The sequence below is a fragment of the Escherichia sp. MOD1-EC6475 genome (genome assembly GCF_003046645.1).
GTDB lineage: Bacteria > Pseudomonadota > Gammaproteobacteria > Enterobacterales > Enterobacteriaceae > Escherichia > Escherichia ruysiae.
This window is the reverse complement of the sequence record NZ_PZKQ01000048.1, coordinates 1-57671: the sequence shown is the minus strand read 5'-3', so window position 1 is coordinate 57671 and position 57671 is coordinate 1. Positions and strand designations below refer to the sequence as shown.

Below are 57671 nucleotides of genomic sequence, written 5' to 3'. Positions count from 1 at the left end.
ATAAGTGGCGATAGGGTGTCCGGCTTCGCTGTAGCGGGTACGGGAATCCTTGGTCACTGTAATGTTGAGGAACGTTTCGCGGGCGTCCAGTTGCGGCAGCGTAATGTGCAATGGCGCTTCGCTGTTTGGTGCAACGTCGCGCAGTTTAATCTGCTGCGTCGCGAGCGTTTCACCTTCGGCGCGCACGTCTACGTGCAGGGTGTAGTCATCAAGCGTGGTAAACCACAGTTTATTTTCTACTTTCAGCTCGCCGCGAGTCAGATCCAGCGCGTGGATTTTTACCGGCGCAATAACCTGTTTGTACTCTTTCAGACCTGGTCCCGGCGTTTGATCGGAATAGATCAAACCATCAAGACAGAAGTTATAGTTGTTGGGATAGTCGCCGTAATCGCCGCCGAATTTATACCAGACGTTGCCGTTGTCATCCTGCGCCTGGATCCCGTGGTCGCACCATTCCCAGACATAATGTCCCTGAATGCAATCGTGCTTATAGAAGACGTTCTGATATTCCGTCAGCCCGCCAGGTCCATTCCCCATCGCATGAGCGTATTCGCAGATGATGCGCGGCTTCGGATGCGGGTATTCACCAAACTCATTCATCAGCGGCACGCGGGTGTACATGGTGGAAATAATATCGACCACTTCAGCATCGCGATCTTCTTCGTAATGCACCAGACGCGTGTCATCGAGCGCCTTCGCCGCGTGGTACATCGCGCGGATGTTACAGCCATAGCCGGATTCGTTGCCCAGCGACCAGATGATGATCGACGGATGGTTTTTCTGCGCGTGAATATGGCGAACGATGCGCTCGACGTAGACCTTTTCCCACTGCGGATCGTCGGTTATGCGGCTGATATCGCCGACGTTAGCAAAGCCGTGCGATTCGACGTCGGTTTCCGCCATCACAAACAGGCCGTAGATATCACACAGTTCGTAGAAACGCGGATCGTTCGGGTAGTGAGCGGTACGCACGGAGTTGATGTTGTGCTGTTTCATCAACTGAAGATCTTTCTCGACGCGATCCATCCCAACGGCGCGGCCTTTGCGATGATCGTTGTCGTGACGATTGACGCCGTGCAGCATCACATAACGGTTATTGATCCAGAACAGACCGTCGCGCACTTTGATATCACGGAAGCCGACGCGTTGTGGCACCACTTCCAGAACGTTGCCGTCGGCGTCTTTCAGCGTCATGACCAGATGGTAAAGATAAGGAGATTCTGCCGACCATTGCTGCGGCTGTTCGACAGTAAAAGCAAAGCTGGCGCTGGTTATTTTTTCAATTGCCAGATGAGGAATGGCGCTGCTGTGCACCACGCGTTCGCCATCAAACAGGGTATATTCCAGCGTCGTTACGACAGGGGAGGCGGCGAGATTTTCCAGCACCACTTCGCAGGAGAGAGTGGCATCGCAATAGGCTTCGTCAAAGTCGGTGCGCACGGTGAAATCGTTAATATGCGTCGGTTGTTTACCGATCAGATAAACATCGCGGAAGATCCCTGCCGACCACCACATATCCTGGTCTTCCACGTAGGTGGAATCCGCCCACTGCATCACGCGCACACATAACAGGTTGTCGCCGGTTTTAACCATCGCACTGATGTCAAACTCTGCGGTCAGGCGACTGCCCTTGCTGAAACCCACATACTGACCGTTAACGTAAACTTCAAAATAGGTTTCGACGCCGTCAAATTTAATCAGTGTCTGCTTGCCCTGCCATCCGTCGCTGAGGGCGAAAATACGTTGATAGGCACCGGTTGGGTTATTGCTGGGGACAAATGGCACATCGATGGGGAACGGAAAACCTTCGTCGGTATATTGCAGTTTGCCGTGGCCTTCCATTTGCCACATGGCGGGGACGGTGATGTGCCCCCAGTCAGTCATTAACTCGGAAGTGAAGGCTTCTGGCACTTGCAACGGATGGTCAAAAAAATGGAAATTCCACTGACCGCTTAAGGGCAGAAACAGGCTGCTGGTTTCGCGGGCAAAGGTACGCGCCTGCGTAACAGAATCATATGAAAAAAAGTACGCACGCGGCGCAAGTCGGTTTTCGTGGGTGAGCTGAATGTTTTCCCAGCGATTCATAGGGCCTCCCGGTAGAGAGAAATCGGAACCATTCGTGGTGATGGTAGTTTGTGTAATTGCTGGGGAGTTTAGTAAAATTTTTACTAAAAAGTAGCAGGTAAATGCATTTACTTTAACTGGATCACGAAAATAAACGGCAGCACTGTCCGGCAAAAACAATTGCCGGACAGTGTGTAAGGGGATTTAGCGGGTGGTGCCGCGCAGTTTTAATTTGCTGGGAACGAACACTAACAGCGGCAGCGCGCGACCATCGCGAGCCTTTTCATACAACAGGTTAACGCCCTGGCTTCCCATCATTTCGGAATGGATGCGCACGGTTGAGAGCGGCGGAAAGGTAAATCGCGCGGTGGGGATGTCGTTGACGCTGATAAGCGAAATATCCTGCGGGATGTTCAGGCCGCGTTCATGAATTGCCCGCAGTACGCCGATAGCAATGGAATCAGAAGCGACAAACAACGCCTTCGGGTAGTCTTCCCGCGCCAGCATTTGCTTTGCCAGTTCATAGCCCGACGAACTGGAAAAACCGCCGCGCCAGATGTCCTCTTCGCGTACCACTTGCTTCAGTCGGCCATATTCCGCAAAGGCGAGCTCACGAATATCCGCCTTGCCAGGCTCATCTTCGCCGCCAATAAAACCAATACGATTAACGCCCTGATCGATGTAGAAGTCGATGATTTCCTTACTGATGCGTGCCAGATCGATATCCACCGCATCGTAACCGCTGCCGGGTTCGTGAAAGTCGATAAAACAGATATTGTCGGTCAATGCGCTGGCGGCGGCGCGCAGGGCAGGCGTGGGTTTGCCGACAATCAAAATGCCGGTGACGTTTTTAATGTCCGGCAAGCCGTTGTGTTCATAACAGTTGGTCAGTTCGATCGCCAGCTTTTCGCACTGGGTTTCAATGCCGTGGCGGATCGCCAGATAGTAAGGATCGTTGATCTCCAGCTCCTGTTGGTAGCTGTAGATAGCCAGAATATGGTGTTGGTTGACTGCGCCTGTCTGTAGTTTACGGGCGCTACTGGTCTTGTACTCCAGCTTTTCGGCGATCTCGAGAATGCGATGTTTCGTCTCTTCTTTCACATTCAACGTCGGATCGTCATTTAAGACCCTGGATACTGTCGCCAGGGATACGCCAGCTTCGATTGCGATGTCTTTTAGTGTTGCCATGTTTACCTTTTTTACTTTCCCTGATGTGCGTCTCCATTGTAGAGGAAGTGCTTATCGGGTCACCTGTTTTCAGTAAATAAAGCGCGTTTCTTTGACGCTGTAACGGTAACACAGCGGCTCACGAATGTGATCACGCCTGCATTCTCCATTTTTAGCCTACAGGATTGAGAAAAACCTTTGCTATAGTTTAGTAAAATTTTACTTGAAGGAGGGAACAATGGAAACCGTGGCTTACGCTGATTTTGCACGTCTGGAAATGCGCGTCGGGAAAATTGTGGATGTGAAACGCCATGAAAACGCCGACAAGCTGTACATCGTACAGGTTGATGTGGGGGAAAAAACGCTGCAAACCGTGACCAGCCTGGTGCCGTACTACAGCGAAGAAGAGCTGATGGGGAAAACGGTGGTGGTCTTGTGCAATCTGCAAAAAGCGAAAATGCGCGGTGAAACCTCGGAATGCATGCTGTTGTGTGCGGAAACCGATGACGGCAGTGAAAGCGTGCTGTTAACGCCGGAACGGATGATGCCTGCGGGCGTGCGAATCGTATAAAGAGATCGGATGGCGACGTTGCATCGCCATCCGATTTGATATTACGCTTCTTCGACACTTACTCGCATGGCCGCCAGCGCCTTACGCGCCGCTTTGATCACCAGTTCACACTGTTCAATGGTCAGCGTCAGTGGCGGTTCAATGCGGATCGTTTTGGCGTTGTTGAGCGTGCCGGCAACCAGCACGCGCTGGCGGAACATCTCGCTGGCAAAGTTGTAGCCGATTTCGTTATCAACAAACTCAATCGCCATCAACATCCCTTTACCACGCGCTTCCTGTACCAGATCGGGATATTCCCGCGCCAGTTGACGGAAACCGTCCAGCAACATATCGCCTTTTTGTTCAGCCTGAGCCGGTAAGTTTTGTTCCAGCAACACATTGATGGTCGCCAGCGCCGCCGCACAGGCCAGCGGGTTGCCGCCAAAGGTGGTGGTATGCAGGAACGGGTTGTCGAACAGGACTGAGAACACCTCTTCGGTAGCAATAGTTGCGCCAATTGGCATCACGCCGCCGCCGAGGGCTTTCGCCAGACACAGGATGTCCGGCTGAACGTTCTCATGCTCGCAGGCGAACATCTTGCCCGTACGCCCCATGCCTGTTTGCACTTCATCGAGGATCATCAGTGCGCCGAACTCATCGCACAGCTTACGCACGGCGGTGAGATAGCCCGGCGGCGGCAGAATGACGCCACCTTCGCCCTGAATCGGCTCAAGGATCACCGCAGCCACATCATCACCGGTTTTTTTGCACTCGCTAAGAGCCGTGCGCATGGCTTCGATATTGCCAAACGGTACATGACGGAAGCCTGGCAGCAGCGGCATAAACGGTTTGCGGAAGGTCGATTTCGCCGTGGCTGACAGCGCGCCAAGCGATTTACCGTGGAACGCGCCGCTGGTGGCGATAAAAGTAAACTTGCCGCGCGGTGACTGATAAGCCTTCGCCAGTTTCAGCGCCGCTTCAACGGACTCGGTGCCGCTATTACAGAAGAAGCTGTATTTCAGTTTACCGGGCGTTAGCGCAGCAAGGGTTTTCGCCAGCATCGCCCGTAATGGGTCGAGCAGCTCCTGGCTGTGCAGCGGTTGTTTCGCAAGTTGATTCTGTACGGCGGAAACCACAACTGGATTACGGTGCCCCACGTTGAAAATTCCAAAACCTCCCAGGCAGTCGATAAACTCCTGTCCCTGGGTGTCGACAAGCGTATTTAAACCTCCCGCTTGCCACTCTACGGCTCCGTAATCCCCGCCGGCGGTAACAGATTTGCGATACTCTAAAAACCCCGGATTGACATGCTCTTTGAAGTATTCAATCACCTCGCGGTTAAGTGCTTTCATCTCCTCATGATCCAGCGTTCGCTTCTCTATGAGATTCAGGGCGTGGGCGCTGCACGCTAAAGCCGATGCGCTCGAAGGTAACCTGTTCAAAATATGCTCCAGAGGCTCGCGTATCACATGATACCGATTTAAGTATTGCAGGGATTGCGCCACTCCGGTTGCGATCGCGAAAATCGGGATAAACACAAATTACGCTATCATTTACGCAACATTTAATTCCAATTGTTAACCATTGTTGTTATTTTGCACGATTTTTATCGGGCGCACCTCCTGTTATCAAGGAGTAAATGCACCATGCCAGGGCAATAATTGCCTGATTGTTGGGCAATATAATAAACGTGCCGGGATAGTACCCAAATGAAAGTATTTTAAATCAAGGAATTAGGTTTTGTGCTTTAATCGAAAATTGCGATCTAAATCAAATTAAACCACTAAAGATAACCGCACCGGAGCCGACATAACTTCTGACAAGAAGTTAACAACAATATAACCTGCACAGGACGCGATTATGTCTTCTCATCCGTATGTCACCCAGCAAAATATCCCGCTGGCTGACGATACCACTCTGATGTCTACTACCAATCTACAAAGCTATATCACACATGCTAATGACACTTTTGTGCAGGTTAGCGGCTATACCTTGCAAGAGCTACAGGGGCAGCCGCATAACATGGTGCGCCATCCGGATATGCCGAAAGCGGCGTTTGCTGATATGTGGTACACCCTGAAACAGGGGGAACCCTGGAGTGGTATTGTGAAAAATCGGCACAAAAATGGCGATCATTACTGGGTGCGAGCGAATGTGGTGCCGATGGTGCGCGAGGGCAAAATTAGTGGGTATATGTCGATTCGCACGCGGGCGACGGATGACGAGATCGCAGCGGTAGAGCCGCTGTACAAGGCGCTGAATGCCGGACGCACAAATAAGCGTATTCATAAAGGTCTGGTGGTGCGTAAAGGCTGGCTGGGAAAACTGCCTTCATTGCCGCTTCGCTGGCGGGCGCGTGGAGTGATGGCGCTGATGTTTATCGTGCTGGCGGCCATGCTTTGGTTTGTTGCTGCCCCGGTGGTGACGTATTTCCTCTGCGCGTTAGTGATGTTGCTGGCAACTGTCTGTTTTGAATGGCAGATAGTGCGCCCGATAGAAAATGTTGCCCGTCAGGCACTGAAGGTGGCGACCGGAGAACGTAATAGTGTTGAGCATTTGAATCGCAGCGATGAGCTGGGGCTGACATTACGCGCGGTAGGGCAGCTTGGCCTGATGTGCCGCTGGTTGATTAATGATGTCTCAAGCCAGGTGTCCAGCGTCAGAAACGGCAGCGAGACGCTGGCGAAAGGCACAGATGAACTGAATGAGCATACTCAGCAGACGGTAGATAACGTTCAGCAAACGGTGGCGACCATGAACCAGATGGCAGCGTCGGTAAAACAGAACTCTGCCACGGCGTCGGCTGCCGATAAACTTTCTATTACCGCCAGTAATGCGGCGGTGCAGGGCGGGGAAGCGATGACCACGGTGATCAAGACGATGGATGATATTGCTGATAGTACCCAGCGCATTGGCACCATTACTTCTCTGATTAACGATATTGCGTTTCAGACCAATATCCTCGCCCTGAATGCAGCGGTGGAAGCGGCACGCGCCGGAGAACAAGGCAAAGGTTTCGCGGTTGTTGCGGGTGAGGTGCGTCATTTAGCCAGCCGCAGCGCCAATGCTGCCAACGATATTCGCAAGCTGATTGATGCCAGTGCTGATAAGGTGCAATCAGGTTCGCAACAGGTACACGCCGCCGGACGGACGATGGACGATATTGTGGTGCAGGTAAAAAACGTCACGCAGTTGATCGCCCAGATCAGCCATTCAACGCTGGAACAGGCCGATGGGCTTTCCTGCCTGACCCGTGCGGTAGATGAGCTTAACCTGATCACCCAGAAAAACGCCGAACTGGTGGAAGAGAGTGCGCAGGTGTCGGCAATGGTGAAACACCGCGCCAGCCGACTGGAAGACGCGGTGACGGTGCTGCATTAATCGGTGTGCCGCATTCGGCGGTTGGTACACAATGCCTGATGCGATGCTGGCGCATCTTATCAGGCCTACGGGTGGGTAGGCGGATAAGGTGTTTACACCGCATCCGGCAATCGGTGATTAATCCAGTTGCGTAATATCAAAAGCGGCGCGGTCGATCACCGCAATGATCTTTTTTATCTGTGCGTCGGTGATATCGCTATGGTTGACGCGTAAGTCCAGCACCGCTTTAAAATTATCCAGCGCCCGCTTCATTTGCGGGTTCTGGCGCAGCGCCGCACCAACACAACGCGCTTTGATGCGTTCCTCAATCATCTCTACTTGTTCGCGGTTTTCTTCCAGCCACTGTGCGCCCTGTTCGGTCAGCGCAATCTGCTTCTTGCCGCCTTCCTCTTCGCGAATGGTAATTAGCGACTGCTCCTGGAGAAAATCCAGCGTCGGGTAGATGACGCCAGGGCTTGGGGTGTAATTCCCCTGGGTCAGATTCTCAATCGCTTTAATCAACTCATAACCGTGGCTGTCATCGCGCGAGAGAATATCCAGAATTACCAGTCGCAATTCACCGTGACCAAAGAAACGCTGCCGACGACCGCCGCCGCGACCGTGGCGACCACCGCAGCATTGACCGTGTTCATGCTGGTGACCGTGCCCGCAGTGCTCGTGTTCTGACTTCTCACCTTTGCAGCAGCCTTCATGGCGTGGCTGGCCTTCATGTTTACAACACCCTTCGTGATGATGGCTCATATCAGCCTCCTTTTTCTTAATTAGATATATCTAATTTATATCTGATATGTGAGTTGCTGCAAGTACAAAAATGATTTTTAAACGCAAATGTACTCAACATGTAGGCCGGATAAGGCGTTCACGCCGCATCCGGCAGCCTTGCTACGGTGCTGAATGACTTCACATACTTCAGATATATCAGTACTACAAATTGCTTGCATTTATCATGATTAACAATCATTATCATTTGCGAATTTTATTTAGATATATCTGATTACCATCACGAAGGCGATAACAATGAATAACTCTCCCCGCTACCCACAACGCGTTCGCAATGATCTGCGCTTCCGTGAACTGACCGTGTTACGTGTTGAGCGCATCAGCGCCGGTTTTCAGCGCATTGTCCTCGGCGGCGAGGCGCTGGACGGTTTTACGTCGCGCGGTTTTGACGATCACAGCAAACTCTTCTTTCCTCAACCTGGCGCTCACTTTGTACCGCCAACGGTAACTGAAGAGGGTATCGTCTGGCCGGAAGGGCCACGTCCACCGTCGCGCGACTATACGCCACTGTATGATGAGCAGCGCCATGAACTGGCGATCGATTTCTTTATTCATGACGGTGGTGTCGCCAGCGGCTGGGCGATGCAGGCACAACCGGGCGATAAACTCACAGTAGTCGGACCGCGTGGTTCACTGGTGGTGCCGGAGGATTACGCGTATCAGGTGTATGTCTGTGATGAATCCGGAATGCCCGCACTGCGTCGACGCCTGGAAACGTTGAGCAAACTTGCCGTTAAACCGCAAGTTACCGCGCTGGTCAGCGTGCGGGATAACGCCTGTCAGGATTATCTCGCGCACCTTGACGGTTTTAACATCGAGTGGCTGGCGCATGATGAGCAGGCGGTGGACGCGCGTCTGGCACAGCTGGAAATTCCTGCCGATGATTATTTCATCTGGATAACCGGCGAAGGCAAGGTGGTTAAGAATTTAAGCCGCCGCTTTGAAGCGGAACAATATGACCCACAGCGGGTACGCGCAGCGGCTTACTGGCACGCAAAGTAATTGATATATGAAAAAAGGCTGACGATTTCTCGTCAGCCTTTGCTGTATCTGGTGGCCCCTGCTGGACTTGAACCAGCGACCAAGCGATTATGAGTCGCCTGCTCTAACCACTGAGCTAAGGGGCCATGGTAGCGGATTATAAAGTAACTCCGTGCTGCAATCCAGCCATTAGCGCGCGGCTGCTGTTTTTATAAACAATGTGTTTTCAATTCGTTATACTTCCTGCGAGTTGTGTTGTTCAGGAGTTAATATGGTTGACGATATTCTTGCGCCAGGATTGCGTGTGGTGTTTTGTGGCATCAATCCGGGTCTTTCTTCCGCAGAGTCTGGCTTTCCGTTTGCCCATCCGGCAAATCGCTTCTGGAAGGTGATTTATCAGGCCGGATTTACCGACCGTCAGTTGAAGCCGCAGGAAGCGCAGCATCTGCTGGATTATCGTTGCGGCGTTACCAAACTGGTAGACCGTCCAACGGTGCAAGCCAATGAAGTTTCAAAGCAGGAGCTGCACGCAGGCGGGCGTAAGCTAATTGAAAAAATTGAAGATTACCAACCACAAGCGTTGGCGATTCTGGGCAAACAAGCATATGAACAGGGATTCAGCCAGCGCGGCGTACAGTGGGGGAAACAAACGCTCACTATTGGTTCGACGCAGATTTGGGTGTTGCCGAATCCCAGCGGTTTAAGTCGCGTTTCACTGGAGAAACTGGTTGAGGCGTATCGGGAACTGGATCAGGCGCTGGTGGTGCGTGGGCGATAAAAACGCCACCGAAAAGGTGGCGTTTGTGCAGAGGGACTAGTGCCGGGTGCGGCGTAACGCCTATCCGGCCTACCGATTAATCGTCCAGGAAGCTACGCAGCACTTCAGAACGGCTCGGGTGACGCAGTTTACGCAGCGCCTTCGCTTCGATCTGACGGATACGTTCACGGGTAACGTCGAACTGTTTACCCACTTCTTCCAGCGTGTGGTCGGTGTTCATGTCGATACCGAAACGCATACGCAGAACTTTCGCTTCACGCGCGGTCAGGCCAGCAAGCACGTCGTGCGTTGCCGCACGCAGGCTTTCAGTGGTCGCAGAATCCAGCGGCAGTTCGAGGGTGGTATCCTCGATGAAATCTCCCAGATGCGAATCTTCATCATCACCGATCGGCGTTTCCATGGAGATTGGCTCTTTGGCGATCTTCAGCACTTTGCGGATTTTGTCTTCCGGCATCAGCATACGTTCAGCCAGTTCTTCCGGCGTCGGTTCACGACCCATTTCTTGCAGCATCTGGCGAGAAATACGGTTGAGCTTGTTGATGGTCTCAATCATATGCACCGGAATACGGATGGTGCGCGCCTGATCCGCGATAGAGCGGGTGATCGCCTGACGGATCCACCAGGTTGCGTAGGTGGAGAACTTGTAACCACGACGGTATTCGAATTTATCAACCGCTTTCATCAGACCGATGTTGCCTTCCTGAATCAGATCGAGGAACTGCAAGCCACGGTTGGTGTATTTCTTAGCGATAGAAATAACCAGACGTAAGTTCGCTTCAACCATCTCTTTCTTCGCACGGCGGGCTTTCGCTTCACCGATGGACATGCGACGGTTAATGTCTTTAACCTGCTCAATGGTCAGGCCGGTTTCTTCTTCAATCTGCTGCAGTTTCTGCAGGGCGCGATGCACTTCTTCAGAGACATCGTGCAGTTTTTCCGACCACGGCTTGTTCATCGCAATTGCCGCGTTGAACCAGGTATCGCTGGTTTCGTTGCCGGTAAACAGGGTGATGAAGTTTTTCTTCGGCATTTTGCACTGCTCAACGCAGAGCTTCATGATCAGACGTTCTTGTGTACGAACGCGATCCATCATGACGCGCATACTGTTGACCAGGTAGTCAAACTGCTTCGGCACCAGGCGGAACTGTTTGAATACTTCAGACAGTTTCAGGATCTCTTCCTGAGCAGCAGCGTGGCTGCGGCCTTTCGCTTTGATGGTGTCACGCGTTACAACGTACTGAGCGCGCAGTTCAGCAAATTTTTCACGAGCCAGTTCCGGGTCGATGCTGTTGTCATCGTCGGCACTGTCGTCGTCGGCATCTTCTTCGTCTTCATCTTCGTCATCGTCCAGATCTTCTTGAGAAAGCTCTGAACCGACGTGAGTGGCGGTTGGCGCCAGATCTTCTTCTGCGTTCGGGTCAACAAAGCCAGTGATCAGATCGGACAGACGCGCTTCTTCTGCTTCAACACGATCGTACTGTTCCAGCAGATAGGTGATCGCTTCCGGATATTCAGCAACGGAGCATTGAACCTGGTTGATCCCGTCTTCGATGCGTTTAGCGATGTCAATTTCGCCTTCGCGGGTCAACAGTTCAACGGTGCCCATTTCACGCATGTACATGCGTACCGGGTCAGTCGTACGCCCGATTTCAGATTCCACGCTGGAAAGCACCTGCGCGGCGGCTTCGGCAGCATCTTCGTCTGCTGTGTTTTCAGCCAGCATCAGGTCATCGGCATCCGGCGCTTCTTCCATCACCTGAATGCCCATGTCATTGATCATTTGGATGATGTCTTCGATCTGATCGGAATCGACGATATCTTCCGGCAGATGGTCATTGACCTCGGCATAGGTCAGATAGCCTTGCTCCTTACCACGGGTGACAAGAAGTTTCAGCTGTGACTGCGGGTTTTGCTCCATAAGACGGTATCCACACTTATTTCATGAGGTTGGTGTTGGGCGATTGACCGGATATCATTCAGACGTTAATACTGAAATCCAACGGTTGTTTACCGCCAACGATAATTACGAGGGCGTACTTATATCATTGCCGCTGCCTCTCAGTGCGGCTGTCGGGGGCTTCCCGATCGCTATTCGGCACTTAAGCCGTTAAATCACTTTTTCGCCAGTTCCTGGTTTAATGTCCAGAGTTCCAGGCGTTCTTCATTGCTTAAACCATGCGTGCGCTCGCGAGCAATTAACTCTTCCTGGCGCAGTTCAAGCAACGAATCAAACATATGGTTGAGTGAGTCGGTGAAGGTTTGCTCAGCAATATTCCTATCTGCTATATCGTCCCACATCGACAGTTTTTCAAGGGTGGCAGCATTATTTGTACCACGATAGTGCTCTAAAAGTTGCCCGGTGGTCAGACCTGGCTGAGAGAGACAAGTGTTGACCAGTTCTCTGAATAAGCCAAGTCCGGGTAGCTTATTTTCATCCAGATTCTCAAGCGGCGGGACTAACGTCGCTAATTCTGGATTTTGCACCAGCAACCCTATAAGTATACGCATGGTCGTGCGTTTTAGCTGCGGAACAGGACGAGAAACGCCGTTCTCTGCTGCTTTCGGCATTAATCGTTCAAGCTGGCTGTCATCAAGGATGCCTAACTTGTTGCCTAATTCCTGACGAAGATAGATGCGCAGCGTTTCTCCTGGCACCTGAGAAATCAGCGGCAGCGCCAGCGTACTTAAACGTGCGCGCCCGTCAGGAGTACTCAGATCAACCTGCGGCATCAGGCTGTTAAACAGAAACGCGGAGAGCGGCATTGCCTGCTCCATTCGCGCTTCAAACGCCTCTTTACCCTCTTTGCGCACCAGTGTGTCTGGGTCTTCGCCATCCGGTAAAAACATAAAGCGTAACTGACGGCCGTCTGTCATATAAGGCAGCGCAGTTTCCAGCGCCCGCCAGGCGGCATCGCGACCTGCACGGTCGCCGTCATAACAGCAAATGACATTGTTGGTCGCACGGAACAACAACTGAATGTGATCGGCAGTGGTTGACGTACCCAGCGATGCAACGGCGTAATTAATACCGTATTGCGCCAGCGCCACCACGTCCATATAGCCTTCGACCACCAACAGACGCTGGGGTTCAGCGTTATCCTGCTGCGCTTCATAAAGACCGTAAAGCTGGCGGCCTTTATGGAAAATATCGGTTTCCGGTGAGTTCAGGTATTTGGGGGTATCGTTGCCCAGCACGCGCCCGCCAAAACCAATCACCCGACCGCGTTTATCGCGAATAGGGAACATCACCCGCTCGCGGAAACGATCGTAACTGCGACCCTGATCGTTGGTGACCAACATGCCCGCATCAATCAATGACTGACGATTTTCTGGATTGCCGCCAAACCGTTTCAGGACGTTGTCCCAGCCGGGGGGCGCAAAACCAATCGCAAAGCGGGCGATGACCTCGTGGCTTAATCCGCGTTTTTCCAGATACTGGCGCGCAGATGTGGCAACAGGTTGTTGTAAAGATTGTTGGTAAAACGTATTCAGACCGTCCATCAACTGATAAAGCGTTTGCCGTTGATGGCGCTCTATCTGGCTGGGGCCGCTGCCTGCTTCAAATGGCACTTCAAGATTGTGCATTGCCGCCAGCTCTTCGACCGTTTCGACGAACTCGAGCTTGTCGTAGTTCATCAGGAAGTCGATCGCGTTGCCGTGCGCGCCACATCCAAAGCAGTGGTAAAACTGTTTCTCACCGTTAACGGTGAATGACGGGGTTTTCTCGTTGTGGAAGGGACAACACGCGTGAAAATTCTTGCCCTGCTTTTTCAGCTTCACACGAGCATCGATCAGATCGACGATGTCAGTGCGCGCCAGCAGATCATTAATGAATACGCGTGGGATTCGTCCAGCCATAGGCCCCGATTTTTAGCAATTCATAAACGAAAATAAGCCGCGCATTCCTTTCGGAAGCACGGCCTTACAACTACAACTCGGTCTGATCGGAGAGCAACGCTCTCAGGGAATTAGTACAGACGAGTGCGGCGTGCGTTTTCGCGAGCCAGTTTCTTCGCGTGACGTTTCACTGCAGAAGCTTTAGCGCGCTTACGTTCGGTAGTCGGTTTTTCATAGAACTCACGACGACGAACTTCCGCCAGAACACCTGCTTTTTCGCAGGAACGCTTGAAGCGACGCAGAGCTACGTCGAACGGCTCGTTTTCACGTACTTTAATTACCGGCATGTGCCTCTCACCTTTGATTAATTCGGTTTGCCGCTGGCATCAACGCCAGCTTATTTCAAAATGGTGCGGAATTTTACTGCAATTGCTGCTGCTTTGTAAAGCACCGCGACCTCTTTTGAAAGGGACTTTTATAAGGGTGAGGAGTATACACGAGGCTTTCTCCAGGGGCGAACAAAGTTTTACATCAACCCGCATTGGTCCTACACTGCGCGGTAATAAAGCGAGGTAAAACAAGTCATGCGTGTACTGGGTATTGAAACTTCCTGCGATGAAACCGGCATCGCCATTTACGACGATGAAAAAGGTTTGTTAGCCAACCAATTGTATAGTCAGGTGAAATTACACGCTGACTATGGCGGCGTGGTGCCTGAACTGGCCTCCCGCGATCACGTGCGTAAAACCGTACCGCTGATCCAGGCGGCGCTGAAAGAGTCTAGTTTGACGGCAAAAGATATTGATGCCGTGGCCTATACCGCAGGCCCAGGATTAGTCGGCGCGCTGCTGGTTGGTGCGACCGTGGGACGTTCTCTGGCGTTTGCCTGGAACGTTCCGGCGATTCCGGTGCACCATATGGAAGGGCATCTGTTAGCACCGATGCTGGAAGATAACCCGCCGGAATTTCCGTTTGTCGCATTGCTGGTTTCCGGCGGTCATACGCAGTTAATCAGCGTTACCGGCATTGGTCAGTATGAGCTGCTCGGCGAGTCCATTGATGATGCCGCTGGTGAAGCGTTTGATAAAACCGCGAAGCTGTTAGGGCTGGATTATCCTGGCGGGCCGCTGCTGTCGAAAATGGCGGCGCAGGGTACAGCCGGGCGCTTTGTCTTCCCGCGTCCGATGACCGACCGTCCGGGGCTGGATTTCAGCTTCTCCGGCCTGAAAACCTTCGCCGCGAACACGATTCGTGACAATGGCACCGACGACCAGACGCGTGCCGATATTGCCCGCGCCTTTGAAGATGCGGTGGTCGATACGCTGATGATTAAATGCAAGCGTGCGCTGGATCAGACCGGATTCAAGCGGCTGGTAATGGCAGGTGGCGTGAGTGCTAACCGCACGCTGCGGGCGAAACTTGCGGAAATGATGAAAAAGCGTCGCGGCGAAGTGTTCTACGCGCGTCCGGAATTTTGTACCGATAACGGTGCGATGATCGCCTATGCCGGAATGGTGCGGTTTAAAGCAGGCGCGACGGCGGATCTCGGCGTTAGCGTGCGTCCGCGTTGGCCGCTGGCAGAGTTACCGGCTGCGTAAAACTCTCGGGTGCCGGAGAGCAATTTCCGGCACCGTCCCCACTTAAAGCAAAACCACGGGCATCCACAGTAAGCCGGTAATCACCAGCAACACGAGGAATATCAGCCCAAAAATCGCCCCCAGTCGCCAGTAATCCACTGTTGGCAGATAACCACTACCGTAGTAAATCGGACTGGGCCCGGTGGCGTATGGCGTAAGAATGCTCCCCAGACCAATTGCCGCGCCAACCATCAGGCAGAACACCGGCAGCGGGATTTCCGGCATCGCCAGCGCGGCGGCAATCATCATCGGCGCGAGGGCGGAGGTATACGCCGTGGCGCTGGCAAAGAAGTAGCGCAGCAGATAAAACACCACAATCAACGCCACCATCACCATCGTCGGCGAATAACCACTTAAGCTGCCAGCTAACAGTTTGCCAAACCAGCTAATAAAACCGGTGTTGTTGAGTCCGGTGGCGAGGGTGATTAGCGAGGCCAGCCAGAAGAAAACGTTCCACGCCGCTTTATTACTGACAATATCGTCCCAGCTGATAATGCGCAGAAGCAGCATCAGTGCCACCACGCTGTAACCGACCATCGCAGCATCGATATAATCACCGCCGAAAATCCACAGCACCAGCGCGCCCACCATCAGCGCCAGCATCCGTTTTTCACGCGAACAGAGTGGCCCCATCGCTTGCAGTTCCGTCTCTGCCCAGCGCGGCACCTGATCGCCAGACTTCAGCACCGGTGGATACAGCACATAAGCCAGCCAGGGAACCAGCAGAACCAGTAAGATACTGAGCGGCAACATACCGAGGAACCAGTCGCCCCAACTCAGCGTGGCGTGAGATGCGCTTTTCATCAGTCCAATTAACAGCAGGTTAGGCGCCATCGCCGTCAGGAAAATGGCGCTGGTCACGCAGTCGGCAACAATCCCCATCCACATGATGTATGAGCCAATGCTGCGCGAACTACTGTCGTTCGGCTGTGATTGATAGAGCGGCGGCAGGTTACGGATGATGGGATAGATAATCCCCGCACCGCGCGCTGAGTTGGAAGGTGTTACAGGTGCCAGGATCAACTCGGAGAACATCACCGCATAGCCGAGAAACAGTGTGCGATGCCCCATCTTTTTTACCAGAATCAGCGCGATGCGACGTCCAAGTCCGGTTTTTTCATAGCCAGTGCCAAACATAAAGGCGGCGAAAATCAGCCAGATAACCGAATTAGAAAAACCGGAAACCGCCCAGGAGAGGGATTTAGCGGTGAATTTAAAGCCTGGCTGGGCGAGCTGCTCGGGGCTAAACAGCAGCCAGGGCGAGAGAATGGCGATGATGGAGATACCCACCATCGCCACCACGGCACCCGGCACGGGTTCGAGGATCAGCCCAACGATCACGCCGGTAAAAACCGCAAAGTAGAGCCAGGTATGACTCTCCAGCCCTGCGGGAACCGGAAGTAGAGCAATAATGGCGATGACCGCCAGCGGTGCGAGATATCGCCACCATTCAGTGGAAGGTTTCATCGTGTTATGCCTGCGAAAAAGGAGAGGGGGTGAGCCTCTCCGGGAGGGTTATTTGATGTAGTGGACGTGCTCGCAAATCTCTTCCACGATGGGATCGCGGCGTTCGGCGAACAGCTTTTTGTTTTCGGCTATCAGGTTGTTTCCGTGGGTATCAATAGAGACAATCAGCGGACCGAACTCTTTGACCCGGCAGACCCACAGCGACTCCGGCATTCCGAGTTCTGTCCAGTGCACCTCTTCAATCTCTTCCACTTGGGTCGCCGCCAGTACCGCGCAGCCTGCTGGGAAAATTACATGTAGCGCCTTGAATTTCTGACAGCCTTCTTCGGTCAGCGGCCCCATTCCGCCTTTGCCGACCACCAGTTTCACGCCGGTCTGCTCGATAAATTCACGTTCAAAACTTTCCATACGCATACTGGTTGTCGGACCGACGGAGACCATCTCCCATTTGTCGCCGTTTTTGCGCACGATGGGGCCAGCGTGGAAAATCGCTTTGCCGTTGAGATCGTAAGGGATCGGACGTTTGAGTTCGATCAAGCGGCGGTGACAAACGTCACGGCAGGTCACCAGCGTACCGGTCAGGTAGATCACATCGCCAACGTGAATATCTTGCAGATCTTCAGCTTTGATCGGGGTTGTCAGGATCTTTTTCATAACGCGCTCCGGGTGTGAGACAGATTTTCAAAGGAGAGATCGGCATGAACCAGCAGTGTGCCGCGACGATGCGCCCAGCAGCCTGTAGAAACAGCAACGCCGATGGTTGACGGATGGCGAGCGGCAGATTCGATATGCACGCCCATCACTGAACTGTTGCCAGTCAGCCCCTGTGGACCAATCCCCAGACGGTTGAGTCCTTCCTCCAGGCGTAGCTCCAGCTCTGCCGCTTTTGGATTGGGATGGCGGCTGCCAATTGGGCGCAAAATGGCTTTACGCGAGAGCACAGCGGCGGTTTCCACCGAGGTGGCGATGCCTACACCTACCAGCACCGGTGGACAGGCATTTACGGCGAGGGTGGAGATATTTTCGAAGACGAATTTCACCACGCCTTCGTAGCCTTCCGATGGCATTAACACTTTCGAGCGGCCAGGTAGCGTGCAGCCGCCGCCAGCCATGTAAACTTCGATTTCCGCGTCGTCACCGTCGGGGACGATATCCCAGGTAACCCACGGTACGCCGCTACCGGTATTTTTGCCGGTGTTCACTTCGTCAAAAATTTCCACCGCGTTGTGGCGCAGTGGCGCTTTGACGGTCGCCTCTTCCACGGCTTGTTTAAGAATGCCTTGCAGCTCGCCAAGCAGCGGGAAACGGGAACCGACCTTAACAAAAAACATGATTTCGCCGGTGTCCTGACAGGCCGGGCGATTCAGGTCGATCGCTTTTTGCATGTTATCGAACATCGTGTGGTAGATAATTTTCCCCATCGACGACGTTTCGGTGTCCCGAAGCTGTTTTAGTTTATCCACCACGTCATCGGGCATCCGGGTAGAAATCATGGCGGTAAAGTTAGCGACAATATCCGTCAACTTATTCACTGCCTGTTGTTTATTACATTCGCTCATCATGGCAACTCCAGTTTTTCTATTTGTCTGGAAAAAATCACCGCCACAAACTACCACTAAAAATAGGGTTTTATATTTCTTACCGCCGTGAATATGTAATTAACAGTTCGTGAATCAACACGAAAATAAGAATGAATATTGCGCCAGAGCAGGGAATGGCAATGTTTTGCGAAATACACTGAGCCAGTCAAAATTGCGGATAATTAACGATGCTGAATAGCTGGCCTTTAGCCAAAGACTTGCAGGTACTGGTGGAAATCGTCCATAGCGGCAGTTTTAGTGCCGCAGCGGCGACGCTTGGGCAGACGCCCGCATTTGTCACCAAACGAATCCAAATCCTTGAAAACACGCTGGCAACGACGCTGCTTAACCGCTCCGCTCGCGGCGTGGTGCTGACTGAAAGTGGCCAACGTTGTTACGAACATGCGCTGGAAATCCTCACCCAATATCAGCGACTGGTCGATGACGTCACGCAAATCAAAACGCGCCCGGAGGGGATGATTCGTATTGGTTGTAGTTTTGGTTTTGGTCGCAGCCATATTGCGCCAGCAATTACTGAACTGATGCGCAATTACCCTGAATTACAGGTGCATTTTGAATTGTTTGATCGGCAAATTGATTTAGTGCAGGATAATATTGATCTGGATATTCGTATTAATGATGAAATCCCTGATTATTATATCGCGCATCTTTTGACGAAAAATAAAAGAATATTATGCGCAGCACCTGAGTATCTGCAAAAATATCCCCAGCCACAATCCTTACAGGAATTAAGTCGTCATGACTGCCTGGTGACTAAAGAGCGCGATATGACCCACGGAATATGGGAGTTGGGGAACGGTCAGGAGAAAAAATCGGTGAAAGTCAGCGGGCACCTTTCCTCCAACAGCGGTGAGATAGTGCTGCAATGGGCGCTAGAAGGGAAAGGGATTATGCTGCGTTCCGAATGGGATGTGCTGCCGTTTCTGGAGAGTGGCAAACTGGTGCGAGTATTGCCGGAATATGCACAAAGCGCCAATATCTGGGCTGTCTATCGGGAGCCACTCTATCGCAGTATGAAGTTGCGCGTCTGCGTAGAGTTTCTGGCGGCGTGGTGCCAGCAACGACTGGGCAAGCCCGATGAAGGCTATCAGGTTTTGTAAACCTGCCAGAAATTACTCGGGATCTTTTTCGCGCTTTCTTTTGAATTTCGTCCAGATTTTTGTCTCCTGGCGACGCCACAGACGCTGGATGTTGTCATGATGACGCAGCAGGATGAGGCAAGAGAGCATAGAAACCGGGAAGGTAAATTGTGGCTTAAACCACCAGACATAAAACGGGGCAATCAGTGCGCTGACAATCGCTCCCAGCGACGAATAACCGCTGAGTAAAATGGTTAACAGCCAGGTTCCCGCCATCACGCCCGTTAAATCCCAGCCTATCGGGGCGATTGCACCAAAAGCGGTGGCAACGCCTTTTCCACCTTTAAAACCGAAGAAAACCGGCCAGATATGCCCAAGACAGGCGGCAATCGCAATCAGCCCTAGCCAGAAGGGGCTGACGCCTAATTCATACGCGCCCCAGACGGGCAACATTCCTTTCAGAACGTCGAAAATCAGCACTGCTACGGCTGCTCCCTTGCCACCGATACGTAACACATTGGTTGCGCCGGGATTGCCGGAGCCACTGGTTCGCGGATCGGGCAGCCCACACAAGCGGCAAACCAGAATGGCACTGGAAATGGAGCCGCAGAGGTACGCGATGAGGATCATTCCAGGCGCGATTGCACTCATAAGCTGTTCCGTTTTGAAAATTCGTGTTCAACGATGAATCTGTGGATAATACGCACATTTCGCCGGAAGTGGTATCCGGTTAGCCAAAAAGCAGGCAGGACGTGATGGATATTGTATTTATAGAGCAACTTTCGGTAATCACCACTATTGGTGTTTACGACTGGGAACAGACCATCGAACAGAAGTTAGTGTTCGATATCGAAATGGCGTGGGATAACCGTAAAGCGGCGAAAAGCGATGATGTGGCGGATTGTCTCAGCTACGCTGACATTGCAGAAACGGTGGTCAGCCACGTCGAGGGCGCGCGTTTTGCGCTGGTGGAACGCGTGGCGGAAGAGGTGGCGGAACTGCTGTTAGCACGCTTTAACTCGCCGTGGGTGCGTATCAAACTCAGCAAGCCAGGCGCAGTGGCGCGTGCAGCGAATGTTGGCGTCATCATTGAGCGTGGCAATAATCTGAAAGAAAATAATTAATTTTACAGCTGTTAAACCAAACGGTTATAACCTGGTCATACTGCAGTAGTTCGGACAAGCGGTACATTTTTATAATTTAGGGGTTTATTGATGAGCGATATGCACTCGCTGCTGATAGCGGCAATATTGGGTGTGGTCGAAGGATTGACAGAATTTCTGCCGGTATCCAGCACGGGCCATATGATTATTGTCGGTCATTTGTTGGGGTTTGAGGGCGACACGGCGAAAACCTTTGAAGTCGTGATCCAGTTAGGATCAATTCTGGCTGTGGTAGTGATGTTCTGGCGGCGTCTGTTTGGCCTGATTGGCATTCACTTTGGGCGTCCGTTGCAGCACGAAGGAGAAAGCAAAGGCCGGTTAACGCTGATCCACATTTTGCTGGGGATGATCCCGGCGGTGGTGTTGGGACTTTTATTCCACGATACGATTAAGTCGTTGTTTAACCCGATAAATGTGATGTATGCGCTGGTCGTCGGCGGTCTGTTGCTGATTGCCGCCGAATGCCTGAAGCCGAAAGAGCCGCGTGCGCCGGGTCTGGATGATATGACCTATCGTCAGGCGTTTATGATTGGCTGTTTCCAGTGTCTGGCGCTGTGGCCGGGTTTCTCCCGCTCTGGGGCAACTATTTCCGGCGGGATGCTGATGGGCGTGAGCCGCTACGCCGCTTCTGAGTTCTCGTTCCTGCTGGCGGTGCCGATGATGATGGGCGCAACGGCGCTCGATCTCTACAAAAGCTGGGGCTTCCTGACAACCGGCGATATCCCGATGTTTGCCGTTGGGTTTATCACCGCCTTCGTAGTGGCGCTGATTGCGATTAAAACCTTCCTGCAATTGATTAAGCGCATTTCGTTTATCCCGTTCGCCATTTATCGCTTTATTGTGGCGGCTGCGGTGTACGTTGTGTTCTTTTGATTCGGAGCAGGCCCGGTTTTCTCCCTCGCCCTTTTAGGGAGAGGGCCGGGGTGAGGGTAATTGTTCGCTCTGGTACTGGCCTGTTCCCCTCACCCTAACCCTCTCCCAGAGGGGCGAGGGGACAGTTCGCACTAATTTTTAGTTATATATCCAACACTTACTCAGGTTTTGGGCAACGTTGTTCCTTCCAGCTGGCTACCGCCGCAATCCGGCGTCGGGTCAACTCTTCGCGAATCTCCACGCCTTTAAATCCCGCTTCAACGACCGCTTTTGTCGGTACTGACTGCGCCACTTCCCAGGCTTCGCGCAACCAGCGCCCTTGTGGGTAATCAGCCGCTTCAAAGCCGGTTCTGCCGCGCACGTCGGCCTCGCTGGTCAGCGCCAGTTGCTCGACACGCTGCGGTTTACGCCAGGCATCGATGGAATCAAACAATTTGACGATGGTTTTTGGGTTCAGCATTGGGAAGGTGTGGATGAGATCGTGAAACTCAGCCACCAGTCTGGCTAAATCGCGAATTTCATTTGGCACCCGCAGACGCTGACATAGTTGTTCCACTAACTTCACGCCCGCCGGACCGTGACCGTGATGACGCGGCCAAAGTTCTGGTGGAGTCAGCCCTTTACCGAGATCGTGGCATAACGTTGCGAAACGGACATCGACCTGCGGACTCAGCATCGCTGCCATGGAGAGCGTCATTAAGGTGTGAATACCCGTGTCGATTTCCGGGTGCCATTTCGCCGGAGCGGGGACACCAAACAACGCGTCGATCTCCGGGAATAAAACGCGTAGTGCGCCGCAATCACGCAATACCTGGAAGAAAACTTGCGGATTGCGTGTGGTGAGGGCGCTTTCAGTCTCTTTCCACACGCGTTCGGGCGTCAGGTGTTCGAGTTCGCCTGCATGAGTCATCTCACGCATCAGCGCCAGAGTTTCATCGGCAATACGAAAACCAAGGTGGGCATAACGCGCAGCAAAACGCGCTACGCGCAATACGCGTAGCGGATCTTCGCCAAAGGCGGGGGAAACATGGCGCAACAGACGATTTTGCAGATCGCCCAGGCCGTTGTACGGGTCGATAATCTTGCCGTTATCATCCTGAGCCAGTGCATTGATGGTCAGATCGCGACGCTTAAGATCATCTTCCAGTGTGACATCTGGCGCGGCATAACAGGTAAAACCGGTATAACCGGAGCCGGATTTCCGTTCGGTACGTGCCAGCGCATACTCTTCATGGGTTTGCGGATGCAGAAAAACAGGAAAATCGCGGCCTACCTGCTGGTAGCCCGCGTTGAGCATCTCCTGTGGCGTACTGCCGACCACCACCCAATCTCTGTCTTTGACCGGTAGCCCTAACAATGCATCCCGAACCGCACCACCGACCAGATAAATCTTCACGCCATCTTCCCTTCGTCAAATACACAATTCCTAATAATAAGACAGTGCAACGAAGAAGGCGATTTAGTTCATCCAGCGATCTTTACGTTTGCGCGTTGGGATCAGGTGCGGCAATACCAGACCGAGCAGCAAGCCAAGTCCCAGCACACCGCCGCCATACATAAACCACTGCATGATGATGGTGCGCTGTTTGTCATCCAGCTGAACGCTGGCGGCATCGACTTTTTTCTGCGCGACAATCAGTTCGTTTTTCAGCTTCTGATTTTCTTCTTTTAACCCGTTGATCACACTGTCGCTCTGCGCCACTTTTTGCTGCATTTCTGCGGTGCGCTGATTCCAGGTGTTATCGATATTGGTGAGCTTATCGGTCAGGGTTCTGACCTGATTTTCCAGATCTGGCACGCGGGAGCGCAGGCTTGGCTCAGTGCTCAGTTGTTTCAACGGGATCCAGGCGGTACGGCCGGAGCTGTCTTTCACCTGGGCATAATTGGTGTTGGCGTCAGTTTGTAATAATGTCACTTCTTCACCGGCGTTCACGGTGCCCACGAGGCGATAATGATCTCCCGGACCACTGCGAACCCAGGTGTTCAGTTCGTCAGAAACATAGCGTTTTTCTTCCGCGTGAGAGACGGCAGTGGCGCTAAGCGCGAGTAAAGTTAGTGCGATCAGGCGTAATTTTGGCATCAGGCTGTCGTTATTGTCATGGAAAGTGGAACGATAGTAGTGGCATCAGTGTTGCTGCGCAAAGCATTCGGTATCAATCGGAATCCTCTGTGTCAGGTTTTGCCACTGTCTCAAACTTTTACGCCCGTCAAAATGCTCGTTGCATGGCAATTTGGCGCAAAATACTATCTACTGACAAAAAAGATCGCATTTAGTTCGCCGTTCATCGTCACTTATGTGACATAACCGATAAGTAAAGGCCATGGCTCAGGAAATCGAATTAAAGTTTATTGTTAATCACAGTGCCGTTGAGGCGTTGCGTGACCATCTCAATACGCTGGGCGGCGAGCACCATGACCCCGTGCAGTTGCTGAATATTTACTACGAAACGCCGGATAACTGGCTGCGTGGGCACGACATGGGGCTGCGTATTCGTGGCGAAAACAGTCGCTATGAGATGACCATGAAAGTTGCCGGACGGGTAACGGGCGGATTGCACCAGCGCCCGGAATATAACGTGGCGTTGAGTGAACCGACGCTCGACCTGGCGCTGTTACCGACGGAAGTCTGGCCAAACGGTGAGTTACCTGCCGATCTCGCGTCTCGCGTGCAGCCGCTGTTCAGCACCAATTTTTATCGCGAAAAATGGCTGGTGGAGGTCGATGGCAGCCAGATTGAAATCGCTCTCGATCAGGGCGAGGTGAAAGCGGGTGAATTTGCTGAACCTATCTGTGAGCTGGAACTGGAGCTGCTTAGCGGTGAAACGCGCGCGGTGCTGAAACTGGCGAACCAACTGGTATCGCAAACCGGATTACGCCAGGGCAGCCTGAGTAAAGCGGCGCGTGGCTATCATCTGGCGCAGGGCAATCCCGCGCGTGAAATCAAACCCACCACCATTTTGCATGTTGCAGCAAAAGCCGATGTGGAACAGGGGCTGGAAGCGGCGCTGGAGCTGGCGTTAGCGCAATGGCAATATCATGAAGAGCTGTGGGTGCGCGGCAACGATGCGGCGAAAGAGCAGGTGCTGGCAGCCATCGGCCTTGTTCGCCATACGCTGATGCTGTTCGGTGGTATTGTGCCAAGGAAAGCGAGCACTCACTTACGTGACCTGTTGACCCAATGTGAAGCGACGATTGCTTCTGCGGTTTCTGGCGTGACGGCGGTCTACTCTACCGAAACGGCAATGGCGAAGCTGGCGTTGACCGAATGGCTGGTAAGCAAAGCCTGGCAGCCGTTTTTAGATGCCAAAGCACAGAGTAAAATGAGCGATTCCTTCAAACGCTTTGCCGATATCCATCTTTCCCGCCATGCCGCTGAACTGAAAAGCGTTTTCTGCCAGCCGTTGGGCGATCGCTACCGTGACCAGTTACCACGTCTGACGCGTGATATTGACTCAATACTGTTGCTGGCGGGTTACTACGATCTTCTCGTTGCGCAAGCCTGGCTGGAGAACTGGCAGGGACTGCGTCACGCCATTGCGACCGGGCAACGCATTGAAATTGAACATTTCCGTAATGAGGCAAACAATCAGGAACCGTTCTGGTTGCACAGCGGAAAACGTTAATCAGGCAAGGATAAAATCGCTTATGAAGCCGCTCTCTTCACCGTTACAGCAGTACTGGCAGACCGTTGTTGAGCGGCTGCCAGCGCCTTTAGCCGAGGAATCACTTAGCATACAGGCGAAGTCAGTACTTACTTTTAGTGATTTTGTGCAGGACAGCGTAATTGCGCATCCAGAGTGGCTAACGGAACTGGAAAGCCAGCCGCCGCAGGCCGACGAATGGCAGCATTACGCTGCATGGTTGCAGAAGGCGCTCAGTGATGTAAGCGATGAAGTCAGTTTAATGCGCGAGCTGCGTCTGTTCCGGCGGCGCATTATGGTGCGTATCGCCTGGGCGCAAACTCTGGCACTGGTTACTGAAGAGAGCATTTTGCAGCAACTCAGCCATCTGGCGGAGACGCTGATTGTCGCGGCGCGCGACTGGCTGTATGAAGCCTGCTGTCGCGAGTGGGGAACGCCGTGCAATACGCAGGGTGAAACGCAACCGTTGCTGATTTTAGGCATGGGCAAGCTGGGTGGCGGGGAACTGAATTTCTCCTCAGATATCGATCTGATTTTTGCCTGGCCGGAACATGGCTGTACGCAGGGCGGACGCCGCGAACTGGATAACGCTCAGTTCTTTACCCGCATGGGCCAGCGGCTGATTAAAGTGTTGGATCAACCAACGCAGGATGGCTTTGTCTATCGCGTGGATATGCGTCTGCGTCCGTTTGGCGAAAGCGGCCCGCTGGTGTTGAGCTTTGCGGCGCTGGAGGATTATTACCAGGAGCAGGGGCGCGACTGGGAGCGTTACGCGATGGTCAAGGCGCGGATTATGGGCGATAGCGATGGCGTCTATGCTAACGAATTGCGTTCGATGCTGCGTCCGTTTGTTTTCCGCCGTTACATCGATTTCAGCGTCATCCAGTCACTGCGCAACATGAAGGGAATGATTGCCCGTGAAGTGCGTCGTCGCGGCCTCACTGACAACATCAAACTTGGCGCGGGTGGCATTCGCGAAATTGAATTTATCGTCCAGGTGTTCCAGCTAATTCGCGGCGGACGTGAACCGTCGCTGCAATCACGCTCTTTACTGCCGACACTCAGCGCCATTGCCGCGCTGCATCTGCTTTCTGAAAATGATGCCGAACAATTGCGAGTGGCATATCTGTTCCTGCGGCGTCTGGAAAACCTGCTGCAAAGCATTAACGACGAACAAACCCAGACGCTTCCCGCCGATGAGCTTAACCGTGCGCGGCTGGCGTGGGCAATGGATTTCGCTGACTGGCCGCAACTGACCGGGGCACTGACCGGACATATGACAAATGTGCGTCGGGTGTTTAATGAACTGATTGGCGACGACGAAAGTGAAACTCAGGAAGAGTCGCTGTCGGAACAGTGGCGTGAGTTGTGGCAGGATGCGTTGCAGGAAGATGACACTACGCTGGTACTGGCGCATCTTAGCGAAGATGATCGCAAACAGGTGCTGACGCTGATTGCCGATTTCCGCAAAGAGCTGGATAAACGTACCATTGGGCCGCGCGGTCGCCAGGTGCTCGACCATCTGATGCCTCATCTACTGAGTGACGTTTGTGCGCGTGAAGATGCTGCTGTCACGCTGTCGCGCATTACCGCCTTGTTGGTGGGGATTGTTACTCGCACCACTTATCTTGAGTTGCTTAGTGAATTTCCGGCGGCACTTAAGCATTTGATTTCTCTGTGTGCCGCATCGCCGATGATTGCCAGCCAGCTGGCGCGTTATCCATTATTGCTGGATGAACTGCTCGATCCAAATACCCTCTACCAACCGACGGCGACCGACGCCTACCGTGATGAACTGCGCCAGTATTTGCTGCGCGTGCCGGAAGATGACGAAGAACAACAGCTTGAGGCGCTACGCCAGTTTAAACAGGCGCAACTGTTACGCATTGCGGCAGCGGATATCGCCGGTACGCTACCGGTGATGAAAGTGAGCGATCACTTAACCTGGCTGGCGGAAGCAATGATAGATGCTGTCGTTCAGCAGGCGTGGGTTCAAATGGTCGCCCGCTACGGTAAACCGAATCACTTAAACGAACGCGAAGGCCGTGGTTTTGCGGTGGTCGGCTACGGTAAGCTGGGCGGCTGGGAGTTAGGTTACAGTTCCGATCTTGACCTTATCTTCCTCCATGATTGCCCGATGGATGTGATGACCGACGGCGAGCGGGAAATCGACGGGCGGCAATTTTATCTGCGTCTGGCGCAACGCATTATGCATCTGTTCAGTACGCGTACTTCTTCCGGCATTTTGTATGAAGTGGATGCGCGGCTGCGTCCGTCCGGGGCTGCGGGAATGCTGGTGACATCCGCAGAAGCGTTTGCCGATTATCAGAAAAACGAGGCCTGGACGTGGGAACATCAGGCGCTGGTGCGTGCGCGGGTAGTGTACGGCGATCCACAATTGACCACGCACTTTGACGCAGTGCGACGGGAAATTATGATGCTGCCGCGTGAAAGTAAAACTCTGCAAACGGAAGTGCGGGAAATGCGTGAGAAAATGCGCGCTCATCTCGGCAATAAACATCGCGATCGCTTTGATATCAAAGCTGATGAAGGCGGAATTACCGATATCGAATTTATTACTCAATATCTGGTGTTGCGCTACGCTCATGAAAAACCGAAGTTAACACGCTGGTCAGACAACGTACGCATTCTGGAACTGCTGGCGCAAAACGACATTATGGAAGAGCAGGAAGCGATGGCGCTGACCCGTGCTTACACTACGCTGCGCGATGAACTTCATCATCTGGCGTTACAGGAATTACCGGGTCATGTGCCGGAGGAGTGCTTCACCGCAGAGCGTGAACTGGTGCGGGCAAGCTGGCAGAAGTGGCTGGTGGAGGAATGAAGTGTGATATTATCGCGCGCAAATTTTGAATCTCTCAGGAGACAGGAATGAAAGTAACGCTGCCAGAGTTTGAACGTGCAGGAGTGATGGTGGTTGGTGATGTGATGCTGGATCGTTACTGGTACGGTCCCACCAGCCGTATCTCGCCGGAAGCGCCGGTGCCCGTGGTTAAAGTCAATACCATTGAAGAACGTCCGGGCGGCGCAGCCAACGTGGCGATGAACATCGCTTCTCTTGGTGCTAACGCTCGCCTGGTCGGGCTGACTGGTATTGATGATGCGGCGCGCGCGCTGAGTAAATCACTGGCGGACGTCAACGTAAAATGCGACTTCGTTTCTGTGCCAACGCATCCGACCATCACCAAACTGCGGGTGCTTTCCCGCAACCAACAGCTGATCCGTCTGGATTTCGAGGAAGGTTTTGAAGGTGTTGATCCGCAGCCGCTGCATGAGCGGATTAATCAGGCGCTGAGTTCGATTGGCGCGTTGGTGCTTTCTGACTACGCGAAAGGTGCGCTGGCAAGCGTGCAGCAGATGATCCAACTGGCGCGTAAGGCGGGCGTTCCGGTGCTGATTGATCCAAAAGGCACCGATTTTGAACGTTACCGTGGCGCTACGCTGTTGACGCCGAATCTGTCAGAATTTGAAGCTGTTGTCGGTAAATGTAAGACCGAAGAAGAGATTGTTGAGCGCGGCATGAAACTGATTGCCGATTACGAACTCTCGGCTCTGTTGGTGACCCGCTCCGAACAAGGCATGACCCTGCTGCAACCGGGTAAAGCGCCGCTGCATATGCCAACTCAGGCGCAGGAAGTGTATGACGTTACCGGTGCGGGCGACACGGTAATTGGCGTACTGGCGGCAACGCTGGCGGCGGGTAATTCTCTGGAAGAAGCCTGCTTCTTTGCCAATGCGGCGGCTGGCGTAGTGGTCGGCAAACTGGGAACCTCCACGGTTTCTCCCATTGAGCTGGAAAACGCGGTGCGTGGACGTGCGGACACCGGCTTTGGTGTGATGACCGAAGAGGAGCTGAAGCTTGCTGTAGCGGCGGCGCGTAAACGCGGCGAAAAAGTGGTGATGACCAACGGTGTCTTCGACATCCTACATGCCGGGCACGTATCCTATCTGGCAAACGCCCGCAAACTGGGTGACCGCCTGATTGTCGCAGTGAACAGCGATGCTTCCACCAAACGCCTGAAAGGGGATTCTCGTCCGGTTAACCCGCTCGAACAGCGTATGATTGTGCTGGGCGCACTGGAAGCTGTCGACTGGGTGGTGTCGTTTGAAGAAGACACGCCGCAGCGCCTGATCGCCGGCATCTTGCCAGATCTGCTGGTGAAAGGCGGCGACTATAAACCGGAAGAGATCGCCGGGAGTGAAGAAGTCTGGGCCAACGGCGGTGAAGTGCTGGTGCTCAACTTTGAAGACGGTTGCTCGACGACCAACATCATCAAGAAGATCCAACAGGATAAAAAAGGCTAACCGGAAAGCGGTTCACAGATCTCGTTTCGTGCCAGGTAGACCTATTGACGCTGTTGTTTTTTCAACCTAAAGTAAAGGAACAAGGGTAAGGGAGGATTTCTCCCCCCTCTGATGAGTTGTTAGTAAGTCGGGAAACTTAACAGTAACAACACAACCAGTATGATGACGAACTTCATCATAACCCTTTCCTTCTATAAGGCCCCTTCCTCGGGAGGGGCTTTCCCGTTTCAGCCCCTTACTGACCCCCCGATTGTTGATGAGCGCCAGACCCCGCGCAATGCTTTCTCTGATGCAGTTTTACCTTCCCTGAGTCGACTCGCAAAACGCTGTAACAAGCTGATCATTTGCACTTTTTAGCGGAACGCAGATATAAAAAATCCCCGGCTTTTGGAGCCAGGGATGTGGGATGCAGAAACCTTCTTGACGCTGATTTTTTTTCAACATAAAGTAAAGGAACAAGGGTGAGGGAGGACTTCTCCCCCCTCTGATTGGCTGTTAGTAAGCGTGGAAACTTATCAGTAACAACACAATCAGTATGATGACGAACTTCATCATAACCCTTTCCTTATACAAGGCCCCTTCCTCGGGAGGGGCTTTCCCGTTTCAGCCCCTTGCTGACTCCCCGATTGTTGATGAGCGCCAGACCCCGTGCAATGCTTTCCCTGATGCAGTTTTAACTTCCCCGAGTCGACTCGCAAAACGCTGTAACAACCTGATCATTTGCACTTTTTAGCGGAACGCAGATATAAAAAATCCCCGGCTTTTGGAGCCAGGGATGTGGGATGCAGAAACCTTCTTGACGCTGATTTTTTTTCAACCTAAAGTAAAGGAACAAGGGTAAGGGAGGATTCCTCCCCCCTCTGATTGGCTGTTAATAAGCTGCGAAACTTACGAGTAACAACACAATCAGTATGATGACGAACTTCATCATAACCCTTTCCTTCTATAAGGCCCCTTCCTCGGGAGGGGCTTTCCCGTTTCAGCCCCTTGCTGACTCCCCGATTGTTGATGAGCATCAGACCCTGCGCAATGTTTTCCCTGATGCAGTTTTCTCTTCCCCGATTCGACTCGTAAAACGCTGCAACAACCTGATCATTTGCACTTTTTAGCTGAACGCAGATATAAAAAATCCCCGGCTTTTTGGGCCAAGGATGTGAATATAAGAAAATCTACTCTACGTTATCTGCGATGGGTATCGATGGAGTCAATGGTGAAGTCAATGCCGCCAACGAACCGCCTGAAACGCCGATTTCATTGAGGAGAGAGTCAATAAGCGGTGCTTGTGTGCGGTAAGAAAGGGCGGCTGATAACGCCTGTTCTGCCAGATTACCTCCACCAACGCAGCCTGATGTTGCATCACCCGTAGCGCCACCACGATTCAGACCATCGACCTGAATGATCTTAATACCGTCAATAGACTTCATTGGCTCAACGGATTTCTCAATTACTGCAGGAAGAGACTGCAACAGCGCCAGCTTGAACTTAAGGCTGGTTTGTTCGTCAGAAAGTACGTTGATAGCGTCGTTCAGTGCGCGTTGTGCTTCCGCTTCCGCCAAGCCTTTTTTACGTGTTGCCTCAGCTAACTCTACGATTGCTGCCGCCTGCATCTCTGCGGCTTCTTTTTCAGCTTTCGCGCGGACGGTCAGTTCGACCGCTTTGGTTTCCGCGTCTTGTGCTGCGGCAATCAGAGCAACCTGCTTGGCACGATCGGCTTCGGCGGTCTGACGTGTTGTTTCTACGTTTTGCTGGGCGCTTACCGCTTCTGCAAGTGCGAGGTTGGCACGCGCTTCCGCTTGTGACTGCTGTTCCGATTTGGCCGCAATAGCGATCGATTTCGTCTGGTTGGCGATTTCGGTGACCTGCTGCTGTTCGATCTCTTTAATGCGAACTTCGCGTTCAGCCTCAACTTTTCTTGAGCGCACGGCCTGTTCGCGGTCGATTTCTGTTTCTTGAATCTGCCGTTCAGCCAGAATACGCGTTTGCTCTGCCTCACGACGACGTTCAGCTTCAAAAGCCGCAATTTTCGCATTCTGCTCTGCGGTGCGGGTTTTAACCTGCTGCTCCTGCTCAAGTGTCATAAACGCTTCTTGCTGTTCAATCTCGAGCTTTCGCGACAGCGCATCACGGTTTTTCTCACGCACCGCAACTTCTACATCCTGTTCAACCTCGTTACGCTCGCGGCGACGGCGTTCTGTTTCCTGAGTCAGCTTGGTTAAACCTTCGGCGTCAAAGGCGTTGTTCGGATTGAAATGCTCTTTCGACGTCTGGTTAAAGTTGGTAAGTGACACGCTTTCCAGTTCCAGACCGTTTTTCGACAAGTCTTCTGCAACGGTATTTTGCACCCCCTGAACGAAGTTTTCGCGTGTATCCTGTAACTCATGCATGGTCATTTGTGCTGCGGTGGCACGCAGAGCATCGACGAATTTATCTTCGACCAGCATCCGCAAATCTTCCGGTGACAAGGTTCGTTGCCCCAACGTCTGAGCGGCGGTGGCGATGCCTTCTACCGACGGTTTTACCCGCACGAAGAAAGCGACCACGACATCGACACGCATACGATCTTTTGTAATCAAACTATCAATCGTCGAGCGACTAACTTCCAGTTTTAATGTATTCATATTGATAGGGATTATTTCATGGAAGATCGGCATAACAATTGCGCCGCCACTCATAACCACTTTTTGTCCGCCTAATCCGGTACGGACAAATGCCTGCTCAGCAGATGCCCGACGATAAAGCCGCGCGAAAATAATACCGATAATAAATAGAACGCATACGGCAACAATCGCCATAAACATCCAGGAAGGCACTAAGTTAACAATATCATCCATTATTAAATTTCCTTTTAATTAAATACTTATAATATATTTGGCCAGGGATTTTTTTTCAGCCAAATACCGCGTTGGAGAAAGTCGGCAAATAATTAATACCTCGTCACCTTTATTAAAAAATTTCCCTTCTTCGGGTTCCAGTAATAAATAGTGTGTTTGACCGAATTGATCGGTGAGTTTTCCTTCACAGGGGTTACCTGAAGTCGCCTGATGACCGGTAATTAATGCCATGCAGCCAATATATTCTTCTTCGGTAATAGCAGAGCTATGGTCACGTGGAACCCAGGGGGCAATTATCTTACCGGTATAATGCACCATGATAATTGAGAGCAGTAAACTGACAGGAACAACGAACAGATTCGAGAGTGGGGCTTGCCAGAGCAAGATGCAGGCGTGTTGTAGCAAAACACCAAGCAGCCCAAAGAAACCGGCTAGCAGGCAGAGGATGACGAGGGCTGGCAACCTTCCGATATTGAGATAATGAAGCGCCTGACTAATATTACCTGTGGTTATGGAATCGTAATGATCAAGATGTGCATCAAGAGCGCCGGATAGCATATGGCCACAGATAATGGCAATAATTTCCAACAGACCGATTAATAGTACAAAGGAAATAGCGAAAAGATAAGGTGCGTTATAGTCGGCAAATAAAATCATCAGTCACTCCATCGTCCATTCAGTGACGCATTGTTTATTATGGTATGGTTTCCTTGCTTACATTTATCTTGGCTAATAATAACACATGTTAGTGAGTTCTTAAAAGGAGAAGTCCTTTAATGTTGTTTTTTATTTTTTGAAAAAGTGTGATCCTAAACAATATATTTACGCACGTTATGTTTAAAGGCACTACACTGATTAGGGAATACTGAAATCAGAAAAAGCATATAGCCTTAAAAGGTATGCGATAACCGGAGGATGTGCTTATGGATCATAGTCTTAATTCTTTAAATAATTTCGATTTCCTGGCGCGTAGTTTTGCCAGAATGCATTCTGAAGGCCGCCCGGTCGATATTCTGGCCGTCACCGGTAATATGGATGAAGAACATCGGACCTGGTTTTGCGCCCGCTATGCCTGGTATTGCCAGCGGATGACACAGTCAAAAGAACTGGAATTAGAACATTGATATTACGGGCCATTTGGCCCGTTTTTGTGTTGCTTTATTCTGCTTTATTAACGGGTGGGATGGCTGGAGGAGACTGAACTTCTGCTACCGGATTATTGCGTGCTTCCAATTCACTGATGCGCTGTTCCAGTAACGCCAGTTTCTCACGGGTCCGTAACAGAACCTGCGTCTGAACGTCGAATTCTTCACGGCTCACAAGATCGAGACGCGTCAACTGCGCCTGCAGGGTTTGGCGGATTTTTTTCTCCACATCTTCCCCGAACTCCCTGATTCCTTTAGGCATTGATTCGTGAACCTGGCGAGCAATTTGCTCAATTTTTTTCGGGTCAATCATTGTAGTTTCCCTGTACTGATAGGTGTTTAGTGCCATTGTAGTGCGATAAGGGTAAGTCATAAACCAGAATTATGTGAACCTGTGCGTTGCCGCCGCTAATCATTAGCGTTATAGTGAATCCGCTTATTCTCAGGGCGGGGCGAAATTCCCCACCGGCGGTAAATCAACTTAGTTGAAAGCCCGCGAGCGCTTTGGGTGCAAACTCAAAGGACAGCAGATCCGGTGTAATTCCGGGGCCGACGGTTAGAGTCCGGATGGGAGAGAGTAACGATTCTGTCGGGCATGGACCCGCTCACGTTATTTTGGCTATATGCCGCCACTCCTAAGACTGCCCTGATTCTGGTAACCATAATTTTAGTGAGGTTTTTTTACCATGAATCAGACGCTACTTTCCTCTTTTGGTACGCCTTTCGAACGTGTTGAAAATGCACTGGCTGCGCTGCGTGAAGGACGCGGTGTAATGGTGCTTGATGATGAAGACCGTGAAAACGAAGGCGATATGATCTTCCCGGCAGAAACGATGACCGTTGAGCAGATGGCGCTGACCATTCGCCACGGTAGCGGTATTGTTTGCCTGTGCATCACTGAAGATCGCCGTAAACAACTCGATCTGCCAATGATGGTAGAAAATAACACTAGCGCCTATGGCACCGGTTTTACCGTGACCATTGAGGCTGCTGAAGGTGTGACTACCGGTGTTTCTGCCGCTGATCGTATTACAACCGTTCGTGCTGCTATTGCCGATGGCGCGAAACCGTCAGATCTGAATCGTCCGGGCCACGTTTTCCCACTGCGCGCACAGGCGGGTGGTGTACTGACTCGCGGTGGTCATACTGAAGCGACCATTGATCTGATGACGCTGGCAGGGTTTAAACCGGCAGGTGTACTGTGTGAGCTGACTAATGACGATGGCACCATGGCGCGTGCGCCAGAGTGCATTGAGTTTTCGAATAAACACAATATGGCACTGGTTACTATCGAAGATCTGGTGGCTTATCGTCAGGCGCACGAGCGTAAAGCCAGTTAATAGCCTGTATATTTTGAATATAGAAAAGCCGGGCATCTGGACTGACCCCGGCTTTTTTGCTATTTAGTGATAGTTTATTTTTACAATCAAGTCTTTCTGGAAGGGGCCGAATCTAAGCGATTCGCCAGGTTTTTGTGTTAATTCCGCCAGATAGTCATGGGTCGCCGTGGTGGAAGATTGCCCCGGTACATAAGTGGTAAATATTTTATACTGGTTAAATACTACGGAATCCTTCGTTTTTTGGTCGATGATGTTCATCAACAGACCATTTCCCATTTCCAGATGGGTATCGTCGTAGAGTGTGTCACTTGTATAGAAACTGGTTGCAACGTCAAATTGTTCGCTGCAATCAGCAGTGGCATCTTTTATTGTTGAAACACTAAAAGCTGCTTTGGGGGGAAATGTTGAGAAAGAGTTTGCAGCGATTTGCCCAAAGTTGACTATCTGGCTTTCTGGATAAATGCGCATAGTTACGCCGCAATCAAGAAATGAAATATTATCGAGACCTGTAATATTCACATGGAGGTTTTTTGCTTTGGGACTAGTATTTGCACCTTGTCCACCATCAAATTGCAACACGTTTACATCACCAAAGTCCCAACTGAGGCCCTCTGTAGAAGGGGGAAATTGAGCGAGTTTTACATACAGGCGGAAACGAGCATTGAACTCGTTATTTTTCTGATATGTGCTGCCATTACAAGCTTTAGTTGTATATTGATCCCCCGTTGAATTCTTTCGATCCAGACACACTCCCGTATCTATGCTCTGACCATTTCCTTCATAGTCCTGACCGTTATAAGTCACACCAAATATTAAATACGGGTTGTTCAGAACGATGGGATCATTAAACTCTGCCAATTTGATCCAGGCATGAATATTTTCTGTGGGGGCAGCAGATGACCAGTTACCTGCATTGTTGCAAAAGACGTGGACAGCGATATCGTCACTTTCCCAAATTTTCTGACCCAGAATGGCATTTTGAGGAATTCTGAAGGAGGGCATCTCCTTTTCGATAAGCGTAGGACCTTTGTTTTTATCCTGATAGCAATCTACAGCATAAGAAGAAACGTTAAAAAACAAACACAGAATAGCTAACAGCCTAAAAAGCGTAATCATAATTTTCCCTTTCTGGCTGATGTGCTTTGACACAGAGACTGGACGGAGTTGCACTCAACTTTAAACATTTCCAGACCACCATAGTCGCCAACAAAACCGAGCAGGAATGTGGCTGGCAGGTTGTTCAGGTGCTGAGTCGCTGTTGCAAACGGTGCTACCATAATGCTGTCTGCCCCAGGCATTAATGTTTTTCCGTTAGTGCCTATATAACCAACAGTAATATGATAAGGCGTTGGATTATTGAGCGTGAGTCCTGTCGCAGTACGGCTTACCGTGACTTTTTGCAGAGGCACCATTTGCCCCTCTTTTAATTCAATGGATTTTGGACGCCAGAATAATTTCAGGCGGCTTTGCATCGCGATCTGCATTACATTCTGTTCTTTGGCACGAGGCGGAATTTCCCGGACGTTATAGTAGAACAAGGTTTCCCTGTCTTGTGGTAAGTTATTGAGCGATGCCAGTGCCATCAGACGAATTTGCACCTGTTCATCTGCTTCGATACGCTCCATCGGCGGCAGTGTTGAAATATAGTCGCGTGTTTTTTTGCCGCTGGCATCTTCAATCCATGACTGCGCCAGATAAGGTTCAGTTTTGCTTTGATTGGTCAGACGAACTGTCGCACTTTTACTGGAAGCATTAAAAATAATGCGCGTCCTGTCCGGTGAAACCGTGGCCTGGGCAAAACAACTTATCACCAGTAAACAAATCATTCCCGTTGTGATTATTGGCATTTTCATTTCATTCATCCTGAATTAATTGACTTTTTTACACGGTAAAATAATAGCGTTTTCGCTGATATTACTTTTATTGGGCGGAGTCATTTCGCACATGTTATCCCCCCATGTTAAACGCAATGTACTATTTTCCTGAATTCCGCTGAGATAAACGAAGCCATCTTCTGCAACCAGGCCCACATCTTTACCTGATGCTTTATCCGTTACGCTTACTCCCAGTGGCGGGAAACGGCCATTTTCCATGCGGATCACTCCGACGATCTGATATCCGGTGCTGGCATTCAGTTTCGCGTAACCGATCGCGCCCTCAGTGAGCGTGGTGCGAATGACTGAGTTTTCAACATCCACACCTTCGGGCAATTCGTTGTTATTCACTCTTAGCATGGCGGTGGTGTAGTTCGATAAAGAAGGAACAACAGCAACGCCCATCCCGTTGGTCACGGTACGGTTAGAGTTAATCTCAACGCCAGCAATGCCGTCTGTATCCACCATCATGCGGGCATTATCACCGTAGCTATAATCATGAAGCGCAACACCGTGACGCGTGGCTGTCAGAGAGCCGTACCAGCCAGCAGTGATTGAGTTGTATTGATTTGGTTGCATACTACCGTTGATATTCAGGCGTCCCCACGGAGAATAGTGCTGATAACTTCCGCGCAGTGTTGGCTCTCCATCGCGGATATTGTCGTCTGTTGCCGATGCTGAAATATTCCAGGTATTGTTACGATCTGATGTGTCATACCAGGAGATCATTTGCGAGGTATTACTGTCACCGGTACGTTGCATACTGTATGAGATATTACGATTTTGCTGTAAAGGCAGAGAGAATGAGAAATAATACTGATTCTCTTCGTCGTCATCCCAACGAATCCGGCTTATTGCCAGCGAAGCGGAGATCCCTCTGAAATCACCAATATCAAAATTTCTGCTCAAAGACAGGGAGTAATTGGTATTACTTTCACGGTCCCAGTAGGTATTACGTGTAATATTGAGATAAGAGTTCAGCTCCAGCGCAGCAAAGTACTGGTTCAGCGAAATTACATAGCTCTCTTTTTCATTATCGACGGTTTCATCACCGTTGCGCGAGGCGAGATACTCGCTCATCGACACATAATCTTTATCAGAGAAACGATAACCCGCGAAGGTAATCTGGCTCCCAGTTGATTCGAAATGTTTTGCGTAGTTAAACCGATAACTATAGCCGCGTAATTTATCGCTATTCTGTTGTTGCAGAGAGGCTTCTGCGCCGGTGACATCGAATGAAAGCGAGCCGAACTGATTAAGGTTAAAACCTACACCGGTAGTAATCGCCTGATAATCATCAGCCGTAAACATGCCGCCGCCATAGAGAGAGACGTTATTCAGCCATCCCCATGAGGCTTCCGTCGTCCAGAAGAATGGGTTATTGATATCGTTATGCCCAACGGAGGTTGGTTTCCCAAGTGACATTTTATAGCGCACTTGCCCTTTACGGGTTAAATAAGGGATAGAAGCAGCGCCGACTTGAAAGGTGTTGGTGCGACCATCTTCTTCTTCTACAGTGACATCCAGTTGCCCCTGGAGCGATTGCCCCAAATCAGAAATGGTAAATGGCCCTGGTGAAACGGTAGTTTGATAAAGGACTCGACCATTTTGTGCAACGGTGACTTTGGCGTTAGTCTGCGCGATACCGGTAATTTGCGGGGCGTAACCCTGTAAATCGGGTGGCAACATACTTTCGTCACTTTCTAAGGATGCTCCAGTAAAGTGGAATGTATCGTAAAGATTGGAACTCAGATCGTATTGCCCCATGGTAAATTTTGATGACCATGTGGGGATAGGACGGAACAAATAGGTGCGCGCAAAGTCGCCGTCGTGGCTAACGGAACGGCCTTCAGTAAGATTCTGATTATATTGATAATCACTGCGTAAACGCCATGCGCCGAGGTTGAAACCTAATGTGCCGTAGGAACTGATATTTTGGGTGCTGTTGCCGTGATGTGGCGCATACTGGCTGGCGTACAGGTTGTAGTCGAGAATAAACCCTGCGATACCGTCATCCCAGAATTCGGGGGGAGTCCAGTTTTTGGCCTGATATTTGAGCCATGCCTGAGGAACACTGAGTGATAACATCATTGTTGACTTATCGAGGCGTGTTATTAATTCTGGTTTTAGGCTTAAATCAAGGCAGTCAGTGCTTTGTATTGTTTGTAAGGTTTCAATGAATTCTTCATTCAGGCCAAAGTTAGTTAAATGCTCTTTCGTCAGGCACAGTAACGAACCGCTTTCTGTATCTGCTTTTACCCAGTCCAGCGTCGACGCTTGCGGTAATATATTTTTATTGATCTGCACGCGAACAAGATATTTGCCTGGAGTGATATATCCTTTTTTCTCGAATCGGGAGAGATCGATATTTGCACGATCTTCAACGTCAATCATATCAACGTTGAATTCTACCGCTTGTGTCGGAAAAACTAATAACAGTGAGCATACAACACCAGAAAGGACATTTTTTATTGAGAGAGATAATTTATCCCGACTAAACGTGTTTTTAGTTTGCATAAAAATCCATTTTTACAATGTCCCAAACAGCCGATGAAACTTCATCGGCTTGATTTTCTGGCGTTATCTATGAGTATTATTATTTGTAGTCGAGGACATAGTTTGTCTGCGCCTGGACGTTACCTGGTGTTGCATTTTTAGCCAGGGATTCCATGCGAGCTTTGAAGTTCAGCTCCTGGAATGAGTTGGTGGTGGGGAAATTGATGGTGACTGGAGTACCCAGGGTCACATTAGTGTTGTCAGATTTTATCAGGCGAACACCAACACCCGATGCACTACCGATGTTGCCATCAAGGGTGTTTTTCAGCAGGCTGGAGTCAGTGGTATCAACGCTGGCAGAACTGAAGGTAATTTTGACTTTATCGACAGTATTTGTGCCATTAGACAAAATGCAGTCCTGCAGATGAATGGTGACATCTACCGGCAGAGATTTTTGTCCACTGTTCAATACAGTGCTGGCAACTTCACCAAGGTTGATGGTTTGATCTTCATCACCAGGCGCGATAGAACATGGTGCATCGATAACTTCACCTTTAAAAGTGATTTTACCTGACCCCTGATTTGTATCATCAGCAAGAGCGTTAAAAGCGACACCAGAAATTAACGTAGCCGCGAATGCAGACAGAAGGGTTTTCTTTAACATGAGTATAATCCTTTACAAATAGGAAGTATGAAATATGAGAGAAAATATATTTTTTGAATGAAATATTAATTTCAGTAAAATGTTATCACGTGGCTAAATGCAAGTCTTGTTATGTTTTTTTAAATTAACTTTAAGAAAAACTTAAACAATAAATAAAGAAAATGAATTTGCTATTACATCAATCAAAATAAATAAAATTAATTGATGTGGTGAATGTTGTTTTGAGTGAACAGGTGAAATTAACCTCCGTTGTTAGGCGGTTTGTGCTTGTCGTTAATAGCTTTCCATTTATATTCTGAATGCTAATGAAATATTGTAAACATATGATTTACATAAAATAGCAACAATGAAATATATATAATGAATAGATACCCTATGTTGAAGGAAGTATAAGTATTTTTAATGTGAAGGGTGTTTTTTAAACAACAAATGATATGTTTCTGTTCATTAAATATGATCGAAATCATATAATTGTTTCTCTATTATGCGACCATATGAATATATCCGAAAATGGATGTGTGAAATTTATTCGCCAAATGTTTAATAATGTTAAATATTAAGGGTAAAAAGGATGTTTATCGCCTGGTACTGGATTGTATTGATTGCGCTGGTTGTGGTGGGTTATTTTCTGCATCTGAAACGTTATTGTCGGGCGTTCCGCCAGGACAGAGACGCACTGCTGGAAGCGCGTAACAAATACTTAAGCAGTGCGAGAGAAGAAGTAGCAGAAAAGCTGGAATAGAGCTTTTGTGATGTCTGCAGATGTTGTCCATGCGCGGGACAACATCTGAAGTCGTTTTTAACCAATTCCTGCCGTTTGTAGCAGCACTAAACTGAACCCCATTACTGACATTCCACATAGCACGCCATAGCTGGGGTTATTATTGGGATCAATTTCTTTGGCCAATGGCATTAATTCGTCAACGGAAAGTGCGACCATAATACCCGCAACCGCCGCCATGATTGCTGCCATTACCACTGGAGAAATCATGCTACCGAGGATTAACCACGCCAGAACACCACCGAGAATTTCTGCCAGTCCAGAAATCCCGGCCCACAGAATTGCGGTGCGTTTCGAGCCTGTTGCAGCATAAACCGGCCCCGCTACTGCCAGACCTTCAGGTATATTGTGCAACGCTACTGCCAGAGCGATACCAAAGCCCAGCTCCAGGTTACTGCTCGCTGTGACAAAGGTGGCAATCCCTTCCGGGAAGTTATGCAGGCTGATACCCAGAGTGAGCAAAATGGCAGTGCGCTTGATTGATTTTGGTAGCGGCTGCACTGATTTTTGCATTAAATCCTGCGGGTGGGCATGGGGCAACATGCGGTCCAGGCCAAAATAGCCCAGCAAACCAACGATAAACATACCGTAGCCCAGCACAGGCGACATCCCTTCGGCGGCTAATGCGGCAGGAAGCATCTCCATTAATGAGATGAGCAACATGATCCCCGCCGCAAATCCCAGCGAAAACGCCAGCAGTCGGTTTGAGGGTTTTTGTCCAAGAACGCCGAGAAACGCGCCAATAAACGTGGCTGCCCCCGCCAGTATGGTCAGAATGAGAGGTACTGACATCGACAACTCCTTATAATTCTTCAACTTCAGGTGGAGCTTCAAAATAACTGATGATCATCATCATGGTTATCTGGGTTCTTCGCCCACCGAACAAGCGTATTGTGAGGATATCAAAATGACACCTTCAATTAAGGATATCATCATGTCTTCAACGCGTATGCCAGCATTGTTTTTAGGTCACGGTAGTCCGATGAATGTGCTGGAAGATAATTTATATACCCAGGCCTGGCAGCAGCTAGGCGAGACATTGCCGCGCCCGAAAGCGATAGTCGCTATTTCTGCGCACTGGTTTACTCGTGGCACGGGAGTAACGGCGATGGAAACGCCGCCGACAATTCATGACTTTGGCGGTTTTCCTCAGGAATTATACGAAACGCATTATCCGGCTCCGGGTTCACCAGCGTTGGCACAGCGACTGGTCGAATTGCTGGCGCCAGTACCCGTTACCCTGGATAAAGAAGCGTGGGGTTTTGACCACGGTTCCTGGGGCGTGCTGATTAAGATGTATCCTGACGCTGACATCCCGCTGGTACAGTTGAGTATTGACAGCACTAAACCCGCCGCCGGGCATTTCGAAATGGGACGTAAACTGGCGGCGCTGCGCGATGAAGGGATAATGTTAGTTGCCAGTGGTAACGTGGTGCATAACCTGCGCACGGTGAAGTGGCATGGTGATAGTTCACCGTATCCGTGGGCGATGTCATTTAATGAGTATGTGAAAGCGAATCTGACGTGGCAAGGGGCGGTTGAGGAGCATCCACTAGTGAATTACCTCGACCATGAAGGTGGGGCGTTATCGAACCCAACACCGGAACACTTTCTGCCACTGTTGTATGTGTTAGGTGCGTGGGATGGTCAGGAGCCGGTGACTGTTCCGGTTGATGGCATAGAGATGGGCAGTTTAAGCATGTTGTCGGTGCAGGTAGGCTAACGGAGAAAATATCACCCTTTGTCGGCTAGCTTATGCCACATCCGGCAACGGCTGTCAGATGCGGCGTAAACGCCTTATCTGAGCTACGATACCGGATGGCGAATGCCATCCGGTATCATTGATTACTCTACAAAAATATGCGGATAAAACCGAGACATATCCTGGGTGATTAATGCGCGGTCTTCACGAATCCCAATTCCGGCAGGCTGATCATTCACCAGCCAACTACCAATCAGCATATAACTGTCGCCAAATTTCGGTAGTGGATGGAATTGCTGAACAATCATGCCTTCTTCGCCATACGGACCTTCCGCCGCTTCAATGGTTTTGCCGTTCTCGATGATTGACACGTTTGCGCCTTCACGTGAGAAGATCGGCTTAACCACATATTTTTCCATTTGCGGATGATCATCTTCCGCAAAATAAGCGGGCAACAGGTTCGGGTGATTCGGGAACATCTCCCACAGTAGTGGCAGAAGCGCCTTGTTGGAAATAATGCTCTTCCATGCTGGTTCCAGCCAACGCACGCCAGCATCTTCCAGCTTAGTGGAGAACATTTCGCGCAGCATAAATTCCCACGGATACAGTTTGAACAGATTAGCGATGACCTGATCCTGCAAATCCGTGAACTGACCTTTTTCGCCTAAACCGATATCGTCGATGTACAGAAACTCGGTGGCGATTTCAGCTTCGGTCGCGCAGTCCTGCAAATACTGAATTGTGCCGCGATCTTCCACTGTGTCGCGACAGCAGGTGAGATGCAGCAACTGAAAGCCGTACTGCTCACGCAGCTCGACAAAGCGATCGATCAGCTTTTCTTGCAGACTGTTAAACTGGTCGCTGCCTTCCGGTAGGTTGCTCGCGTTAAGCTGATCTTCCAGCCAGATCCACTGAAAGAACGCAGCTTCATACAGTGACGTTGGTGTATCGGCGTTATTTTCCAGAAGTTTAGGTTCGCCAGTGCCATCCCACGCCAGATCAAGACGCGAATAAAGCGACGGCTGGTGAGTCAGCCATGACTGACGCACAAAACTCCAGGTGTGTTTTGGAATGCGGAATTTGGTCATCAGCTCGTCGCTGGCGATCACTCTTTCCACCACTTTCAGGCACATCTGGTGTAGTTCGGCGGTGACTTCTTCCAGCTTTTCGACCTGTGCGAGGGTCAATTTGTAGTAAGCATCTTCACACCAGTACGGCTCACCGTACATGGTATGAAAATTGAAACCGTACTCGTGAGCTTTTTCGCGCCAGTCCGGGCGCTCGGTAATACTGACTCTTTCCATCGGTATCAGCCGCCCATTGAACGAGAAGAAGTGCCGGTTGCGCTACGCTGCATGGTGCTTTGTTTGGCAACAGATTCACCAAAGCCGCCACGGGTAACGGTGGTGGTGGTCGCCGGTTTCGGCGCCATAGCTGTTTTCGGTACGGTCATGGTGCGGCCTGGCTGGGCAGCGCCATAGTTTTTACCGGTGGCATCAGTATATTTGCCGTAAGCCGGGCTGGCCGGGTTTTTCGAGGAGAACAGCGGCTGCTGTGCAAAGCCCGCGCCGCCGCCCATCAGACGCCCCATCATGTAACCAGCCATCAGCGGCATCCAGAAGCTACCGCTGGATTGCTGAGCCTGTGCCTGGTTTTCTGGCGCCATGCCAGCCTGAGCCGGTGCCTGCTGGCATTGACCTTCGCCAAATTCAGCAACACAGTCTTCCCGAGTGGCGTATTTCGGCGCAGTACGTTCCGCTTCTTTCAGCGCATTATTGTACGCAGTGGCGCATTCTGCGCTTTTACCTGGGTTTGCAGCTGAACAATCATCAGCATTTTGATACAGAGACACAGTCTCATCACTCTTTTCACAGCCAGCCAGCATAAAAACAGTGGCAACCGCAAGAGCGACAGGTGTCAGATGGCGTGCGCTCCAGTTTTTACGGAACGATGCGTGGCGTATGGATTTTGTCCGTTTCATTTTTGTCTTCCGGGACCAGTGGTAAATACCCATCAGAATAGAGGATGGCTGGTCGAAATTGAAGCGAGAAGGGGGAAGAATGCGGCAGATAACCCGTATCTTTACGTTGCCTTACGTTCAGACGGGGCCGAAGCCCCGTCATCGTCATCAGTTACGGAAAGGGTTATGACCGTTACTGGTGGTAGTGCGTGCGGATGTTTGCTGAACAACTGGTGCCGGGCTATCAGGCGCATAGCCATCAGCAATAGCATTCTGTTCTGGCGTTGGCGGTGCAACGTTTTCCGGGTTAGTGGAAACCGGTTTGCTCAGCGCATTGTTCAGTGCCAGCAGATCCTGCTCGTTCAACGTACCCAGAGCTGATTTAATATTCAACTGGTTAATCAGGTAGTTATAACGCGCATTCGCCAGCTCTTGCTTGGCGTTGTACAGCGTGGTGGTCGCATCCAACACATCAACAATGGTACGCGTACCGACCGAGTAGCCCGCTTCCATCGCGTCTAATGAGCTTTGGGCGGAAACCACGGCTTGTTTGTAGGCGTTAATGCTACTGATAGATGCATTAATGTTGTTGAAAGAGGAACGCACGGTTTGCACGACGCTACGGTGTGCGCTTTCCAGTTGTTCGCTGGCACCGACAAAGTTGTACTGTGCCTGTTTCACCTGCGAGTTAACCATCCCGCCCTGATAAATCGGCAGCGAGAAGCTCAGGCCAACTTTGTTCTGGCCCATATTGCTGTCGTCATACTGGGCACTGTTCGCACCACGGGTTTTCGAACCACTATAAGAGGTATCAGAAATCCCGGTAGAAGCTGTTAAATCCAGCGTCGGTAAGTGACCGTCCTGCGCCTGGCGAATTTGCTCGCGCGCCAGATCCTGGCTCAAACGTGCCTGTAACAGCGACAGGTTGCGTTTTTCTGCTTCTTTCAGCAGCGCATTAACCGGCTGTGGTTTGTCGGTTTTGAAGTTTTCGACATTCAGTGCTGCCAGTTCCGGATAGTAATTACCGGTGATCTGACGCAGTTGCTCAACGGCATTGTCGAGGTTGTTACGTGCGGTCACTTCGTTCGCCAGCACGGTATCGTACTGTGCGCGGGCGTTCTGCACGTCGGTGATCGCCACCAGACCCACGTTAAAACGTTGGGTGGTTTGATCCAACTGACGGTAGATCGCTTCTTTTTGCGCCTGAGTATAGGAAAGAACGTCAATGGCATTCAACACGTTGAAATAAGCGGTCGCGGTGTTGAGGATCAAGGTTTGTTGATCGGTCTGATAGGTGACGTCCTGAATACCGGCAGCCTTTTCCTGCAAGGTCAGCGCACGCCATTTCGACATATCGAAAATGGACTGAGTCAACTGCAGGGATGCACTGGTTGCGTTAGAGTTGATGCCGTTCGCGTCGCGGTAGCCGTTGCTATAGGTGTAATCTGCACCTAAACCTAGCTGTGGCAGTAATGGACTGCGCGCTTCATTAATTTTTTCAAAGGCAGCATCACGATCGGCGGCAGACTTACGCAATTCCGGGTTACTAAGGCGTGCTTGCTGATAAACTTGCATCAGGTTCTCGGCCTGGCTCAACGTACTGAACCCAGAAAGGCTCAGGCCGATAAGAATGGGGAGCAATTTCTTCATTTGCATTCCTTGTGGTGAAGCAGTATTTAGCGCTGATCAAACTGTAAAATTATTGCGGATTCTAGCAGAAGCCGCTACCGCAAAAGGTTGGCGTTACGTGCCATAGGGCATTAATGTGCCTCAATTTAACACATGACTGCTCAAACGGCAGTCAAACGTCGCTGAAATTCACATTTTATTCACTATTAGTGCCAGGACATTAACCATGCTTAAGCCAGACAACCTGCCCGTTTCATTTGGCAAAAACGATGTAGAAATTATTGCACGAGAAACACTTTATCGCGGCTTTTTTTCATTAGATCTTTATAGGTTTCGTCATCGTCTATTCAACGGGCAAATGAGTCATGAAGTCCGCAGGGAAATTTTTGAGCGCGGTCACGCCGCAGTCTTGCTACCCTTTGACCCAGTGCGTGATGAAGTCGTGCTGATTGAGCAGATACGGATTGCCGCATATGACACCAGCGAAACCCCCTGGCTACTGGAAATGGTTGCCGGGATGATTGAAGAGGGGGAAAGTGTGGAAGATGTCGCCCGTCGCGAAGCGATTGAAGAAGCGGGGCTGATAGTCAAACGAACCAAACCGGTGTTAAGTTTCCTCGCAAGCCCAGGCGGCACCAGTGAGCGTTCGTCAATTATGGTGGGCGAAGTGGACGCCACGACCGCAAGCGGTATTCACGGTCTGGCTGATGAAAACGAAGATATTCGCGTTCATGTGGTAAGCCGGGAACAGGCATACCAGTGGGTAGAAGAGGGGAAAATCGACAACGCAGCGTCGGTCATCGCTTTGCAATGGCTGCAACTGCATCATCAAGCGTTAAAAAATGAGTGGGCATAAATGAAGCGTTACACACCTGACTTTCCTGAAATGATGCGCCTGTGCGAGATGAACTTTTCACAATTGCGCCGTTTGTTACCGCGCAATGACGCACCCGGCGAAACTATAAGCTATCAGGTGGCAAACGCACATTATCGGCTAACGATAGTGGAATCGACCCGATACACTACCCTGGTGACAATAGAACAGACTGTGCCCGCGATCAGTTACTGGAGCCTTCCGTCAATGACGGTGCGTCTGTATCATGACGCGATGGTGGCTGAAGTGTGTTCAAGCCAGCAGATTTTTCGCTTCAAAGCGCGGTATGATTATCCTAATAAAAAGTTGCATCAACGCGACGAAAAGCATCAAATTAATCAGTTTTTAGCGGATTGGTTGCGATACTGTTTAGCACATGGAGCGATGGCGATTCCGGTTTATTAGCGTCGTGAAACCTAAGGACACCATTTGGAAAGCCTGTTAACCCTTCCTCTGGCTGGTGAGGCCAGAGTGAGGATTTTACAAATTACCGACACTCACCTGTTTGCACAAAAGCACGAAGCCCTGTTGGGGGTTAACACCTGGGAGAGCTACCAGGCTGTGCTGGAGGCGATTCGTCCACACCAGCACGAATTCGACCTGATTGTCGCGACAGGTGATTTAGCGCAGGATCAAACTGCTGCGGCCTATCTGCACTTTGCGGAAGGCATCGCAAGCTTTCGTGCGCCCTGCGTCTGGCTGCCGGGAAACCATGATTTCCAGCCTGCGATGTACAGCGCGTTACAGGATGCGGGTATCTCCCCGGCGAAGCGTGTGTTTATCGGTGAGCAATGGCAAATCCTGCTGCTGGATAGCCAGGTGTTTGGCGTACCGCACGGCGAATTGAGCGAGTTTCAGCTTGATTGGCTGGAACGTAAGCTGGCTGATGCGCCAGAGCGCCATACGTTGCTGCTACTGCACCATCATCCGCTGCCTGCAGGCTGTAGCTGGCTCGACCAACACAGTCTGCGTAACGCTGGTGAACTGGATAATGTGCTGGCGAAGTTTCCGCACGTCAAATATCTGCTGTGTGGTCATATTCATCAGGAACTCGATCTCGACTGGAACGGGCGCCGCCTGCTGGCAACGCCGTCGACCTGTGTGCAATTTAAACCGCACTGTTCCAACTTCACGCTGGACACCATTGCCCCCGGCTGGCGTACGCTGGAGTTACATGCTGATGGCACGCTGACTACCGAAGTGCACCGCCTGGCGGACACGCGTTTCCAACCTGATACCGCTTCAGAAGGCTACTGATGTCTACGCTTCTTTATTTACACGGTTTCAACAGCTCACCGCGTTCTGCAAAAGCGAGCTTGTTGAAAAACTGGCTGGCGGAACATCACCCTGACGTTGAGATGATTATTCCGCAGTTGCCGCCGTATCCTTCCGATGCGGCAGAACTGCTGGAATCCATTGTCCTGGAACATGGCGGCGATTCGCTGGGTATCGTCGGTTCGTCACTGGGGGGTTACTACGCCACCTGGTTGTCGCAATGTTTTATGCTGCCCGCAGTGGTGGTAAACCCGGCGGTGCGCCCGTTTGAACTGCTAACAGACTATCTCGGTCAGAACGAGAACCCCTACACCGGGCAGCAATATGTGCTAGAGTCACGCCATATTTACGATCTCAAAGTCATGCAGATTGACCCGCTGGAAGCGCCGGATCTGATCTGGCTGCTGCAACAGACGGGAGATGAAGTGCTGGATTACCGCCAGGCGGTGGCGTACTACGCTTCCTGCCGCCAGACTGTAATAGAAGGCGGCAACCACGCATTTACGGGCTTCGAAGATTATTTCAACCCGATCGTCGATTTTCTTGGTCTGCACCATCTCTGACGATCAACTCGAATTGCTAACTTAAACCATGACGCAAACTTATAACGCTGATGCCATTGAGGTACTCACCGGGCTTGAGCCGGTTCGCCGCCGTCCGGGGATGTATACCGATACCACTCGCCCTAACCATTTGGGGCAAGAAGTTATTGATAACAGTGTCGATGAAGCACTGGCGGGTCACGCAAAACGCGTGGATGTAATTTTACATGCTGACCAGTCGTTAGAAGTGATTGACGATGGTCGCGGGATGCCGGTGGATATTCACCCTGAAGAGGGTGTACCGGCGGTTGAACTGATTCTTTGCCGTCTGCACGCAGGCGGTAAATTTTCTAACAAAAACTACCAGTTCTCTGGCGGCCTGCATGGCGTGGGGATCTCGGTGGTTAACGCCCTGTCAAAGCGCGTAGAAGTCAACGTGCGCCGCGATGGTCAGATTTATAATATCGCCTTTGAAAATGGCGAAAAGGTTCAGGATTTGCAGGTTGTCGGCACTTGCGGTAAACGCAATACCGGCACCAGCGTGCACTTCTGGCCGGATGAAACCTTCTTTGACAGCCCGCGCTTTTCTGTTTCCCGGCTTACACATGTACTGAAAGCCAAAGCAGTACTGTGCCCCGGCGTTGAGATCACCTTCAAAGATGAGATCAACAACACTGAGCAACGCTGGTGCTATCAGGACGGTCTGAACGATTACCTGGCGGAAGCGGTAAATGGTTTACCGACGCTGCCGGAAAAACCGTTTATTGGTAATTTCGCTGGCGATACTGAAGCGGTTGACTGGGCGCTACTGTGGCTACCGGAAGGTGGTGAACTGCTGACCGAAAGCTACGTCAACCTGATCCCAACGATGCAGGGCGGTACGCACGTTAACGGTCTGCGTCAGGGCTTGCTGGATGCGATGCGTGAGTTTTGCGAATACCGCAACATTCTGCCGCGCGGCGTGAAGCTGTCGGCGGAAGATATCTGGGATCGCTGCGCATATGTGCTGTCAGTAAAAATGCAGGACCCGCAGTTTGCCGGGCAGACCAAAGAGCGCCTCTCTTCGCGTCAATGTGCGGCATTCGTTTCTGGCGTGGTTAAAGATGCCTTCACCCTGTGGCTGAACCAGAACGTCCAGGCAGCGGAACTACTTGCTGAGATGGCAATTTCCAGCGCCCAGCGTCGTATGCGTGCCGCCAAAAAAGTGGTACGTAAAAAGTTGACCAGTGGACCGGCATTGCCAGGAAAACTGGCAGACTGTACTGCGCAGGATCTCAATCGTACCGAACTGTTCCTCGTGGAAGGTGACTCCGCAGGCGGATCCGCTAAGCAGGCGCGCGATCGTGAATATCAGGCGATCATGCCGCTGAAAGGTAAGATCCTTAACACCTGGGAAGTCTCTTCCGATGAAGTACTGGCCTCGCAGGAAGTGCACGATATTTCGGTAGCGATCGGTATTGATCCTGACAGCGATGATCTTAGCCAGCTACGTTACGGCAAGATCTGTATCCTCGCGGATGCGGACTCCGATGGCCTGCACATTGCCACGCTGCTCTGCGCTTTGTTTGTAAAACACTTCCGCACGCTGGTGAAACACGGTCACGTTTACGTCGCTCTGCCACCGCTCTACCGTATTGATCTGGGTAAAGAGGTCTATTACGCGCTGACAGAAGAAGAGAAAGAGGGCGTACTTGAGCAATTAAAACGCAAGAAAGGCAAGCCGAACGTTCAGCGTTTTAAAGGGCTGGGGGAAATGAACCCTATGCAATTGCGCGAAACCACGCTTGATCCGAATACTCGCCGTCTGGTGCAGTTAACCATTGATGATGAAGACGATCAGCGTACTGACGCGATGATGGATATGCTGCTGGCGAAGAAACGCTCGGAAGACCGCCGTAACTGGTTGCAAGAGAAAGGTGACATGGCGGAGATTGAGGTCTGATAATCCTCCCGTCAGGAGAATAAAACATAGCCCGGTATACAATTGTATACCGGGCTTTTTTATCAAAACTCCATTTTCACCGTGAATTGCACTTCACGAGGATCGCCAATCTGGTTGCCCAGATTATTTGTGGCGATGGAAGAGGTGTAATACGTTTTATCAAACAGGTTTTTGACGTTTAATTGCAGAGTGACCGGATACTGCAATTTCATTTTGTATGCGGCGAAGGCATCGGCAACGAAATAGCCTGGCAGATAATAGTCAGCCCCATTGGTTGCCGAACGACGGCTTACGCCATGTCCGCCACCGCCAAGCGTCAGTGTGTTATTGCCTGGCATGTTGTGAATGTCATAGGTCAGGAATAGCGAACCGGTATGACGAGGAACATTCGGCAATGGTTTTCCTGCATAATCAGGATCATCCAGAACCTTAGCATCGGTATAGCCGTAGCTGGCAATTATATTAATATTTTCAGTTAATGCTCCCGCAAGGTCGACCTCTACCCCTCTTGAACGAACGCGGCCTGCCGTTTTGGCGATGGTTTCGTCACCAATACTTTCGGTATACAAGACGTTACGTTTATGGATATCAAACAGCGCAATATCTGCGGTTATACCATCGAACAGCTCGAATTTTGCCCCGACTTCGTAAGCATTAGATGATTCCGGTGGAAGATCGCCAATGTAGCTGGCAATTGACGATTGCGGCATAAATGTTTGCGAATAATTAGCAAATAAGGATACCGATGGCGTAAGTTTGTAGACCAACCCCAGTTTGGGAGTCCATTGTTCATCGCGACTGTCAGTATTGACATTAAAAGGGCGGCCTTTACCCGCATACTGCGTGTAATACTGATAGCGGATCCCGGCGACGGCAATCCAGTTATCGGTCAGATAGAGTGCGTCCTGTGCGTACGCTGAGTAGCTCTCCTGTTTGATCGTCTGATCGCTGTCCGACGCCGAGACCGTTGTGCATTTGCTGGTATTGCCATAAACAGGATTATAAATATTGAAATCTTTAGCATTTTTACAGCGAATCATATCTGTGCGCAGAAGATCATAATATTCATATGACACCCCACCCAAAATTTCATTATAGAATCCAGCAATATCAACATTCCCTTGCAGATCCGCACGAGTAGAATGCATACGCTGGGTAGATCCCTGAGTTGCATCAACACGCCGTGTCAGTGTTCCTGTCGTTGCATCATACGCGGTAACGCGAGCTTGATTATCGCTGTATTTATCCTGGCTGTAGCTGTAATCAAAGCGCGCTGTCCACTGGCTATTGAGATGATATTCTGCGTTGAGTTGCGCCAGATCGGACTGACCATCTGTAATATTAAACGGTTCGTCGAAACGTATTTTTCGATCAACGTTTACGGGCTGTTTCGTCGTAAGGTCGAAAATCGTTCCACGATCGAACGGCGTTTTATAATCCCGATGGGAATAGAGCATGGTTACTGTTGCATTATCACCAAACCAGGTGAGTGATGGGGCAATAAATGTACTGCGCTCTTTACCGAAATTCCGCCAGTAATCTTCATCCTGCACTTCCCCCGTCAGGCGGTATGCCAGCTGAGTGCCTTCAATGGGGCCTGTGATATCAAGTTGCCCGGTGCCACCACCGAAACTGGAGGACGTGGCTGAGACAGAACCATGGAATGTTTTTTCCGGGCGCTTTGTCACGACGTTAATCAGTCCGCCAGGATCGAGAATGCCATACAGCGTGGAGGCCGGGCCTTTTAGCACTTCCACACGTTCTGTTGCGGCGTTGAAGCTGCGAGGAAGTACGGTTCGCAGACCGTTGGTCATGATCGAGCCATCCCGGTTTGCGCCAAACCCACGGCGTACAAAAGCATTCTGAGTCCCACCTAATGTATTGGTCTGTACCACGTTACTGACGTTATAAAGCGCCTCATCCAGCGTCGTCGCATTCTGATTTTCCAGTACTTGATCGCTAACCGTATTGACCACCTGCGGAATATCCAGCATTGGCATATCGGTTAATGTCGCCGTGGAGGTGCTCAGAGGTTGATAACCATCGGTAGCCTCAGTTGCGGTATTTGCATCCGCTGTAACAGTGATTGTTTCGCCATCTTTGGTCATTACAGTGTCGGTTGCATGAATCATCGGTGCCGCAAAGAGCAGTGAAAAGAGCGCCCGACCTTTGACTCCTGAGAATGAAGGTGTGAACTTAGCCATTTAGTCTGTTATCCCAAAAACTCGCGGATTGTCGCGAGTGAAAATTGTTTCTTGTTGCTCACTAAGCACTATCCGTTTGTTATTTCATCACCGGATATGTAATTGAGAATCATTCAAACATGTGGTGATGTAGTAGTAAATGAGAAATGACAAAAAAATGCTACATGTGTTTTTACGATGATTTAATGCAACCTGATTGTTCTTAACTAGTTAATATTTAATATTTTAATTTTTATTTTAAATAATATTTCACGTGTTATTTACCTTGTTTTTATATGGTTTTTAACTCCTTGATTACTACATTTTGTGGCGTCAAACTCTCAAAGGAGAATGAGTTTTATTTTTGTTTGTTTTTGATTAAGTTGGCGTACACGTGGCACATAACGCAAAAGGGCAGGGGCTGATCCTCGACAATGTTTCTGCCGGGTATCACAAGAAAATCATTGTTGATGGTGTTTCTTTCTCCGTTCCCACAGAAAAAATGACCGTTCTGGTTGGGGCAAACGGTTGTGGAAAGTCGACGTTGCTCAGCACCATTGCACGTATCTTGCAACCCATGGGCGGCTCGATATTGCTGGATGGTAAAGCGATTCACGAGCAACCAACGAAAGAGTTATCCCGCAGACTTGGGATCTTGCCGCAGTCGCCATTATTGCCAGAGGGCTTAACCGTTTATGAACTGGTGTCGCGTGGGCGCTTTCCCTGGCAAAATTTCATACGTCAATGGAGCGACGCCGACGAACAGGCGGTAGAAGAGGCACTGAAATTAACCGGTACGCAGGAGTTTGCACATTTACCGGTTGAAAAACTCTCTGGTGGGCAGCGCCAGCGATGCTGGATTGCGATGGTGTTGGCGCAAAAGACGCCTTATATCCTGCTGGATGAACCCACAACCTGGCTTGATTTACGTTATCAGGTTGAAATTCTTGAGTTATTACATGATTTAACGCGTCATCACGGGCGTACAGTCGTCGTGGTGTTGCATGATCTGAATTTTGCCGTGAATTATGGTGATACGTTGATATTTTTACGCCAGGGAAAAGTGGTGCGTGTATTGAATGAGGGGGAGCATTGCACGCCTGAGCTGGTAAAAGCTGTCTTTGACGTTGATGTTCACGCATCAATAAATCCTCTGACGGGGAAACCGTTTTTCATGCCGTTTCGTGGTGTAGAAAAAGTATGATGCGCGCGGGGCTGGTTACTGTATTTTTCTTCGCCTTACTGCTGGTGGGATGCGTGGTATATCCAGGGATTGGTGCCCGATTTATTGCACCACAAACGGTGTTGCAGGCATTTCTTCATTTTGAACCGCAAAACTTCGATCACAACGTAATTGTAAGACTCCGTTTGCCGCGTTTAGCGGCAGCATTGCTGACTGGTGCTTCTCTTGGCGTTGCTGGTGCTTTGTTGCAGGCTGTCATTCGTAACCCATTGGGGGAGCCACATATTTTAGGCTTAAATGCCGGCGCCGCCCTGGCTGTCGTTGCCGCCAGCGCACTTGGACTGGCCTTTCCTGTTGGGCGCCCACTGCTGGCATCTGCGGGAGGCGCGTTATTGTTCCTGTTGATATTGCTGCTTTCCTCCGCAGGGCGTTCAGGGTTAACGCCAATGAAAGTTACTTTATGCGGCGTGGCGCTATCGGCGTTTGTTTCCTCAATAACGGCTGCAATCCTGATTCTTGACGAGCAAACGTTGCTGGCGATGCGGACATGGTTAGCAGGTGATTTAGCGGGGCAGGATTGGGCGACGCTTGGTACGTCCGCCTGGTTTTCTTTGGGGGGATTTGTATTAGCCCTTTACCGTGCTCCCTCTCTTAACATGTTGGCACTGGGCGATCGTATGGCGCAGGGGCTGGGTGTCTCGGTACTACGCACGCGGACATTCACTTTGATCGCGATCGCGTTGCTTTGCGGTGCTGCCGTATCGATAGCTGGCCCCATTGGTTTTGTCGGCTTGCTAGTACCGCAGATTGTCAGGTGCCTGGTATCAACGGATCTGCGCGTTCTGCTACCTCTTTCAGCTTGTGTCGGTGCCCTTTTGTTATTACTGGCAGATATTATTGCCCGGACGCTTTTCACGCCCCATGAGTTAGCGACCGGTGTCATGACGGCGTTAGTTGGTGCGCCCGTTTTTGTCATTATGGCGACGAGGATGTTCAAATGAGTCGGATAATGAACGTCGGACTACGCCCACTACGTGTTGGTAAGTTTTCGACACTGGTGCGCCCTAAAAATCTGCTGTTGCTTAGTGGGCTGTCTCTGTTTGTGGTTGGAATACTGATATTCGGTTTGATGCATGGCACTTTCTCCGTCCCGGCATCGGAAGTCGGGCGAGCGTTGTTTGCTCCAGAAAACGTAAGTACAGACGCACGTTATATTGTGCAGGATATCCGCTTGCCAAGAGTCATCATGGCATTGCTATGCGGGGCCATGTTAGGTATGGCAGGAGCCGCAATGCAATCCATTGCGCGTAACGGCCTTGCCGATCCCGGTTTAATCGGCGTTAAAGAAGGATGTAGCGTGGCTGTGCTGTGGCTGATTTTCCAGTTTCCAATGCTGGGAATGTTCTGGCGTCCAGTGGCTGGTCTTGCTGGTGGCTTGTTGGTTGCTTTAATCGTGATTTTTTGCGCGCGCGATATTTCTCGCCCGCGATTTGTTCTGATAGGCATTGGCGTGTCCTGGTTTTTCGCCGCCGGGATCGGTGTATTTATGACCACAGCAGATGTTCGTGATGTACAAACTGCATTGATGTGGTTATCGGGAAGCCTTCATGCAGCCAACTGGATGTTAGTCGGTATTTCAGCCTGTTGGATGGTGCCAGCCGCTCTTTTATTGCTGTTCACCGCCCGGACTGCGGATATCGCTCTGCTTGGTCATCAGATTGCAACCGGGTTAGGTGTGAATAGTTCCCGTCTGGCGTTATTGCGTGTAGCCGCACCAATAATCCTGACAGCTGTCTGCGTTTCATGTGTTGGTAACATCGGTTTTGTCGGATTGATAGCACCGCATATATCACGTTTTATTCTGCGTGGCGGGCAGACGACATTACTGCTGGGGAGCGCAGTATCGGGGGCGTTATTAGTTATCCTGGCGGATAGCATTGGTCGTTTGGCTTTTTTGCCTTTGCAACTGCCAGCCGGCATCATTATTTCACTGATTGGTGGACCATTCTTTTTACTACTGCTCTGGCAACGCAGGAACAGTTTTTAACGGGAGTTATATGCGTTTATTTTTTTCTCTGCTGATACTGTTGTCATTTTTTGCCCGTGCAACAGAACCGGTTCAGGTCTTTACTGATGATTTAGGGCGCAAAGTCACTGTTCCTGCACATCCAAAGAGAATTGTCTCTTTACACGACCTTGATATCACTATTCCTCTGATTGAGCTCGGTGTACCTCCTGTCGCCAGCCACGGGCGAACACGGCCTGATGGTAGCCATTTCATTCGATCAGGCGCGTTACTAACAGGCGTCGACTTCGATAATTCATCGATAGCCTTTATTGGAACTGCTGATATTGATATTGAAGCGATTGTGGCGGCAAAGCCTGATCTGATCATCACAGAACCGACCCGTAATACGCCCATTGAACAACTGGAAAAAATTGCGCCCACGGTGAGCATTGATCATCTCAAAGGGGGCGCGCCAGAAATCTACCGCAAGCTGGCAGAACTTACAGGAACGCAGGCGCGGCTGGCGATACTTGAACGCCGCTATCAGGCACAAATCAATGCGCTGAAGGCGACGCTGGACAGCCAAAAAATAACGGTATCGGTGATTCAGGCAAATCAGGGAAAAATTAATGTGATGCATAGCTATCATTCGCTGGGGCGTGTATTACGCGATGCTGGTTTTCGCTTTCCGCCGCTGATTGAGAGCATTCCTGAAGGTGGGCGAATGGATGTGAGCGCGGAGCGTTTGCCTGAACTGGATGCCGATTTTGTTTTTGCAACCTGGCGTGGTGACACCGGTGGTAAACCTCAGGATGAGCTGGCAGCAATGGAAAAAGTCATGCCGGGATGGTGTCAGTTTCTGACGGCCTGTCGTTCCGGGCGCTATGTGCTGATTTCTCGTGAAGAGGCGATTTCTAACTCCTTTGCATCGCTGGGGCTGATAGCCGCGCAGATACAATCACAAATTGCAGGGCGACCTCTACCGGAGGCCAAATGATTCAGAAAGACAAAACACGAGTTGATATTTTTGGTGAGCGTTTTCGTACTCGCGCGAGTCAGTTAACGCCTGGGTTAAGAGCCGTCGCCAGCTACATTAATGAACATCGTGAAGTGGTACTCGAGCAAACGGCGATGGAAATTGCGACCACATTGAACACTTCTGATGCCACAGTGATTCGGGCTATACAGGCCCTGGGGTTTGCGGGGCTACGAGATCTGAAACGCACTCTGGAACAGTGGCTTGGTCCTGCTCTTAGTTCCAGCGAAAAGATGTCTACGACGGTGAGTAACTTGACGAGTGATGTTAACACCGCAATCGATTTTGTTCTTGAAGGGCATTTGTATACCTGTAATGTCCTGTCAGAGCCTGAAAACCGCCATGCGCTTGCACAAGCGGTAGCCATGCTGGTGCAGGCGCGGCAAGTTGTTATTTTTGGCATTGGCGCTTCGGGTATTCTGGCGGACTATACTGCACGGTTATTCAATCGTATTGGCTTACCCGCCACGGCGCTAAACCGTACTGGTATTGGCCTTGCCGAGCAACTGATCGCGCTTCAGCGTGGTGATGTATTGATCATGATGGCGCAAAAATCCGCACACCGGGAAGGACTGACAACGCTGCGTGAAGCAAGACGGCTGGGGATCCCTGTTATTTTGCTGACAAACGCTCTGGATTCGCGTTTTAGCAAAGACGCCAGTATCGTGATTCATGTTCCGCGCGGAGATGAAAAGGGGAAAACGCCGCTACATGGTACGGTATTGTTGTGCCTGGAAATGATTGTCTGGTCGGTGGCTTCCGCAGTGCCGCAGCGTGCGGTTAAAACCATTAAGCGAATTAACGATTTCCATCGGGGTTTGAAAACGGGAAGAAAGAATGGCTGACCGGGTGCAGCCATTTCAGGTAATGACTCCAACTTA

At 50.8% G+C, this 57671-nt stretch carries 52 protein-coding genes, 1 tRNA gene, 1 pseudogene and 1 riboswitch (1 of these 55 running past the window's edge); of the genes and pseudogenes, 25 read left to right on the top strand and 29 right to left on the bottom strand.

Features of this window, described 5'->3' with window-relative positions:
• Together ebgA and ebgR are read right to left on the bottom strand one after the other, a co-directional pair.
• A protein-coding gene (ebgA, locus tag A7589_RS15990) for a beta-galactosidase subunit alpha (RefSeq protein ID WP_001082934.1) crosses the window boundary here: on the bottom strand, nt 1-2085 show its 5' portion. The gene continues 1008 nt to the left of window position 1, outside the view; the window shows 2085 of its 3093 coding nt (coding positions 1-2085); its start codon is at nt 2083-2085; its stop codon lies beyond the left edge, outside the window.
• Between the two features lie 183 nt (nt 2086-2268).
• Nucleotides 2269-3252 (bottom strand): transcriptional regulator EbgR, encoded by a 984-nt coding sequence (gene ebgR / locus A7589_RS15985; protein WP_108188917.1) that lies wholly within the window; start codon nt 3250-3252, stop codon nt 2269-2271.
• 217 nt (nt 3253-3469) lie between these two features.
• Between ebgR and A7589_RS15975 the strand changes: the two genes are divergently transcribed.
• A complete protein-coding gene (locus tag A7589_RS15975) occupies nt 3470-3802 on the top strand; it encodes a tRNA-binding protein (protein WP_000450586.1) in 333 nt (110 codons plus the stop codon).
• Nucleotides 3803-3843: 41 nt separating this feature from the next.
• Here A7589_RS15975 and ygjG read toward each other — a convergent pair whose 3' ends face one another.
• A complete protein-coding gene (gene ygjG, locus A7589_RS15970) occupies nt 3844-5223 on the bottom strand; it encodes a putrescine aminotransferase (protein WP_001309772.1) in 1380 nt (459 codons plus the stop codon).
• A 418-nt stretch (nt 5224-5641) separates the two neighbouring features.
• Here ygjG and aer point away from each other — a divergent pair, with 418 nt between their 5' ends.
• A complete protein-coding gene (gene aer / locus A7589_RS15960; protein ID WP_016159749.1) occupies nt 5642-7162 on the top strand; it encodes an aerotaxis sensor receptor Aer in 1521 nt (506 codons plus the stop codon).
• Between the two features lie 117 nt (nt 7163-7279).
• Here aer and nfeR read toward each other — a convergent pair whose 3' ends face one another.
• Nucleotides 7280-7903, bottom strand: coding sequence for a DNA-binding transcriptional regulator NfeR (nfeR, locus tag A7589_RS15955; RefSeq protein WP_108188916.1), 624 nt, complete (start codon nt 7901-7903; stop codon nt 7280-7282).
• A 276-nt stretch (nt 7904-8179) separates the two neighbouring features.
• On the opposite strand from nfeR, the gene nfeF reads away from it, so the two are divergent.
• Complete coding sequence (gene nfeF / locus A7589_RS15945) at nt 8180-8944, top strand: NADPH-dependent ferric chelate reductase NfeF (RefSeq protein WP_001065908.1); 765 nt, start codon at nt 8180-8182, stop codon at nt 8942-8944.
• A 49-nt stretch (nt 8945-8993) separates the two neighbouring features.
• On the opposite strand, the gene A7589_RS15940 is transcribed toward nfeF, so the two are convergent.
• A tRNA-Ile gene (locus A7589_RS15940) sits at nt 8994-9069 on the bottom strand.
• Nucleotides 9070-9194: 125 nt separating this feature from the next.
• On the opposite strand from A7589_RS15940, the gene mug reads away from it, so the two are divergent.
• The gene (mug, locus tag A7589_RS15935; protein WP_000227304.1) at nt 9195-9701 is read left to right on the top strand and encodes a G/U mismatch-specific DNA glycosylase; all 507 of its coding nucleotides are present in this window, start codon (nt 9195-9197) and stop codon (nt 9699-9701) included.
• Nucleotides 9702-9777: 76 nt separating this feature from the next.
• Here the strand turns inward: mug and rpoD are convergent, their stop codons facing one another.
• The 3 genes from rpoD to rpsU all read right to left on the bottom strand — a co-directional run bounded on the left by rpoD (nt 9778) and on the right by rpsU (nt 13885).
• Nucleotides 9778-11619: an RNA polymerase sigma factor RpoD gene (rpoD, locus tag A7589_RS15930; protein ID WP_000437367.1), complete on the bottom strand. Its 1842-nt coding sequence runs from the start codon at nt 11617-11619 to the stop codon at nt 9778-9780.
• Nucleotides 11620-11813: 194 nt separating this feature from the next.
• On the bottom strand, nt 11814-13559 hold the full coding sequence (dnaG, locus tag A7589_RS15920; RefSeq protein ID WP_000918842.1) for a DNA primase: 1746 nt from the start codon (nt 13557-13559) through the stop codon (nt 11814-11816).
• A gap of 110 nt (nt 13560-13669) precedes the next feature.
• On the bottom strand, nt 13670-13885 hold the full coding sequence (rpsU, locus tag A7589_RS15915) for a 30S ribosomal protein S21 (protein ID WP_001144069.1): 216 nt from the start codon (nt 13883-13885) through the stop codon (nt 13670-13672).
• A 237-nt stretch (nt 13886-14122) separates the two neighbouring features.
• Between rpsU and tsaD the strand changes: the two genes are divergently transcribed.
• Nucleotides 14123-15136, top strand: coding sequence for a tRNA (adenosine(37)-N6)-threonylcarbamoyltransferase complex transferase subunit TsaD (gene tsaD / locus A7589_RS15905; RefSeq protein ID WP_001264373.1), 1014 nt, complete (start codon nt 14123-14125; stop codon nt 15134-15136).
• 42 nt (nt 15137-15178) lie between these two features.
• Here the strand turns inward: tsaD and ttdT are convergent, their stop codons facing one another.
• From ttdT to ttdA, 3 genes are read right to left on the bottom strand one after another with little or no spacing between them, the layout of a single operon-like run.
• Complete coding sequence (ttdT, locus tag A7589_RS15900) at nt 15179-16642, bottom strand: L-tartrate/succinate antiporter (RefSeq protein WP_000804984.1); 1464 nt, start codon at nt 16640-16642, stop codon at nt 15179-15181.
• A gap of 48 nt (nt 16643-16690) precedes the next feature.
• Nucleotides 16691-17296, bottom strand: coding sequence for a L(+)-tartrate dehydratase subunit beta (gene ttdB / locus A7589_RS15895; RefSeq protein ID WP_000722945.1), 606 nt, complete (start codon nt 17294-17296; stop codon nt 16691-16693).
• Nucleotides 17293-18204 carry a L(+)-tartrate dehydratase subunit alpha gene (gene ttdA, locus A7589_RS15890; RefSeq protein ID WP_000986725.1) on the bottom strand — a complete coding sequence of 304 codons (912 nt, stop codon included), beginning with the start codon at nt 18202-18204 and terminating at the stop codon, nt 17293-17295. The genes ttdB and ttdA overlap by 4 nt, the downstream gene beginning before the upstream one ends.
• A gap of 206 nt (nt 18205-18410) precedes the next feature.
• Between ttdA and ttdR the strand changes: the two genes are divergently transcribed.
• Nucleotides 18411-19343, top strand: coding sequence for an L-tartrate utilization transcriptional activator TtdR (gene ttdR, locus A7589_RS15880; protein ID WP_000935225.1), 933 nt, complete (start codon nt 18411-18413; stop codon nt 19341-19343).
• A gap of 12 nt (nt 19344-19355) precedes the next feature.
• On the opposite strand, the gene plsY is transcribed toward ttdR, so the two are convergent.
• A complete protein-coding gene (plsY, locus tag A7589_RS15875) occupies nt 19356-19973 on the bottom strand; it encodes a glycerol-3-phosphate 1-O-acyltransferase PlsY (RefSeq protein WP_001272793.1) in 618 nt (205 codons plus the stop codon).
• A 104-nt stretch (nt 19974-20077) separates the two neighbouring features.
• Here plsY and folB point away from each other — a divergent pair, with 104 nt between their 5' ends.
• Nucleotides 20078-20446: a bifunctional dihydroneopterin aldolase/7,8-dihydroneopterin epimerase gene (gene folB / locus A7589_RS15870; RefSeq protein ID WP_001295541.1), complete on the top strand. Its 369-nt coding sequence runs from the start codon at nt 20078-20080 to the stop codon at nt 20444-20446.
• Nucleotides 20447-20536: 90 nt separating this feature from the next.
• Nucleotides 20537-21358: an undecaprenyl-diphosphate phosphatase gene (gene bacA / locus A7589_RS15865; RefSeq protein ID WP_001305111.1), complete on the top strand. Its 822-nt coding sequence runs from the start codon at nt 20537-20539 to the stop codon at nt 21356-21358.
• Between the two features lie 157 nt (nt 21359-21515).
• Here bacA and cca read toward each other — a convergent pair whose 3' ends face one another.
• Nucleotides 21516-22754: a fused tRNA nucleotidyltransferase/2',3'-cyclic phosphodiesterase/2' nucleotidase/phosphatase Cca gene (gene cca / locus A7589_RS15860; protein WP_000708520.1), complete on the bottom strand. Its 1239-nt coding sequence runs from the start codon at nt 22752-22754 to the stop codon at nt 21516-21518.
• Nucleotides 22755-22817: 63 nt separating this feature from the next.
• Nucleotides 22818-23438 carry a TIGR04211 family SH3 domain-containing protein gene (locus tag A7589_RS15855; RefSeq protein ID WP_001125317.1) on the bottom strand — a complete coding sequence of 207 codons (621 nt, stop codon included), beginning with the start codon at nt 23436-23438 and terminating at the stop codon, nt 22818-22820.
• Between the two features lie 241 nt (nt 23439-23679).
• Here A7589_RS15855 and ygiF point away from each other — a divergent pair, with 241 nt between their 5' ends.
• The 3 genes from ygiF to hldE are packed head-to-tail and all read left to right on the top strand — an operon-like array spanning nt 23680 to nt 29325.
• Entirely contained in the window at nt 23680-24981 is a 1302-nt protein-coding gene (gene ygiF / locus A7589_RS15845; protein WP_108188915.1) for an inorganic triphosphatase, read from the top strand.
• A gap of 22 nt (nt 24982-25003) precedes the next feature.
• Entirely contained in the window at nt 25004-27844 is a 2841-nt protein-coding gene (gene glnE / locus A7589_RS15840) for a bifunctional [glutamate--ammonia ligase]-adenylyl-L-tyrosine phosphorylase/[glutamate--ammonia-ligase] adenylyltransferase (protein WP_010354139.1), read from the top strand.
• A gap of 47 nt (nt 27845-27891) precedes the next feature.
• Complete coding sequence (gene hldE, locus A7589_RS15835) at nt 27892-29325, top strand: bifunctional D-glycero-beta-D-manno-heptose-7-phosphate kinase/D-glycero-beta-D-manno-heptose 1-phosphate adenylyltransferase HldE (RefSeq protein ID WP_000869188.1); 1434 nt, start codon at nt 27892-27894, stop codon at nt 29323-29325.
• Nucleotides 29326-29444: 119 nt separating this feature from the next.
• Here the strand turns inward: hldE and ibsE are convergent, their stop codons facing one another.
• The 5 genes and pseudogenes from ibsE to A7589_RS15800 all read right to left on the bottom strand — a co-directional run bounded on the left by ibsE (nt 29445) and on the right by A7589_RS15800 (nt 32813).
• On the bottom strand, nt 29445-29504 hold the full coding sequence (gene ibsE, locus A7589_RS15830; RefSeq protein WP_001387082.1) for a type I toxin-antitoxin system Ibs family toxin: 60 nt from the start codon (nt 29502-29504) through the stop codon (nt 29445-29447).
• 316 nt (nt 29505-29820) lie between these two features.
• Nucleotides 29821-29880: a type I toxin-antitoxin system Ibs family toxin gene (locus tag A7589_RS15825; RefSeq protein WP_100733770.1), complete on the bottom strand. Its 60-nt coding sequence runs from the start codon at nt 29878-29880 to the stop codon at nt 29821-29823.
• A 316-nt stretch (nt 29881-30196) separates the two neighbouring features.
• Nucleotides 30197-30256 carry a type I toxin-antitoxin system Ibs family toxin gene (locus A7589_RS15815; protein ID WP_105271347.1) on the bottom strand — a complete coding sequence of 20 codons (60 nt, stop codon included), beginning with the start codon at nt 30254-30256 and terminating at the stop codon, nt 30197-30199.
• A gap of 238 nt (nt 30257-30494) precedes the next feature.
• Nucleotides 30495-32156: a flotillin family protein gene (locus A7589_RS15805; protein WP_000341010.1), complete on the bottom strand. Its 1662-nt coding sequence runs from the start codon at nt 32154-32156 to the stop codon at nt 30495-30497.
• Between the two features lie 26 nt (nt 32157-32182).
• Nucleotides 32183-32813, bottom strand: a pseudogene (locus tag A7589_RS15800) (OB-fold-containig protein).
• Nucleotides 32814-33079: 266 nt separating this feature from the next.
• On the opposite strand from A7589_RS15800, the gene glgS reads away from it, so the two are divergent.
• Entirely contained in the window at nt 33080-33280 is a 201-nt protein-coding gene (gene glgS / locus A7589_RS15795; protein ID WP_010348753.1) for a cell surface composition regulator GlgS, read from the top strand.
• A 34-nt stretch (nt 33281-33314) separates the two neighbouring features.
• On the opposite strand, the gene ubiK is transcribed toward glgS, so the two are convergent.
• Nucleotides 33315-33614 (bottom strand): ubiquinone biosynthesis accessory factor UbiK, encoded by a 300-nt coding sequence (gene ubiK / locus A7589_RS15790; protein ID WP_010356729.1) that lies wholly within the window; start codon nt 33612-33614, stop codon nt 33315-33317.
• A gap of 121 nt (nt 33615-33735) precedes the next feature.
• A riboswitch (FMN riboswitch) is annotated at nt 33736-33884 on the top strand.
• 103 nt (nt 33885-33987) lie between these two features.
• Between ubiK and ribB the strand changes: the two genes are divergently transcribed.
• Nucleotides 33988-34641: a 3,4-dihydroxy-2-butanone-4-phosphate synthase gene (gene ribB, locus A7589_RS15785; RefSeq protein ID WP_001077001.1), complete on the top strand. Its 654-nt coding sequence runs from the start codon at nt 33988-33990 to the stop codon at nt 34639-34641.
• A 63-nt stretch (nt 34642-34704) separates the two neighbouring features.
• Here ribB and A7589_RS15780 read toward each other — a convergent pair whose 3' ends face one another.
• The 4 genes from A7589_RS15780 to A7589_RS15765 form a co-directional block, all read right to left on the bottom strand.
• On the bottom strand, nt 34705-35757 hold the full coding sequence (locus A7589_RS15780; RefSeq protein ID WP_000631278.1) for a hypothetical protein: 1053 nt from the start codon (nt 35755-35757) through the stop codon (nt 34705-34707).
• Complete coding sequence (locus A7589_RS15775) at nt 35754-36494, bottom strand: fimbrial biogenesis chaperone (RefSeq protein WP_010356734.1); 741 nt, start codon at nt 36492-36494, stop codon at nt 35754-35756. Before A7589_RS15775 ends, A7589_RS15780 begins: the two co-directional genes overlap by 4 nt.
• A 15-nt stretch (nt 36495-36509) precedes the next feature.
• A complete protein-coding gene (locus A7589_RS15770; RefSeq protein WP_001193617.1) occupies nt 36510-39032 on the bottom strand; it encodes a fimbria/pilus outer membrane usher protein in 2523 nt (840 codons plus the stop codon).
• Nucleotides 39033-39111: 79 nt separating this feature from the next.
• A complete protein-coding gene (locus A7589_RS15765) occupies nt 39112-39675 on the bottom strand; it encodes a fimbrial-like protein (RefSeq protein ID WP_108188913.1) in 564 nt (187 codons plus the stop codon).
• A gap of 571 nt (nt 39676-40246) precedes the next feature.
• On the opposite strand from A7589_RS15765, the gene yqiD reads away from it, so the two are divergent.
• The gene (gene yqiD, locus A7589_RS22970; RefSeq protein ID WP_000469267.1) at nt 40247-40417 is read left to right on the top strand and encodes a protein YqiD; all 171 of its coding nucleotides are present in this window, start codon (nt 40247-40249) and stop codon (nt 40415-40417) included.
• Between the two features lie 57 nt (nt 40418-40474).
• On the opposite strand, the gene zupT is transcribed toward yqiD, so the two are convergent.
• Nucleotides 40475-41248 carry a zinc transporter ZupT gene (gene zupT / locus A7589_RS15755; RefSeq protein WP_000115866.1) on the bottom strand — a complete coding sequence of 258 codons (774 nt, stop codon included), beginning with the start codon at nt 41246-41248 and terminating at the stop codon, nt 40475-40477.
• Nucleotides 41249-41390: 142 nt separating this feature from the next.
• On the opposite strand from zupT, the gene ygiD reads away from it, so the two are divergent.
• On the top strand, nt 41391-42179 hold the full coding sequence (ygiD, locus tag A7589_RS15750) for a 4,5-DOPA-extradiol-dioxygenase (RefSeq protein WP_108188912.1): 789 nt from the start codon (nt 41391-41393) through the stop codon (nt 42177-42179).
• 122 nt (nt 42180-42301) lie between these two features.
• Here the strand turns inward: ygiD and A7589_RS15745 are convergent, their stop codons facing one another.
• The 3 genes from A7589_RS15745 to tolC form a co-directional block, all read right to left on the bottom strand.
• Complete coding sequence (locus A7589_RS15745; RefSeq protein ID WP_000442877.1) at nt 42302-43462, bottom strand: glutathionylspermidine synthase family protein; 1161 nt, start codon at nt 43460-43462, stop codon at nt 42302-42304.
• Nucleotides 43463-43467: 5 nt separating this feature from the next.
• The gene (locus A7589_RS15740) at nt 43468-44139 is read right to left on the bottom strand and encodes a DUF1190 family protein (protein ID WP_000831533.1); all 672 of its coding nucleotides are present in this window, start codon (nt 44137-44139) and stop codon (nt 43468-43470) included.
• A gap of 147 nt (nt 44140-44286) precedes the next feature.
• Nucleotides 44287-45768 carry an outer membrane channel protein TolC gene (gene tolC / locus A7589_RS15730; RefSeq protein ID WP_000735301.1) on the bottom strand — a complete coding sequence of 494 codons (1482 nt, stop codon included), beginning with the start codon at nt 45766-45768 and terminating at the stop codon, nt 44287-44289.
• 205 nt (nt 45769-45973) lie between these two features.
• On the opposite strand from tolC, the gene nudF reads away from it, so the two are divergent.
• From nudF to parE, 5 genes are read left to right on the top strand one after another with little or no spacing between them, the layout of a single operon-like run.
• Nucleotides 45974-46603 carry an ADP-ribose diphosphatase gene (nudF, locus tag A7589_RS15725; protein ID WP_000917108.1) on the top strand — a complete coding sequence of 210 codons (630 nt, stop codon included), beginning with the start codon at nt 45974-45976 and terminating at the stop codon, nt 46601-46603.
• Nucleotides 46604-47026, top strand: coding sequence for a DUF1249 family protein (locus A7589_RS15720; protein ID WP_108188911.1), 423 nt, complete (start codon nt 46604-46606; stop codon nt 47024-47026).
• A gap of 24 nt (nt 47027-47050) precedes the next feature.
• Entirely contained in the window at nt 47051-47878 is an 828-nt protein-coding gene (gene cpdA, locus A7589_RS15715) for a 3',5'-cyclic-AMP phosphodiesterase (protein WP_000444757.1), read from the top strand.
• Nucleotides 47878-48459, top strand: coding sequence for an esterase YqiA (gene yqiA / locus A7589_RS15710; RefSeq protein WP_000105733.1), 582 nt, complete (start codon nt 47878-47880; stop codon nt 48457-48459). The genes cpdA and yqiA overlap by 1 nt, the downstream gene beginning before the upstream one ends.
• A gap of 28 nt (nt 48460-48487) precedes the next feature.
• Nucleotides 48488-50380, top strand: a complete 1893-nt coding sequence (parE, locus tag A7589_RS15705) for a DNA topoisomerase IV subunit B (RefSeq protein WP_000195277.1) — start codon at nt 48488-48490, stop codon at nt 50378-50380.
• 62 nt (nt 50381-50442) lie between these two features.
• On the opposite strand, the gene A7589_RS15700 is transcribed toward parE, so the two are convergent.
• The gene (locus A7589_RS15700; protein ID WP_108188910.1) at nt 50443-52584 is read right to left on the bottom strand and encodes a TonB-dependent siderophore receptor; all 2142 of its coding nucleotides are present in this window, start codon (nt 52582-52584) and stop codon (nt 50443-50445) included.
• Nucleotides 52585-52957: 373 nt separating this feature from the next.
• Between A7589_RS15700 and A7589_RS15695 the strand changes: the two genes are divergently transcribed.
• The 5 genes from A7589_RS15695 to A7589_RS15675 are packed head-to-tail and all read left to right on the top strand — an operon-like array spanning nt 52958 to nt 57635.
• Nucleotides 52958-53767 carry an ABC transporter ATP-binding protein gene (locus A7589_RS15695; protein ID WP_000940877.1) on the top strand — a complete coding sequence of 270 codons (810 nt, stop codon included), beginning with the start codon at nt 52958-52960 and terminating at the stop codon, nt 53765-53767.
• Complete coding sequence (locus A7589_RS15690; protein ID WP_000984131.1) at nt 53764-54747, top strand: FecCD family ABC transporter permease; 984 nt, start codon at nt 53764-53766, stop codon at nt 54745-54747. The genes A7589_RS15695 and A7589_RS15690 overlap by 4 nt, the downstream gene beginning before the upstream one ends.
• Nucleotides 54748-54755: 8 nt before the next feature.
• Nucleotides 54756-55793 carry a FecCD family ABC transporter permease gene (locus tag A7589_RS15685; RefSeq protein WP_123058220.1) on the top strand — a complete coding sequence of 346 codons (1038 nt, stop codon included), beginning with the start codon at nt 54756-54758 and terminating at the stop codon, nt 55791-55793.
• 10 nt (nt 55794-55803) lie between these two features.
• Nucleotides 55804-56751 carry an iron-siderophore ABC transporter substrate-binding protein gene (locus A7589_RS15680; RefSeq protein WP_010356901.1) on the top strand — a complete coding sequence of 316 codons (948 nt, stop codon included), beginning with the start codon at nt 55804-55806 and terminating at the stop codon, nt 56749-56751.
• Entirely contained in the window at nt 56748-57635 is an 888-nt protein-coding gene (locus A7589_RS15675; RefSeq protein WP_000614946.1) for a MurR/RpiR family transcriptional regulator, read from the top strand. Before A7589_RS15680 ends, A7589_RS15675 begins: the two co-directional genes overlap by 4 nt.
• The last annotated feature ends 36 nt before the right edge of the window (nt 57636-57671 follow it).

Coding starts and splice junctions, on each gene's coding strand:
- ttdB (WP_000722945.1), bottom strand. CDS start 17,296: ATGAAAAAGATCCTGACAACCCCGATCAAAGCTGAAGATCTGCAAGAT.
- ttdT (WP_000804984.1), bottom strand. CDS start 16,642: ATGAAACCTTCCACTGAATGGTGGCGATATCTCGCACCGCTGGCGGTC.
- rpsU (WP_001144069.1), bottom strand. CDS start 13,885: ATGCCGGTAATTAAAGTACGTGAAAACGAGCCGTTCGACGTAGCTCTG.
- ebgR (WP_108188917.1), bottom strand. CDS start 3,252: ATGGCAACACTAAAAGACATCGCAATCGAAGCTGGCGTATCCCTGGCG.
- aer (WP_016159749.1), top strand. CDS start 5,642: ATGTCTTCTCATCCGTATGTCACCCAGCAAAATATCCCGCTGGCTGAC.
- A7589_RS15690 (WP_000984131.1), top strand. CDS start 53,764: ATGATGCGCGCGGGGCTGGTTACTGTATTTTTCTTCGCCTTACTGCTG.
- nfeF (WP_001065908.1), top strand. CDS start 8,180: ATGAATAACTCTCCCCGCTACCCACAACGCGTTCGCAATGATCTGCGC.
- A7589_RS15780 (WP_000631278.1), bottom strand. CDS start 35,757: ATGATTACGCTTTTTAGGCTGTTAGCTATTCTGTGTTTGTTTTTTAAC.
- A7589_RS15685 (WP_123058220.1), top strand. CDS start 54,756: ATGAACGTCGGACTACGCCCACTACGTGTTGGTAAGTTTTCGACACTG.
- nudF (WP_000917108.1), top strand. CDS start 45,974: ATGCTTAAGCCAGACAACCTGCCCGTTTCATTTGGCAAAAACGATGTA.
- yqiA (WP_000105733.1), top strand. CDS start 47,878: ATGTCTACGCTTCTTTATTTACACGGTTTCAACAGCTCACCGCGTTCT.
- A7589_RS15765 (WP_108188913.1), bottom strand. CDS start 39,675: ATGTTAAAGAAAACCCTTCTGTCTGCATTCGCGGCTACGTTAATTTCT.
- ribB (WP_001077001.1), top strand. CDS start 33,988: ATGAATCAGACGCTACTTTCCTCTTTTGGTACGCCTTTCGAACGTGTT.
- A7589_RS15675 (WP_000614946.1), top strand. CDS start 56,748: ATGATTCAGAAAGACAAAACACGAGTTGATATTTTTGGTGAGCGTTTT.
- yqiD (WP_000469267.1), top strand. CDS start 40,247: ATGTTTATCGCCTGGTACTGGATTGTATTGATTGCGCTGGTTGTGGTG.
- tolC (WP_000735301.1), bottom strand. CDS start 45,768: ATGAAGAAATTGCTCCCCATTCTTATCGGCCTGAGCCTTTCTGGGTTC.
- glnE (WP_010354139.1), top strand. CDS start 25,004: ATGAAGCCGCTCTCTTCACCGTTACAGCAGTACTGGCAGACCGTTGTT.
- A7589_RS15720 (WP_108188911.1), top strand. CDS start 46,604: ATGAAGCGTTACACACCTGACTTTCCTGAAATGATGCGCCTGTGCGAG.
- A7589_RS15680 (WP_010356901.1), top strand. CDS start 55,804: ATGCGTTTATTTTTTTCTCTGCTGATACTGTTGTCATTTTTTGCCCGT.
- A7589_RS15855 (WP_001125317.1), bottom strand. CDS start 23,438: ATGCCAAAATTACGCCTGATCGCACTAACTTTACTCGCGCTTAGCGCC.
- nfeR (WP_108188916.1), bottom strand. CDS start 7,903: ATGAGCCATCATCACGAAGGGTGTTGTAAACATGAAGGCCAGCCACGC.
- ygiD (WP_108188912.1), top strand. CDS start 41,391: ATGTCTTCAACGCGTATGCCAGCATTGTTTTTAGGTCACGGTAGTCCG.
- A7589_RS15770 (WP_001193617.1), bottom strand. CDS start 39,032: ATGCAAACTAAAAACACGTTTAGTCGGGATAAATTATCTCTCTCAATA.
- mug (WP_000227304.1), top strand. CDS start 9,195: ATGGTTGACGATATTCTTGCGCCAGGATTGCGTGTGGTGTTTTGTGGC.
- A7589_RS15700 (WP_108188910.1), bottom strand. CDS start 52,584: ATGGCTAAGTTCACACCTTCATTCTCAGGAGTCAAAGGTCGGGCGCTC.
- hldE (WP_000869188.1), top strand. CDS start 27,892: ATGAAAGTAACGCTGCCAGAGTTTGAACGTGCAGGAGTGATGGTGGTT.
- dnaG (WP_000918842.1), bottom strand. CDS start 13,559: ATGGCTGGACGAATCCCACGCGTATTCATTAATGATCTGCTGGCGCGC.
- ygiF (WP_108188915.1), top strand. CDS start 23,680: ATGGCTCAGGAAATCGAATTAAAGTTTATTGTTAATCACAGTGCCGTT.
- zupT (WP_000115866.1), bottom strand. CDS start 41,248: ATGTCAGTACCTCTCATTCTGACCATACTGGCGGGGGCAGCCACGTTT.
- rpoD (WP_000437367.1), bottom strand. CDS start 11,619: ATGGAGCAAAACCCGCAGTCACAGCTGAAACTTCTTGTCACCCGTGGT.
- A7589_RS15775 (WP_010356734.1), bottom strand. CDS start 36,494: ATGAAAATGCCAATAATCACAACGGGAATGATTTGTTTACTGGTGATA.
- bacA (WP_001305111.1), top strand. CDS start 20,537: ATGAGCGATATGCACTCGCTGCTGATAGCGGCAATATTGGGTGTGGTC.
- tsaD (WP_001264373.1), top strand. CDS start 14,123: ATGCGTGTACTGGGTATTGAAACTTCCTGCGATGAAACCGGCATCGCC.
- A7589_RS15745 (WP_000442877.1), bottom strand. CDS start 43,462: ATGGAAAGAGTCAGTATTACCGAGCGCCCGGACTGGCGCGAAAAAGCT.
- folB (WP_001295541.1), top strand. CDS start 20,078: ATGGATATTGTATTTATAGAGCAACTTTCGGTAATCACCACTATTGGT.
- parE (WP_000195277.1), top strand. CDS start 48,488: ATGACGCAAACTTATAACGCTGATGCCATTGAGGTACTCACCGGGCTT.
- A7589_RS15805 (WP_000341010.1), bottom strand. CDS start 32,156: ATGGATGATATTGTTAACTTAGTGCCTTCCTGGATGTTTATGGCGATT.
- ttdR (WP_000935225.1), top strand. CDS start 18,411: ATGCTGAATAGCTGGCCTTTAGCCAAAGACTTGCAGGTACTGGTGGAA.
- A7589_RS15975 (WP_000450586.1), top strand. CDS start 3,470: ATGGAAACCGTGGCTTACGCTGATTTTGCACGTCTGGAAATGCGCGTC.
- A7589_RS15740 (WP_000831533.1), bottom strand. CDS start 44,139: ATGAAACGGACAAAATCCATACGCCACGCATCGTTCCGTAAAAACTGG.
- plsY (WP_001272793.1), bottom strand. CDS start 19,973: ATGAGTGCAATCGCGCCTGGAATGATCCTCATCGCGTACCTCTGCGGC.
- ttdA (WP_000986725.1), bottom strand. CDS start 18,204: ATGATGAGCGAATGTAATAAACAACAGGCAGTGAATAAGTTGACGGAT.
- glgS (WP_010348753.1), top strand. CDS start 33,080: ATGGATCATAGTCTTAATTCTTTAAATAATTTCGATTTCCTGGCGCGT.
- ubiK (WP_010356729.1), bottom strand. CDS start 33,614: ATGATTGACCCGAAAAAAATTGAGCAAATTGCTCGCCAGGTTCACGAA.